This window comes from Streptomyces sp. a15 (assembly GCF_059026085.1).
The window spans coordinates 1-54,979 of the sequence record NZ_JBWLKM010000020.1 but is presented as its reverse complement, the minus strand read 5'-3'; the positions used below and the strand labels follow the sequence as shown (position 1 = coordinate 54,979).

Here is a 54,979-nt window from a genome sequence, read left to right as displayed (position 1 = left end):
GCGCGGAGGTCGGTTCGTCGAGGACGAGGACCCTCGGGTGCGGGGTGAGGACCGAGCCGATCGCGACGCGCTGCTGCTGCCCGCCGGAGAGCGTGGTGATGGGCCGGTCGCGCAGATCGGCCAGACCCAGCAGGTCCAGGGTCTCCTCGACGCGGCGGCGCATCACGTCCGGGGCGAGGCCCAACGACTCCATGCCATAGGCGAGTTCGTCCTCCACGGTGTCCGTCACGAAGTGCGAGAGCGGGTCCTGGCCGACTGTCCCCACCACGTCGGCGAGTTCCCGCGGCTTGTGCGTACGGGTGTCCCGGCCGGCCACCGTGACCCGGCCGTGCAAGGTCCCGCCGGTGAAGTGCGGGACGAGACCGCTCACCGCGCCGAGCACGGTGGACTTGCCGACGCCCGAGGGGCCGACGAGAAGCACGAGTTCGCCTTCCGGCACCTCGAAGTCCACGCCCTGGACGGTGGGTTCGGCGGCACCGTCGTACGTCACGGAGACGTTCTCGAAGCGGATCACGACGGTTCCTTGGGATCGGGAGCGGGGTCGGGGTCGGGGTCGGGGTTGGGGTCGGGGGCGGCGAAGGCCGGGAGCAGGCCGAGGAGTACGGCCGCCGCGGGCCACAGGGGGAGGGGCGGGGCGACGAGGGGGACCACGCCCGGGTTCAGGGCCTCGGGGTCGTGGGCCGAGGCGAGGACGAGCAGCACGGCCACCGCCACGCCGGAGCCGGTGACCAGCCAGGCGCGCACGTCCCAGCGGTCCGGGCGGTACCGGGTGCGCAGCGAACGTCGGCCGCCCAGGCGGAGGCCCGCGAGAGCGGCGGCCAGTCCGGCGAGGAGCAGGGGGAGGCCGTACGTGCCGCCCTCGGCCGTCAGCAGTCCGTACGTTCCCGCGCAGACGCCGAGCAGCCCGCCGAGCGTGAGGGCGGTCGTCGTACGGCGGACCGGGGCGGGGACGTCGGCGGTACGGCCGTAGCCGCGGGCGTCCATCGCTGCGGCGAGGGCGACGGAGCGTTCCAGGGCGCCTTCGAGCACCGGGAGCGCGACCTGGAGGAGGCCGCGGATGCCCTTGTCGGGGCGGCCGCGCAGCCTGCGGGCGGCGCGCAGGCGCTGGACGTCGAGGATCAGGTTCGGGGCGAAGGTGAGGGCCACGACCACCGCCACGCCCATCTCGTACAGGGCGCCCGGGAGGGACTTGAGGAGACGGGCCGGGTTCGCGAGGGCGTTCGCGGCGCCCACGCAGATGAGGAGGGTGGCCAGGCGCAGGCCGTCGTACAGGGCGAAGAGGAGGCCTTCGGCGGTGACTCTGCCGCCGAGGCGGATGCCCTGGGCCCAGTCGGGGAGGGGGACTTCGGGGAGGGTGACGATCACGTGGGTGCCGGGGACGGGGGAGCCGAGTGCCACCGCGAAGGCGAGGCGGATGAGGAGTACGGCCAGGGCCAGTTTGACGAAGGCGGTGTAGGAGCGGGCGGTGGGGGTGTGGGGGCGGCGGGTGGCCACGACGTAGGCGGAGGTGGCGATGAGGAGGGCGAGGAGGAGGGGGTTGGTGGTGCGGGTGGCGGCGGTGCCGAGGGCGAGGGACCAGAGCCACCAGGCGCCGGGGTGCAAGGGTGCGCGGGGCTGCCGCCGGGGGGTAGGTGCGCTCACCGGCGCCGGCCGGGTGCCGCTCTCCTTGGGTCGGGAGCCGCCCCAGCGGCACGACTGCCCGCAGCTACGTGGACTAGTCACGCTTGCGGCGCCTTGCCTGCCATACCGCGGCCGCGCCCAGTGCTGCCACGACCGCGGTGCCCGCGAGCAGGCCGAGTGACGGGCCGTGGTCCTCGGTGTTCTTCTTCGGCGCAGCCGTCGGTTGCTTACCCCCCACCTGCTCCCCGCACCCCGCCTCCGGATATCCCGCGATCGCGCACAGCAGGGCGTTGGTGTTGTAGCGGAGCGGTTTGGCGACGGCGGCCAGGGCCTCGGCGGTCGTGGCGTCGGGGGCGGTCGGCACGCAGGCCGTGCGGGCCGGGGGCGGGGTTTCGCCGGACGGGGCGTCGGTCGTCGTACCGAAGTCGATGACCAGGGCGATCCGCTTCTTGCCGTCCTGCGCGGGCGTGTTCGCGCAGATCGTCGCGAAGTCGGCCGTGCCGCGTGGCTTCGTCGCGTCGCCGGAGTCCTCGCTGACCGCGAAGCGGAAGCCCTGGACGTCGCCGTCGGAGGGGCGAGCGGTCGAGGGGCCCTGGGTGGCGTACGTCCACTGGTTGCCGTCGCGCTCCCAGAAGGACCAGTAGCGGTAGCCGGCGGCCTGCGCCTGGCCCGCGTTCCCGGAGAACAGGACCGCGGCGAGGAGTAGGAGGGTCGCGGCACGGCGGCGGGAGGTCACGGCTGCCGCCTCTTGTTGCGGCTGCTCAGCAGGAAGCCGATGCCCGCCCCGGCGGCGAGGCCGGCGCCGACCATCCACCACACGTCGCCGCTGCCCGAATCATCCGTTTCGTCGGTCGTTTCGTCGGCCTTCTTGCCCTTGGCCGTCGCTGTCTGCGGAGCCGGCCCCGTCGCGTTGAGCTGCTTGACCAGGTCCGTGCCGCTGAAGTCACGCGGGTCCGTGCCCGTGGCGTGGGCGGCGAAGATCAGCTGCGCGTAGGCGGCCGGGCCGCTCTGCGCCGCCCAGGCGGAGGAGTTCTGTTCGAGCCATTCCAGCGGCTTCTTCGCCTGCGCGGCCTGGCCCTGCGAGGCGAGGGCGACGACGGCGTCGGCCGTGTTGCCGTGGTCCGGCTGGTCGGTGGAGCCGGGGAGGGCCGAGGTGAGGTGGCCGTCCTTGGCGAGGGCCTTGGTGAGGTAGGCGGCACCGTTGGCGGCGGCCCGCTGCGGGGACGGCGAGCCGGAGTCGGAGCAGGCGGCGGCATCCGCCTGCTCGGCGGGCTCGACGACCAGGCCCTTCCCCAGCGCGCCGACGACCCCCGCCGCGGTGGCGTCGGCGTTGGCCGCCAGCTTGCCCTTCTTGTCGGGCTGGAAGGCGAAGGCGCCTGCGTCGGCAGCGGCTGCGGCGCCCTCGCCCTCGCACGGCAGGGCGAGCTTCACCAGGGCGTCGTACGGCCCCTGGCCCCCCTTGCGTACGTCCGCCGGCTTCTCCCCCACGGCCGTCAGCGCGCCGACGACCACGGACGTCGAGTTGGTGTCGCTGGCGCCGCCGGGGGCGTACCCCCAGCCGCCGTCCTTGTTCTGCACGGACTTCAGCCAGGCGACCGCCTTTTCGGTGGCGGCGTCGTGGCCGCCGAGCGCGGCGAGGGCCTGGACGGCGGCGGCGGTGTTGTTGGTGTCGACCATGAGCTTGGCGTCACAGGCCGTGGCGGGGTCCGCGCGGTAGGGCGCGAAGGCACCGCTCGCGCACTTCTGTCCGGTCAGCCAGTCCACGGACGTCGCGGCCGGCTTCACCCCCACTGTGTGCTGGGCGAGCAGGGCGAGGGACTGACGCCAGACACCGTCGTACGTCGGGTCCGTGCTGCCGTACAGCGCGGCGGGGAACGCCCGCGAGGCGGAGGGGGACGGGTCGGCGGCGACGGCGGGCGCGGCGGCCCCGATCACGGCGGTGGCGGCGGCCAGGACCGCGGCGCTGCGGCGGACGTTCATGATCGGCGGGTGCCTCTCCCTGAAGGGAGCCGGGCAGCACGGGACACCCCGGCGGCTCGGCTCCGTATACCTCGACGGTGCCGCACACCGGCCGGTTGCCGGTGCGCGTGAGCCGGTCACGATCCGTGCGGGGCAGTCCGGCTCGCCGCCCTGGACGGACGGCACACGGTTGCGGGTCAGCGCCGGATTTGCACCGGCTTCCCCCCGTACGGGTGTGATGACGACGCGGCCACTCTACCGGCCCGTGCAAGGCCACCCTGCTGGGGCGGGGACGGCGCCCAGACGGAGGTGTCAGTTGACGTCCCGTCAGTTGCCATGCTGCCGAACCACGTTGCGTCACGGGTGTGTGATGGATGCGTGACATTGGCCACGAAGGTCTTCAGGCACCCCTCTGGCTGACATAAATTAGCTGTAGCCGACATGCAATATCTCGGGGGGACCCAGTGTTCAGCAAGCAAGTCCGGAGCGCTCTGCGACGGTTCCCGGACTCGCGCGCATCGCGACTCCGCGACGCCCACCTGCGAGCACACAGCCGCCGGCTCATGTGCCGGCTCGATCCGCCCCTGCCCCTGAGCGTCACCACGCTGTGCGAGCGGCTCGGCGAGTTACGCGGCACACCGATCCGGCTGCTGGAGTGGGACCTGCCGGTCGACGGGCCGTTCGGCATGCTGATCTCCCGCCCGCACGAGGACGCGATCGTCTATCAGGCCAACACCACCAAGGCCCACCAGGCGCACATCATCCTGCACGAGGTCGGACACATCGTCGCCAACGACCTTGCCGACGAGCGGCCGGCCGAGACGAAGCTGCGCACCTGCTACACCGACCGGGAGGAGCGGGACGCCGAGGTCATCGCCTCGACGATCATGCACCGGGCGATCTCCCTGCGGCGCCGGGCGCAACGTCACGGACTCGACGAGCCCTGGCGGCCCTCCGTCTACAACAGCCTCGTTCTCGCCGACGGGCTGACGTGAGCGCGTTCAGCTGGATCGCTGTCGTCACACTCCTGGCCGGCACCGTCTGGACGCTGCCCGCACTGGTCCGCCGGCGCTTCCGTGACCCGATGCGCCTGCACCTGTGCCTGTCGCTGTTCCTCATGGGGCTGGGCAACGTGGTGAGCCATCCGCCGGTCGGCCGCCTCATCGACGGGCACACCTTCGTCGGGCTCTCCAAGGCCGGCTACAACGCGATGATCCTGATCGGGCTCTGCCTCATGGTCGGCTTCCTGCGCGAACGCCCCCTCGACCGCCGGTCCGCCCTGTGGTCCTGGGACGTGACCGTCTGCCTGGCCTGCCTGGCGGGGATGCTCACCATGAGCGTGCTCCTGCCGTCCCACCTGCGCGACCACGGCCTGACGTCGGCCTACCTCGTCGACTGGCGGGTGCGCGCCTTCTACGACTTCGGCAACTTCTACCTGCTCTTCGGCTACACCGCGTGCGCGGTCCTCGCCTGGCGCCACGCGCGCGAGGGCCACGCGCTGCGCCGGGTCTCCCTGACGGCCATCTGCGTCGGCCTGATCGGACTGGCCCTCAGCTGTGCCTTCCGCTTCCTGTGGGTCAACATCCCCGCGCTGCGCGCTCCCGGTCAACCGATCACGTACGCCGACGACTTCGCCTTCGGCATCGCCGACACCATCGTGGTGTGCGTCGGGCTGAGCCTGCCGTTCTTCGTCGGCCTCGTGCAGATCGCGCGGGAGCGGCTCGACCACCGGGCGCAGTTCCGCGGGCTGGAGGAACTGTGGAACCGGCTGGTGGCCTTCTACCCCGAGCTGGTCCTCGACCACCACCACTACGCAGGCCGCCGGCGCCTGCCCATGGCGCACTACGCCTCGGCCGTCTACCGCCGCTATGTCGAGTGCCGGGACGGCCTGACGCGGCTCGGGCCCTACATCGAGCTCGCCTCGCGTGAGATGCCGGACGGCGCCCCGGCGGGCGAGCCCGGTGCGGACGCCCGGCGCATCGACCGCGCGCTGCGTCTGCTCGGCGACTCGCGCCTCGACAGCGCCGTACCGAAGGCGACCTCGCCCTTCCTGCCCGGCGGCCAGGGCTCCTGCGACCACTACGAGAGCGACCTCGTCGCCCTCATCCGGGTGTCCCACGAACTACGAGCGTTGCGCACCGGCTCTGACGAACACACCCGGGTCGGGGCGAGGAGATCCTTCGTGGACGGAACCTGAAGCTTCACAGGGGAAGAGGAACAGCCTTCAGAGGGCCGGCGAAGCAGCCTTCAGGGGACCAGCACGAATTTGCCGCGGAAGCCCCCGGCCTCCATGCGCCGGTGTGCCTCGTGCGCCTGAGCGAAGGGCAGGACGGTCGTGCGCTGCCGAAGACCGGCGCCCCGGGCGGCGTGGTCGGCCACGTCCGCCAGGTCGTCACGGTTCAGCTCCACGCCGACCAGTGTGAACTCCACGTCCGGGCGCCGGGCCGGGTCCGGCGCGCTGAACGGGGTGATGGTGACGAACGCGCCGCCGGGGCACACCGCCTCGATCAGGTCGGGGGCACCGCCGGCGTCGATGACGACGTCGTACGCCTTCGACTCGGCCCGGGAGGGATCGGTCAGCACCGCACCCTCGCCCGGGTGGCCGGCGCGGTGCTCCTGCCACACCTCGCCGTCCTCGGGCCGCACCAGAATGTCGGTGTGGGTGGCCGGCTCGCCGAGCAGCCGCGCCGCCAGGTGCCCGCCGACGCCGCCCTGGGCACCGACCAGCAGCACGCGCCGTCCGGCGCGCTCCGGCGTCCGGCGCAGTGTCTGGACGGCGGTCACCCCCGCCAGCGGCAGGGCCGCCGCGTCCGTCAGGCTCAGCGCCGCGGGCACCGGCGCGACGTACCGCGGGTCGAAGCGCACGTACTCCGCCATGCTGCCCACGCCCGTCCCCAGCTGGGCGGTCATCGCCATCACCCGGTCGCCGGCGGCGAAGCCGGAGCCGGCCGGCGCGTGGACGACCGTGCCCGCCAGGTCCCAGCCGAGCACCGCCGGGAGGGGGGTCGGGATCTGGCCCGACCTGGTCGCCAGGTCGACCGGGTTGACGGCGGTCGCGGCCGTCTCGATGACCAGTGCGTCCGAGTCCGGCTCGGGCAGGTCGAGGAGGCCGAGGACCTCCGGTCCTCCGGTCCGGGTGATCCCAACGGCCTTCATGCATCGCCTTTCTGAGGGGGAGTCTGTTGATGCGGAGCGTCCAGCGCGTCCATGATCGATAGCAGCTGCTCGCGCATCTCGGGGGTGAGCCGGCCGGCCCGCATCGCGATCGAACGCACCTGCCGGTCGGCGAGCGTCGAGGTCCAGGCCTCGTCCTCGCCCGCGGGCCGCTCGGGGGTCTCCTCGTTGATGAGCGCGCCCACCGAGACCGGCAGCGTCATCGGCCGGGACTGGAAGTACTTCACGATCGCCGCCAGCACGCTGAGCGTCGGGTTGGTCTGCGAGCCGTTGCGCAGGGCGGCCAGGTAGCTCCGGGAGATCGTCACGTCGTGCGCCGGGTCGTCCGAGATCGCCTGGGCGACCTCGGCCGTCGAGGGTTCGCGACGGCGGCCCACGGCGTCCGTGGTGGCGGCATCAGCGAACCAGGCGTTCAGGCGTTCCGCCAGCGTTGACATGTTTCCGACTCCCTAGGCTTCGGCGACTCGGGTTCCGGTGACTGATCTCGGCGTCGGTGACGCGTCAAGTGAGCACGTTCGCCTGTCAGGCCATCAAAGTGCTTGAAGCGTAACACCAATGACATCGCCATGGACAGGACTGCTACTATATTGGCATCAGCGACTTCATTAGTGACGCTTGTCTTGTTGAGAAGCGTTTCCAGACTGGAGGAGATATGCGCAGCGGTACTTCTTTCGCTCAAGGCCTTCGCCAGACTGTCGACAGCGGACCGGCGTGGACGGTCGAGGCCGTTCGCCAGGTGCGCTACCACGTCGTCAGCTCCGACCACCTGTTCGCGCTCGACAACACGACCCTGCTCGACGCCTGAATGAACGCCGCCGCGGTGAACAGGGCAGGGGCCCTGCCCCGGCCGGCGAGGCGGCCGCCGACGGCGTTGCCGGCGATGCTCGCGAGGCCGTAGAGGACCAGTAGGACGGGGACTGCTTTCTCGGAGTAGCCGGCGGCGACGGCGCTGGGCTCCGAAATACGTGATGATCGCGAACATCGCCGACGAGAACAGCGCTGTGGCGCCGACGGTGAGCGCGACGTTGACGTTCAGGAGCGCGGAGAGCTCCTGGCGGGCGTCGGGTTCGGGTGTGCCGATGTCCAGGTGGGCCGTCGCGCGGTGGGCGCCCCAGGTCGCGAGGGCGGCCAGGACCGCGATCACGGCGAACGGGGTGCGCCAGCCGCCGAGTTGGGCCAGCGCGGCGCCGGCCGGGATGCCCGGCACCGTGGCGAGGTTGACCCCGAACTGGATGGTGGTCACGGCCTTGCTGGAGCGCTCGACGGGAAGTAGCCGCTGCGTCACCACGATCGCGGTCGCCAGGAAGGCACCGTGGACGGCCGCGGTGATGACCCGGCCCACGAGGACCAGGGGGAAGCCGGACGCGGTAGCGATGACGACGTTGCCCAGGACGAACGCCGCCAGCAGGTAGATGCACAGGCGGACCTTGGAGACCCCGGCCGTGAGCACGGTGACGCCGGGCCCGGCGACGGCGACGGTCGCCGCGTACACCGTGACCAGCAGGCCCGCCGTCGTCACGTCGACGTCGAGCGCCGACGACAACTGCGACAACATGCCGCCCGGCAGCAGCTCGGAGGTGCCGAAACAGCAGATCGCGGCGATGAGCGGAATGGTTCTGCGGGTCACAAGTGAGTCCTCCCAGGAGTCATGAGGAGACTATAGAAATCTAAGTGCCAATATACAAGACATACGACGCTGCAACAGTTGAGGGGTCTCGTCAGGTGACCCTGTGCAGGGGGACGCGAGGTAGGTTCGCCGGATGCAGACGGGGAGACTGCTCGGCGCCGGCCGAGCCAACGACGTGTACGAGATCGACCAAGCGTGGGTGGTGCGCTGCAACCGGGAGGGGCGCGGGGACGCGACGGCCGAGGGCGCGGTGATGGAGTTCGTGCGCGGCCATGGCTATCCGGTGCCGCGGGTCCGCCCGGCCGACTCCTCGCGCACCGAGCTGGTGATGGAGCGGCTCTACGGCCCGACGATGCTGGAGGCGTTCGGCGCGGGGCAGGTCGACTCGAGCGAGGCGGGGGCCGTACTCGCCCGTCTCCTACGGCAGTTGCACACCGTTCCCGCCCGGCATGCGCCCGCCGCCCGCATCCTCCACCTCGACCTCCACCCGGACAACGTCATCCTGACCGCAGACGGCCCCCGGGTCATCGACTGGACCGACGCGGAGGAGGGCGACCCGGGCCTGGACTGGGGCATCTCCGCGATGATTCTCGCCCAGGTCGCCGTATCCGACGAGCCGGTCGCCGCCCCCGCCCGCGCGATGCTGACCGCCCTGCTCGCCGACCCGTCCCACCTCACCGAGGCCGGCCTGGCGGAGGCCCGGCGACGACGCGCGGTCAACCCGACGATGAGCCGAGGGGAGGTCGAACTCCTCGGCGAGGCAGAGGACTTGATCCGCTCGGTCGTGTCCTAGGGGGTGTTTCGAAAGTCCCGCACAGCACCCGCGGCGCCCGGCACGCCGAGGGCACGCACCGAACACCGCGGGCACCGCACTGGACTTTCGAAACACCCCCTAGTGCCCCGGCAGGCGGCTTGCGTCCAGCACGTCGTTCTCGGCCGGAGGCCGCACGTCCAAGGGTTCGCCGAAGGCGCTGAACGAGGTGCTGGTGTGATAGTCGGCACCCTTGTAGACGACCGAGAGAAGGTACGGCCTGCCCTCGGTGGCGACGTGGAACGTGTAGGTGCTTCCCTTGTGCGCCTTGTCGGTCACCACCAATTCAATCGCCGGCCTGCCGTCGACCTCGGTCGGTGCGCCCTTCGTCGCCTTGCCGAAGGAGGAGAACTCCTGGGTGCAGTTGGAGAGTCCGGCTTCCTCCGTTTCCAACGCTGTCTTGCCGGCCGGGGTCTTGACCCAGCGCTTCTGTTCCCCCGAGCCGGCCACGTCCTTGCCCGCCAACTCCAGGTAAGCGCGGTTCGGTCGGACGTAGTCCGCGTCGCCGATCCGGATCTGTTCGAGGCGGGCACCGTTGGTCCAGGTCCGACTCAACCTGCACGCGGCCTTGAGGTCGGTCGTCAGGCGGCTGGTGAAGCCTTCGCCGGTGGCCACGGTGGTCGTCTTGGCGTCCACGGTCACCGACTTGAGCGCCTTCATCGTGTCGTTCGCGTCGTCCAGCAGCTGCTCGGCGGACGGCTCCTCCGTCGAGGAACTTTCCGAGCAGCCGGCCACGGCGCCCCCGGTCACCGCGCAGGCCAGCGCAGCCGTCACCACGGTGAACGTTCTTCTCACAAGTCCCCCCATTTCACGGACGGCTCAGATTATCGAACTCATGCGCGGGGTGGGGCCGCCGAAGGGGAGATGGAGGACGCGGGTTGAGAGCAGCCACGTGCCGTCGGGGCGGCGGTGCAAGGAGTCCTCGTAGTGGCCGACCTGGACCGGCGGGCCGGACGGGACGGGATCCGTGCCGCCGTCGTGGCCGTCGATGCGGTACGTCGTGAAGTACGAGGTCGCCGTCGCCGTGTCCGGGGAGGTCACGGTCACCAGGATGTTGGACATCAGGCGGCGGGACAGGCGGTCGGCGGGCCGGGAGCCGAAGTACTGGCGCAGTGCCTCCCGGCCGTTGATCAGGCGGCCGCCGGCCGGCCACTCCCAGCTGCCGTCCTCGGTGAACAGCTCGGCGACGGAGCCGGGTTCGCCGAGGTCGAGCCGGTGGACGAAGCCGATGATCAGGTGCTCGCAGGCGCGTTCGGCGAGGAGGCGGTCGATGGGGACCAAGGCGTCCAAGGGGTCCATGGGGCCGTTGGTATCAGTGATAAGGCATGCACGCGACCGTTTTACACGGCCAGGTACGTCACCGGCTCGCTCCCCGCCACCGCCTCCGCCCGCCCCAGCTTCACCAGTCGCCGCAGATGGGCCTCCGCCTCCGAGACGGCGACGTTCCGCGAGCCGTACGGGATCTGGGCCCAGGGGCGGTTCCACTCCATGCGTTCGGCGAGCTGCCAGGGCGTGAGGGGTTCGGTAAGGAGGGTGAGCAGGCCGGTGAGGCGGTCCTCGTGGTGGGTGAGCAACTCCCGTACGCGGCTGGCCGCGTCGGTGAAGGCGTGCTGGTGGGCGGGGAGCACCTCGGCGGGGGCGAGGCGGCCGACGCGTTCCAGGGAGTCGAGGTAGTCGCCGAGGGGGTCGGTGACGGTGGCGTCGTCCGGGTCCTCGTACAGGCCGATGTGCGGGGTGATCTCGGGGAGCAGGTGGTCGCCGGAGAACAGGCGGCCGTGGCCCGGGAGACGGCCGGGGTGCGCCTCCTCCAGGTGCAGGCAGACGTGGCCGGGAGTGTGGCCGGGCGTCCAGATCGCGCGCAGGCGGCGGCCGGGGAGGGGGAGGAGTTCGCCGGGGACGATCTCGCGGTCGGGCAGGGCGGGGGCCAGGCCGGGGACGGAGCGGGGGCGGGCGGCGCGCATCGGTGCCAGGTGGTCCTCGGGGGCGCCGGCGGCCTCGAGTTTGGCGCTCATGTAGGTGAGCCAGCGTGCGGGGCGCGTCGAGCGGGCCCGCCGTACGATTGCGCCGTCCGCCTCGTGCATCGCGATCCAGGCGCCGGACGCCTCCCGCACCCGGCCCGACAGGCCGTGGTGGTCGGGATGGTGATGGGTGATCACGACCCCGTGGATCTCCTCCGGCGAGGTGCCGCACACTGTCAGGCCCTCGGCGAGGGCGTCCCAGGAGGCCGGGTCGTCCCAGCCGGTGTCGATCAGCACCGGTCCGCGGTCGGTGTCGACGACGTACACGAGGGTGTGGCCGAGGGGGTTGTCCGGGATGGGGACCTGGAGGGAGCGAACGCCGCCGCCGTGGCCGTACACCTGCGTCATGGGCTCCCCAATCGCCGTGTCCGGCCACTATAACTAGAACGCGTTTCGATGGGAGCCCGGGTCGACCTTCTCGGCGTGATGGTTGGCGTCCCGCCCGTGGACTCCTCCAGGCGGACCTGGTATCAGTGGCCGTATCTGATGAACCGTCAGAGACGGAGTCGCTCCGGGGAGGCAGTCGCCATGACCGAGCTCGTGGAACACGGACAGCTGTTCATCGGCGGGGAGTTGACCGACCCCCTGGGCAAGGACGTCATCGAGGTGATCTCGCCGCACACCGAGCAGGTCATCGGGCGCGTGCCGCACGCCTCGACGGGGGACGTGGACCGGGCGGTCGCCGCGGCGCGGAAGGCGTTCGACGAGGGGCCCTGGCCGCGGACGACCCTCGACGAGCGGATCGAGGTGGTCGGGCGGATCAAGGACGCGATCGCCGTACGGCACGAGGAGATCGCCCGCGTGATCTCGTCCGAGAACGGGTCGCCGTACTCCTGGAGCGTCCTCGCGCAGGCGCTCGGCGCGATGATGGTGTGGGACGCGGCGATCACGGTCGCGCGGAACTTCACCTGCGAGGAGACGCGCGACGGAGTACTGGGCCGGATCCTCGTGCGGCGCGAGCCGGTCGGGGTCGTGGCGGCCGTGGTCCCCTGGAACGTCCCGCAGTTCGTCGCCGCGGCCAAGCTCGCGCCCGCGCTGCTCACCGGCTGCACGGTGGTGCTGAAGCCGTCGCCGGAGTCGCCGCTGGACGCGTACATCCTCGCCGACATCGCGCGCGAGGCCGGGCTGCCGGAGGGCGTCCTGTCGATCCTGCCGGCGGACCGCGAGGTCAGTGAGTACCTGGTCGGGCACCCGGGCGTGGACAAGGTCTCCTTCACCGGCTCGGTGGCGGCCGGCAAGCGCGTGATGGAGGTCGCCGCGCGCAACCTGACCCGCGTGACGCTGGAGCTGGGCGGCAAGTCGGCGGCGGTGGTGCTGCCGGACGCGGACGTGGAGACGGCGGTCGCCGGGATCGTCCCGGCGGCCTGGATGAACAACGGGCAGGCGTGCGTGGCCCAGACCCGCATCCTGCTGCCGCGTGCGCGCTACGACGAGTTCGCCGAGGCCTTCGCGGCGGCGGCCGGCGCGCTGGTGGTCGGCGACCCGCTGGACCCGGCGACCCAGGTGGGCCCGCTGGTGGCGAAGCGGCAGCAGCAGCGCAACCTCGACTACATCCGCATCGGCCAGGAGGAGGGCGCGAAGATCCTCACCGGCGGCGGGCGTCCGCCGGGCCTGGACCGCGGCTGGTACGTCGAGCCGACCCTCTTCGGCGACGTCGACAACTCCATGCGCATCGCCCGCGAGGAGATCTTCGGCCCGGTCATCTGCCTGCTCCCGTACGGCGACGAGTCCGAGGCCGTGAAGATCGCGAACGACTCCGACTACGGGCTCAGCGGCAGCGTGTGGACGGCCGACGTCGGGCACGGCATCGAGATCGCCCGTCAGGTCCGTACCGGCACGTACTCGGTGAACACCTTCAGCCTCGACATGCTCGGCCCCTTCGGCGGCTACAAGGACTCCGGCCTGGGGCGGGAGTTCGGGCCGGAGGGCTACGGCGAGTACCTCGAGCACAAGATGATCCACCTGCCGGCGGGCTGGGAGGGCTGAGCGACCATGGGCGACCGCTGGCAGATCGAGGTCGACCGCTCCCTGTGCATCGGCTCCGCCCAGTGCGTCCACCACGCCCCGGACGGCTTCCGCCTCGACACGGGCCGCCAGTCCCACCCCGTCGACCCCGAGACCGACGCCAACGAGAAGGTCCTCGCGGCGGCGGAGGGCTGCCCGGTCGAGGCGATCATGATCACGCTGCTGGGGAGCGGGGAGCCGGTGTTTCCTCCGGAGGAGTAGCGGTTCCGTCGGAGGAGTAGCGGTTCCGTGCGACACTCCGCCTCGCGTTCGGGACGTGACGAGGTGGGAGAGCGATGGGTGGGGTGGGGGCGGCCGTGGCCGCGTGTGTGGCGGCGGTGGTGCTGACGGCGTGCGGCGGCGGGGGAAGCGGTGACGCGGCCGAGGAGCCCGAGGGGAGCGGCTGATCGGCCGTGGCGGCGGACGGGGTCACGGTGACCCCGTCCGCGGTGCGGAGGGATATCCGGGCGGCGGCCGCCGCCGGGGACTTCGGGCGGCCGCGGTTCGTCGACAACGAGGCTGTCCGACGCATGGGCGCATGGGCGCCTGCTCGGTGTTCGGCCAGGTGCGGACCACCGCCAAGCCGGACCTGAAGGCCGTCACCGAGGTCGTCGCCGCGCTGAGGGCTCGCGGGTGGCGGGAGCTGACGCGGACCGCGGATCCCGTGGGCGACGCCTGGGTCCTGGCCGCTCAGCCTGCCGCCGGGCCGGCGGAGAACGCCGAGGCGTTCAGCGGTCTGTTCCCGTCTCCTTGAGAGATCCGCCCAAAAAATCATGATTCAGGGGGTTCTGTCCCGGAATAAAAGTTCTATCCTAGGAAGTGGCCTACGGGACGAGTGAGGGAGTTCGACCGGAGTAGCCGACTGTGGCGAGACGCTTCGGCATCCGCCAGTGGCCGACGTCGACGGTCGGGCTGAGAGGCCGGAAGGCAGTAGTCGGGCCGGATGGCGACCCCCAGCACCTGATCCGGGTAATACCGGCGAAGGGAACCCGTCTCGTAGGTTCTTCGCGCGCCTAGGCCCGGCTGTCGTTCGCCGGGTCCGTCAGGTCGATCAGCCGGCACACCGTCTCGATGTCGATCTTCACCTGGGCGATCGAGGCCCGGCCCGACAGCCAGGTGATCAGCGCCGAGTGCCAGGTGTGCTCGATGACCCGGACCGCGGACAGCTGCTCCGGCGTCGGATTCTCCAGCCCCATCGCGTCCAGGACGATCACCGTGGTCTGGCGGGACACCTGGTCGACCTCGGGGGACACGCTGCGGTCCGCGAACGTGAGCGCGCGGACCATCGCGTCCGCCAGATGCGGCTCCCGCTGCAGCGCGCGGAAGGCCCGCATCAGCGTCTGAGCCACCCGCTCCGCCGCCGTCTCGCCGGTCGGCGGCTTCTTGCGCAGCGTGCCGTGCATGTGTTCCAGCTGATCCTGCATCGTGGCGACCAGCAGATGGATCTTGGACGGGAAGTAGCGGTACAGCGTGCCGAGCGCCACCTGCGAGGACTCCGCGACCTCCCGCATCTGCACCGCGTCGAAACCGCCCCGGCTGGCCAGTTGGGCGCTCGCGTGCAGGATGCGCCGACGCCGCGCCTCCTGCCGCTCGGTGAGCGGCGGCGAGTCGGACCGCGGGGTACTGGCATCCACCTTGGCCACCTTGTCCACCTTGGCTTCCGCAGGCATGGGTCCCGTTCCGTGACAGTCGGTGAGGGCAAGTGATCACACAGCATGACAGGGGCGCCGGTCGTGGCGTGAATCACCTGATCCACTGCTCACCGTGCTCCTACCTGCCGGTAGATTCAGAGCCGACTTAACGATCAAGTCTGAAACTTGTTCTAGATTAGCGTCCCGGCGTAATCTCGCGGGACAGTGCAGGCAGAAGGGGGCCCAGAGTGACCGCTGAGGCCAGTCAGGCGGGGCCCTTGGAGGGACCGGCCACCGACGGCGAGCGACCGCTCCGCATCGCACTCCTCACATACAAAGGGAACCCGTTCTGCGGGGGACAGGGCGTCTACGTACGACACCTCTCGCGCGAGCTGGCCCGCCTCGGCCACACCGTCGAGGTCATCGGTTCCCAGCCCTATCCCGTCCTCGACGAGGGTTACGACGAGCGCCTGAGCCTCACCGAACTGCCCAGCCTGGACCTGTACCGTCACCCCGATCCCTTTCGCACCCCGAAGTTCGGCGAGTACCGCGACTGGATCGACGCCCTCGAAGTCGCGACGATGTGGACCGGCGGCTTCCCCGAGCCGCTCACCTTCTCGCTCCGCGCCCGCCGCCATCTGCGCGCCCGGCGCGGCGAGTTCGACGTCGTCCACGACAACCAGACGCTCGGCTACGGCCTGTTGGGCGACATCGGCGCCCCGCTGATCACCACGATCCACCACCCCATCACCGTGGACCGCCGGTTGGAGCTGGACGCGGCACAGGGTGTGCGGCGCAGGTTCTCCGTACGCCGCTGGTACGGCTTCACGCGCATGCAGAAGCGGGTGGCGCGCCGCCTGTCGTCGGTCCTCACCGTCTCCGCCACCTCCCGCCAGGAGATCGTCGACGATCTCGGCGTACGCGACGACCGCATCCACGTCGTCCACATCGGCGCCGACACGGACCTGTTCTCGCCGGATCCCTCGGTGCCCGTCGTGCCGGGCCGGATCGTGACGACGTCCAGCGCCGACGTGCCGCTCAAGGGCCTGGTCTTCCTCGTCGAGGCGCTGGCGAAGATACGCACCGAGCGCCCGGACGCCCACCTCGTCGTCGTCGGCAAGCGGCCCGAGGAGGGGCCCGTCGCCCAGGCCGTCGAGCGGTACGGCCTCCAGGGCGCCGTCGAGTTCGTCAAGGGCATCACGGACGCCGAACTCGTCGACCTGGTGCGCTCGGCGGAGGTCGCGTGCGTGCCGTCGCTGTACGAGGGCTTCTCGCTCCCTGCGGCCGAAGCCATGGCGACGGGCACCCCGCTGCTGGCCACGACCGGCGGCGCGATCCCCGAGGTCGCCGGCCGGGACGGGGAGACCTGCCTCGCCGTACCCCCGGGAGACTCCGAGGCGTTGGCGGCAGGCCTGAGCCGGCTGCTGACCGACCCGGAACTGCGCGCCCGGCTCGGCGCGGCCGGCCGCGAGCGCGTACTGGCCCGCTTCACCTGGGCCCGCGCGGCCGAGGGCACGGTGGCCCGCTACCGGGAGGCCATGGCCGTCCCCGACGCCGGCGAAGCCGCTCCCCGCCCCGCCACCACGCCTCCCGGCCGCTCAGCGGCCCCAGAAGTTGCCGACGATGTATCCGATCGCGAAAGCAGGGCCACGTGCTGACCGTCGACTTCTCCCGGTTCCCGCTCGCCCCGGGCGACCGCGTCCTGGACCTCGGCTGCGGCGCCGGACGGCACGCGTTCGAGTGCTACCGGCGCGGTGCCCGGGTCGTGGCGCTCGACCAGAACGCCGAGGAGATCCGCGAGGTCGCCAAGTGGTTCGCGGCGATGAAGGAGGCCGGGGAGGCACCGGAGGGCGCCACCGCGACGGCGATGGAGGGCGACGCCCTGGCGCTGCCCTTCCCCGACGAGTCCTTCGACGTCGTCATCATCTCCGAGGTGATGGAGCACATCCCGGACGACAAGGGCGTACTCGCCGAGATGGTACGGGTGTTGAGGCCCGGCGGCCGGATCGCGATCACCGTCCCGCGCTACGGGCCCGAGAAGGTCTGCTGGACGCTGTCCGACGCCTACCACGAGGTCGAGGGCGGCCACATCCGCATCTACAAGGCGGAGGAACTCCTCGCCAAGGTCCGCGAGGCCGGCCTCAGGCCGTACGGCACCCACCACGCCCACGCGCTGCACTCGCCGTACTGGTGGCTCAAGTGCGCGTTCGGCGTCGACAACGACAAGGCGCTGCCGGTGCGGGCGTACCACAAGCTGCTGGTCTGGGACATCATGAAGAAGCCACTCGCGACCCGGGTCGCCGAGCAGGCGCTGAACCCGCTGATCGGCAAGAGCTTCGTGGCGTACGCGACGAAGCCGCACCTGCCGGGTCTCGCCGGGACCGAGGTGGCCGCCAAGTGACCACCCCCCGGACAGAACACCTCGTCCTGCCCGGGGTCCTCACCGCAGAGGAGGCCGCCGCGACCGTCGCCGGCATCCTCGCCGTGCAGCGGGAGGACGGGGCGATCCCGTGGTTCCGCGGGCATCACCTGGACCCGTGGGACCACACCGAGGCCGCGATGGCGCTGGACGCGGCGGGCGAGCACGAGGCCGCCGAGCGGGCGTACACATGGCTGGCCAGACACCAGAACGCGGACGGCTCCTGGTACGCGGCGTACGCCGACGGGGCCTTCGACGACGTCAGCGACCCGGGCCGGGAGACGAACTTCGTCGCCTACATAGCCGTCGGCGTCTGGCACCACTACCTCTCCACCGGCGACGACACCTTCCTCGACAGCATGTGGCCGACGGTCTACGCGGCCATCGAGTTCGTCCTCCAACTGCAGCAGCCGGGCGGGCAGATCGGCTGGAAGCGCGAGGACGACGGTACGGACACCGCGGACGCGCTGTTGACCGGCTCCTCCTCGATCCACCACGCGCTGCGCTGCGCGCTAGCGATCGCCGAACAGCGCGAAGAGCCACAGCCGGACTGGGAGTTGGCGGCAGGGGCGCTGCGGCACGCGATCCGCCGCCACCCGGAGCGGTTCCTGGACAAGGACCGCTACTCGATGGACTGGTACTACCCGGTGCTGGGCGGCGCGCTCACCGGCACGGAGGCCAAGTCCCGCCTGGAGGCGGACTGGGAGCGCTTCGTCGTCCCCGGCCTGGGGGTGCGCTGCGTCGTGCCCAACCCGTGGGTCACGGGCGGAGAGTCGGCCGAACTCGCCCTCACGCTCTGGGTGATGGGCGAGTCCGACCGCGCGCTCGAGATCCTCCAGTCGATACAGCACCTACGGGACTCGGAGACCGGCCTGTACTGGACGGGCTACGTCTTCAAGGACAAGGCCGTCTGGCCCCGGGAACTGACCACCTGGACGGCCGGCTCCCTACTCCTCGCGGTCGCCGCCCTCGGCGGCGACGAGGCAACCTGCACGGTCTTCGCCGGCGACCGCCTGCCGAGGGGCCTGGATCCCGACTGCTGCGACTGAGTACGTCCGGGCGCGGACGTACGTACTTCCTTCTCAGTGCCGGTGCACGCGGTTGGCGATGGCGTGGCCGACGAAGAGGTAGACGACGGCTGCGAGGCCGTAGCCTGCGACGACCCTGGCCCACTGTTCGTCGAAGGTGCTGTGCTTTCTGGGGGTGCCCCCCAGACCCCCGGGTCGTGGGACCAGCCGACGAGTCGGTGGGCGATGGCGTGGGGGCGGAGCGCTCGTTGGGGCTGCTGCCCCGGCTGCTCGGTGGGTCGGCCGGGGCGCGGTTGTTCCGCGCGGGCTCAGTGCCGGTGCACGCGGTTGGCGATGGCGTGGCCGACGAAGAGGTAGACGACGGCTGCGAGGCCGTAGCCTGCGACGACCCTGGCCCACTGTTCGTCAAAGGTGAACAGGTCGTGGGACCAGCCGGCGAGCCAGCGGGCGACGTCGTGGATGAACTGCACGAAGTCGTTCGCGCGGTTCGCGTCCAGCAGGTACATCAGGATCCACAGGCCCAGGATGAGGGCCATGATGTCGGCGACGACTGCGATGATCGTGCCGGCCTGATTGGCACCGTTGCGATATCGAGGGGACATGCCCTCCGGGTTGCCGCTCAATCTTCGATGAAACCTCAACATGCGTAGTCGGTCAGGTGTTGAGTTCCGCCAGCACCCGTAGCGTGTGCCGGTCCGGCGCCAGCGCCAGCAGGTCCGTCACCGGGCCCTTGCGCCACAACTCCAGCCGCTCCGCGATGCGTTCGCGCGGTCCGACGAGGGAGATCTCGTCGGCGAACGCGTCCGGCACGGCGAGCACGGCCTCCTCCCGGCGGCCGGCCAGGAACAGTTCCTGGATCCGCCGGGCCTGCTCCTCGTACCCCATGCGCGCCATCAGCTCGGCGTGGAAGTTGCGGGCCGCGTGCCCCATGCCGCCGATGTAGAAGCCGAGCATCGCCTTGACGGGGAGGAGGCCTTGGGCGACGTCGTCGCAGACCTTCACCTGTGCCATCGGCGCGACCATGAACCCGTCCGGCAGCTCGGCCACCGCCTCCCCGTACACCTCGGGCCGGCTCGGCGACCAGTACAGCGGCAGCCACCCGTCGGCGATCCGGACCGTCTGGGCCACGTTCTTCGGCCCCTCGGCGCCCAGCAGCACCGGGAGTCGGGGACGGAGAGGGTGGGTGATGGGCTTGAGCGCCTTGCCGAGACCGGTGCCGTCGGCGCCCCGGTAGGGGTGCGAGTGGAAGCGGCCGTCCAACTCGACCGGCGCCTCCCGCCTGAGGACCTGCCGTACGACGTCGACGTACTCGCGGGTCGCGGTCAGCGGCGACTTGGGGAACGGGCGGCCGTACCAGCCCTCGACCACCTGCGGACCGGACAGCCCGAGCCCGAGCAGCACGCGGCCGCCGGACAGATGGTCCAGGGTGAGGGCGTGCATGGCGGTCGTGGTCGGGGAGCGGGCCGCCATCTGGGCCACCGCCGTGCCGAGCCTGATACGGGAGGTCTGCGCGGCGATCCAGGTGAGCGGGGTGAACACGTCCGAGCCCCACGACTCGGCGGTCCACACGGAGTCGTAGCCGAGCCGCTCGGCCTCCTGCGCCAGCGGAACATGATCCGGGTCGGGGCCGCGGCCCCAGTATCCGAGGGCGAGACCGAGCCGCATACCTGCCTCCTGACGGAGTGTCAGTCAAGTCGGACGAGGGGGTGGTGACGAGGGGGTGGCGACTGTACGACAACGGCCCCCCACCCGGAAGGGCGAGGGGCCGTACGTCGAAGACCGGGGATCAGCCGCGCTGGATCCCCGACGTGTCCTGCAGCACGCCACGACGGCCGTCCTGCGTCTGCGCGACCAGCGCACCGCCGCGCTGCTCGACCGCCAGGTACCAGGTACCGGGGGCGAGTTCGGCGATCGGGGCCTGCGAACCGTCCTCCGCGAACAGCGGACGCGGCACCGGCACGGCGAACCAGAACGGCGAGAACTCCGGGGCCGGCGGCTGAGCCTGCGCCTGCTGCGGCTGGGGCTGCGCCTGCTGGGGCTGGGGCTGGGGCTGCGCGCCGAAGGGCTGACCGGGCTGCGGCTGACCGCCGTAGGGCGGCTGCGGCTGCTGGGCGCCGGGGTAGCCGTAACCACCGGGCGGCTGGGCGCCGTACGGCTGGGGGGCGGGCGGCTTGGGGGCGGGGACGAGTCCCGCCTGCAGGGCCGGGACCAGCGGGGTGGCGACGGCGGCCGCGGCCAGGAGCAGGGTCGCGACGAGCGCGAGGATCAGGCCGATGCCGGCGTCGATTCCGTCGCCGGCGCCCTCCATGTTGTCCAGGGCGCTGGTCGGGTCGAAGATGTTCCCGAGTGCGCTCCATGCGGCGAAGACCGTGAACGCCACGCCGAACTGGCCGAGGTCGAGCCCGGCCACCTTCGGCACCTGCGGAAGGCCACGGGAGACGACAATGAGCGCGGCACCGATGACGCCCGCGAGCACCACGCCCATCAGGACCGGTGCGCTTCCCCAGGCGTTGGGGAAGTCGTAGCTGTCCGGGGCACCGTCGGCCGAGTAGATGTCGAGGAACGACGCGATGAACAGCAACACCGCTGCTCCGATCACCACGCCGTCGCCTCGAGTGAGGGAGCGGATATTCACTTCAGGTCCTTCGTAGGTCGTCTCGTCGTCGGTAGAGGCGTCGCCAGTCACCATGTCGCCGTCAGGCCCCGGTGTGAAGCGCGGGGGTGGCCCCTCATCGTAAGGACGACACTATCGTCCGCCGGAACAGGGTGTCCGCCCGGATCAGCGCGCTGATCACTACCCGCGCAGAAAGCTCACGATTCCCTCGGAGATCCCTTGCGCCGCCTTCTGCCGCCAGGCACCACTGGTCAGCAGCGCCTCGTCCTTGCTATCGCGCATGTTGCCGCACTCGATGAACACCTTGGGAACCGTTGACAGATTGAGACCGCCCAGGTCCGTGCGGGTGTCCAGTCCGGTGCCGTCTCCGATGTAGTTGGAGGGCGCGCTGCCCGTGACGCGTACGAAGTTGCCCGCGATGCGCTCACCGAGGCGGCGGGAGGGAGCGACGATCGGGCGGGTGTCGGCGGCGCCCGCGTGCACGCTGCCCGGCAGGATGACGTGGAAGCCGCGATTGCCGGCCGCCGAACCGTCCGCGTGGACCGAGACGACGGCGTCCGCGTGCGCCGCGTTGCCGATCCGGGCGCGCTCGTCCACGCACGGGCCGTAGGGCCGGTCGCCGTCCTGGGTCAGTTTCACCGTGGCGCCCTGCGCTTGGAGCAGCGTGCGCATCCGGTGGGCGACGTCGAGAGTGAACTCGGCTTCCGTGTAACCGGCGTTGGTGGAAGTCCCCGTTGTGTCGCACTCCTTCCAGTTCGTGCCGATGTTCACCTTTCGGTTGATCTCGGCCGTGTGCTGGAAGTTGCCCGGGTTGTGACCCGGGTCGATGACGATCACCTTGCCCTTGAGAGGGCCGGAGGCGGCGGGCACGGACGTGCCGGGCGCGGAGGTGGCGGGGGTGGGGCTCGGCTGCTTGGCGTCGTCGTTGCCGGAGTCCGTCGGTTCGGATGCCGTCGGGGAGGCGGGCGCGCGCGACGACACGGGCGTCCCGACCGCCCCCGCCGACCCTCCGTCGGATCCGCCGACCGCCTCATACACCACCCATCCGAGCAACGCGCCGGGCACGAGCGCGGCGAGCGCGACGGTGAGGGGGCGGCGCCTGGGGCGGCGCGGCGGGGAGGGTTCGAAGTCCGGGCCTACGTACGACACGACAGCCACCTTACGGTCCCGCCATATGCTCCGCGGGGAGCCCCCGCGCGACCCTGCGGCGTGCCGCGGTCGAGCGATCAGATCCCGGGATGAGGTGTCCCGTGATGAGGTGTCCCGGGATCTGATCCCCGGGATCTGATCCCCGTGATCGGGTCCCCGGGATCAGATCCCCGCGCCGGTCCGCCGCAGCACCCGCAGCGAGTCCGTCGCCGAGACCTCCGTGAAGGCGCCGGAGGCGAGGGCCCGCAGATACACGCGGTACGGGGCCTGGCCGGTGAACTCGTCCGCCGGGTCGGGGAAGACGTCGTGGATGGCGAGCAGGCCGCCCTCGGCGAGATGGGGCGCCCAGCCCTCGTAGTCGGCGTTCGCGTGCTCGTCGGTGTGGCCGCCGTCGACGAAGACCAGGCCGAGCGGGGACCCCCAGACCTTCGCGACCTGCGGCGAGCGGCCGACCAGCGCCACGATGTGCTCCTCCAGGTCCGCCTTGCGGAGGGTGCGGCGGAAGGTCGGCAGGGTGTCCATCAGGCCGATCTCCGGGTCGACCGTCTCCGGGTCGTGGAACTCCCAGCCCGGCTGCTGCTCCTCGCTGCCACGGTGGTGGTCGACGGTCAGCGCGACGACCCCCGCCTCACGGGCCGCGTCGGCGAGCAGGATCGCGGACCGCCCGCAGTAGGTGCCGACCTCCAGAAGCGGCAGCCCGAGCCGCCCGGCCTCGACGGCCGCCGCGTAGAGGGCGAGGCCCTCACCGGCGGGCATGAACCCCTTCGCGGCCTCGAAGGCGGCCAGGATCTCGGGCTTGGGGGCCGCGGGCATGGGGGGCCTTCCGGTCGTACGAGTGTCTGGGCGCCCATGATGCACCGCGGCCCCCGGCATGGGGGTGATGGGGGAGTGACGGGGAGGGCGGGCTCGGGCGGGGGCGGTGGGACAGGCGGGCGTCGGGCGGGGCTCAGGGGAGACCGTCTTTCCTGGCAGCGCCGGGTCCGGTGGTGCATCGCGTCCCGGCCGTGTGGGTGAGGGGGGTGAGCTTGGGCGGGGTGGGCCGGGTTGAGGTGGGCGTCGGGCTGAGGCCGTCTTTCCCGGCAGGGCCAGGTCCGGTGGTGCACCGCGCCCCCCGGCCATGCGTGGCGACGGGGGGGGTGAGCTTGGGCGGGGTGGGCCGGGTTGAGGTGGGCATCAGGCTGAGACCGTCTTCCCCGGCAGCGCCAGGTATCCGGTGGTGCACCGTGCCCCCGGCCATGCGTGGCGACGGGGGGGTGAGCTTGGGCGGGGTGGGCCGGGTTGAGGTGGGCATCAGGCTGAGACCGTCTTCCCCGGCAGCGCCAGGTATCCGGTGGTGCACCGTGCCCCCGGCCATGCGTGGCGACGGGGGCACGGTCGGGCGGGTTCAGGCGGGCGCGGGCGTCAGGCTGAGACCGTCTCTCCCGGCAGCGACAGGTCCAGGTCGACCGCGTTGTCGTCGCCCGCGTGGGTCGCCGCGGAGGCGAGCGGGCCGTGGCCGGTGGCGCGGGCGGCCAGGACGTAGGCGCCCTGGGTGGGGACGGCGAGGGTGTAGGTGCCGTCCTCGGAGGAGAGGGTCGCGCCCGCCTGGCGGCCGCGGCGGTCGATCAGGGTGACCTTGGCGCGGGCGACGGGAGTGCCCGTGGCATCCAGGACCCGGCCCCGGAAGCCGTGCAGCACCTCCTCGGCGTGCTCGAGCACCGCGTCCTCCTCGCTGCTCGCGCGCAGCTGCGGCTTGGTCGCCGGGCGGTTGCGGGGCAGCAGGAGGGCCATCAGGAGGCCGACCGCCACCGCGCCCGTCGCGATCAGGAAGGAGACGCGGAAGCCGTGCATGGTCGGGATCGCGACGCCGTTGACGTTGTTCGCGGTGTTGGCGAGGACCATGCCGATCACGGCGCTGGAGACCGACGTACCGATGGAGCGCATCAGGGTGTTGAGACCGTTCGCCGCGCCCGTCTCCGAGGCCGGGACCGCGCCGACGATCAGCGCGGGCAGGGAGGAGTAGGCGAGGCCGATGCCCGCGCCCAGGACGACCGCGATGACGAGGCTCTGCCACGCGGCGCTCATCAGGCCGAGGCCGGCGCCGTAGCCGATCGCGATGATCAGCATGCCGAGGATCAGGGTGACCTTGGGGCCGTACTTGGCGGACAGTCGGGCGTAGATCGGGGCCGTGACCATCATGGTCAGGCCGAGCGGTGCCACCAGCAGGCCGGCGACGACCATGGACTGGCCGAGGCCGTAGCCGGTGGACTTGGGCAGCTGGAGGAGCTGGGGCAGGACCAGCGAGACGACGTAGAACGAGACGCCGACCATGATCGAGGCGAGGTTGGTGAAGAGCACCGCCGGGCGGGCCGTGGTGCGCAGGTCCACCAGCGGGGCCTTCACCCGCAGCTCCATCACGCCCCACAGGACGAGGACGACCGCCGACGCGCCGAACAGGCCGAGCGTGGTCCCCGACGTCCAGCCCCAGTCGCTGCCCTTGGTGATCGGCAGGAGGAAGAGGACGAGGCCCGCGGAGAGACCGATCGCGCCCAGGACGTCGAAGGTGCCCTTGGCGCGCAGCGGGGACTCGGGTACGACGAGGAGGGTGAGGGCGATGGCCAGGACCCCGATGCCGGCGGCGCCGTAGAAGAGGGCGTGCCAGTCGGTGTGCTGCGCGACCAGCGCCGCGGCGGGCAGCGCGAGACCGCCGCCGACGCCGATCGAGGAGCTCATCAGGGCCATCGCCGAGCCGAGCTTCTCGCGGGGCAGCATGTCGCGCATCAGGCCGATGCCGAGCGGTATCGCGCCCATCGCGAAGCCCTGCAGCGTACGGCCCGCGATCATCGTGAGCAGGTCGCTGGTGAGCGCGCTGACCAGCGCGCCGACGACCATCACCGAGAGGCTGAAGATCAGCATGCGCCGCTTCCCGTAGAGGTCGCCGAGGCGGCCCGTGATCGGCGTGGCGACGGCGCCGGAGAGCAGGGTCGAGGTCAGCACCCAGGTGGCGTTGCTCGGCTCGGTGTCCAGTAGCTGCGGCAGGTCCTTGATGACCGGGACGAGCAGGGTCTGCATCACCGCGACCACGATGCCCGCGAAGGCGAGCACCGGGACGACGGCCCCGCTCGCTCTGCGTACGGGCTGGTCGGCGGTCGACGTGTGCGTCATGGAGTGGGGCCTCCAGGCCGGGGGAACGAGGGGTTCGAGCGGGATACGTGCACGGTGAACCCCGTGCGCCCGGGCAACTATTCCGATGCTTCGGATCACTAACGAATTCTTTGTCTTCTCTTGGGGAAGCCGCTTCGGCCGGCGGCCTAGGACGAAATCCCGATGCAAGGACCGTCGGCCGGTTGAGAGCATGACAGGCATGCTCGGAGCCGCTGACGTCACCCGCCTGTCCCGCCGCCGTACCGCGCCGCCCACCTGGCTGGTCGTGGCGCTCGCGTGTGCCGGACAGTTCCTGGTCGTGCTGGACGTGTCCGTCGTGAACGTGGCGCTGCCGTCCATGCGGACCGACCTCGGGCTGAGCGAGCAGGGGCTCCAGTGGGTCGTCAACGCTTACGCCATCGCGTTCGCCGGCTTCATGCTGCTGGGCGGACGGGCCGGTGACCTCTACGGCCGCAAGCGGATGTTCCTGGTCGGTCTCGGCCTGTTCACGGTGGCCTCGCTGGCCGGCGGACTCGCCCAGGAGGGCTGGCAGCTGCTGGTGGCGCGGGCCGCGCAGGGGCTCGGCGCGGCGGTGCTCGCGCCCTCGACGCTGACCATCCTCACCTCCGCCGTCCCCGAGGGCGCCGCACGCGCGCGTGCCATCGCGACCTGGACGGCGGTCGGCGCAGGCGGCGGCGCGGCCGGCGGGCTCGTCGGCGGGGCGCTGGTGGAGGTGCTGTCGTGGCGGTGGGTGCTGCTGATCAACGTGCCGATCGGCGCGGTCGTGCTCCTCGGCTCCGTGGTGTGGCTCGCCGAGGGCCGGGCGGGGGACGGACGACGGCTCGACCTGCCGGGCGCGGTGCTGGTGACCGCGGGGCTCGCCACCTTGGCCTACGGCATCTCGCAGACCGAGGCCGAGGGGTGGACGGCCGCGGCCACCCTGGTGCCGCTGCTCGCCGGGCTCGCGCTGATCGGCTGCTTCCTCGCCGTCGAGGCCCGTACGGCGGCCCCCCTCATGCCGCTCGGACTACTCAGGGTGCGGGCGGTGGCGTCGGCGAACGTGGCGATGTTCCTGTGCGGCTCGGCGATGTTCTGCATGTGGTTCTTCATGACGCTGTACGCGCAGAACGTGCTCGGCTACTCGCCGCTGGACGCCGGGCTCGCGCTGGTGCCGACCTCCCTGGCCATCGTCCTCGGCTCGAAGCTCGCACCCCGGTTCATGCGGAGGTTCGGGGCGCGGGCCGTGGCGGTGCTCGGGACCCTGGTGGCGGTCGCCGGGTTCGGCTGGCAGTCGACGATGACCGCGGACGGGGCGTATCTCACCACGATCATGATCCCGGGGATCCTGATGATGCTGGGCGCGGGCCTGGCCGCGACGCCGCTCGCCGCGCTGGCCACGGCGGGGGCGGCGCCCGGGGAGGCCGGGCTGGTGTCGGGACTGGTCAACACCTCGCGCACGATGGGCGGTTCACTGGGCCTCGCGGTCATGTCGACGATCGCGGCGGCCCGTACGGCGGGGCGCGGCTCTCCCGAGGCGCTGACGGAGGGCTACGCGCTGGTGTTCCGGGTGGGCGCCGGGGTGCTGGCCGGTGGGGTGGTGCTGATGCTGCTGTGGCTGCCGCGAAACAAGTCCGCGGAGTGAGGCAACGACCGGGGCGGTCCACGGACTCAACCCCGATCACACCGGTGTGGGGTGCAAGCCCGACCCGCGCCTGACCGGGGCCCGGTCCTACAGCCTCCCTACAGCCCCCTACAGCCACCCCTGCTGCCGGGCCTCCCGCATCGCCTCCATGCGGTTGCGGGTGCCTGTCTTGCCGATGGCGGACGAGAGGTAGTTGCGGACCGTGGATTCCGAGAGGCGGAGCTCGGTGGCGATGTCGGCGACGGTCGCGCCGTCCGTCGAGGCGTTGAGGACCTCGCACTCGCGGGGCGTGAGCGGGTTGGGGCCGGCGCTGAGCGCGGCCGCGGCGAGCGCGGGGTCGATGACGGTCTCGCCGGTCAGTACGCGGCGGATCGCGGCGGCCAGTTCCTCCACGGGGCCGTCCTTGACGAGGAAGCCCGCGGCTCCGGCCTCCATGGCCCGGCGCAGATAGCCGGGCCGGCCGAAGGTGGTGAGGATCAGCACGCGGCAGTCGGGCGCCTCGTCGCGGAGTCGGGCGGCGGCGTCCAGGCCGCTCATCCCGGGCAGTTCGATGTCGAGGAGGGCCACGTCGGGGCGGTGGGTCAGGGCCGCGTCCACGATGGCGTCACCGGCCGACACCTGGGCCACGACCTGGATGTCCGCCTCCATCCCGAGCAGCAGGGCGAGTGCCCCGCGCAGCATCCCCTGGTCCTCGGCGAGCAGGACTCGGATGGACCTGGCGGGCCGGTGGTCGCGCGGCATCTCGTTCACGGCCCAAGGGTAGGGCGCGGGGTGGGGCCGTGGTCCGTCCCGTGGTCTGTGCCGACGTCTGTGCCGACGTCTGTGCCGACGTCGGTACGGCGGTAGCGGAACGCCTTGCCGCATATGTGTCGGATCGTTGAAAAAGCCGGACGGATTGCCCAGTATCGCCACTATCACCGCGGTTCCCGCGTTCAGGACGCTCAGAAGGGCGAGCCCATGACCACCTCAGGTGACCGGCAGGGCAATGGCCAAGTGCCCGGGAGCGCCGAGGAGTTGGCCGAGGAGATCTTCCGCGGTCTGCTGTCCACGATGGAGATCTTCAACATCTACGTCGGGGTGCGCGGAGGTCTCTACGAAGCGCTGGCGGCCCACGACACGCTGACACCGGACGAGCTGGCCGAGGCCGCCTCGATCCACCCGAGGTACGCCCGCGAGTGGCTGGAGCAGCAGGCCGTCGCCGGGGTGCTGGAAGCGCCGGACCAGGCCCAGGAGACCGAGGACGCCGACCCGTACCGCCGGCGTTTCCGGCTGCCGGCCGAGCACCGCCGGGTGCTGACCTCGCCGGACGATCCCCTCTACCTCGCGGCGGGGCCGCTGTTCATGCTCGGGATCGCGGAGGCGGTCCCGCATGTGCTGGCCGCGTTCCGGACCGGCGAGGGCGTGCCGTATGCGCGCTACGGCCGCGACAGCCGGGAGGGCATCGCCGGTCTGAACCGGCCGATGTTCCGCAACGACCTCGTCCGGTCCTGGCTCGGGGCGATGCCGGACGTGCTGGAGCGGCTCGCCGTGCCCGGGGCCCGGATCGTCGACCTGGGCTGCGGGGTCGGCTGGTCGACCCTCGCCATGGCGGAGGCATTCCCCGCGGCCCAGGTCACCGGGGTCGATCTGGACCCGGCCTCGATCGAGCAGGCTCTGGCCAACGCCGCCGAGTCGGGGCTCGCCAAGCAGGTGGAGTTCTCCTGCGGCGACGCGGCCCTCCTGAGCTCGGCCGGCGGGGCGGAGCTGGTGACGGTGTTCGAGGCGCTGCACGACATGTCCGATCCGGTAGCGGCCCTCAGGACGGCCCGCGGGCTGCTGGGCCCGACCGGTGTCGTGCTGATCGGCGACGAGAAGGTGGAGGACCGCTTCACCGCACCAGGGCCGACGCTGGAGCGGTTCAACTACGCCTTCAGCGTGCTGCACTGCCTGCCCGCGACCCGCGCCGAGAACGCGCAGGTGGAGGCGGGGACGGTACTGCGGGCCGACACGGTGGCGGCGTACGCCCGCGAGGCCGGTTTCGCGGGCTGCGAGGTGCTGGACATCGACCACGACATGTGGCGGTTCTACCGGCTCGGAGGGTGAGACACCGCAGACACCGGAGACACCGCCGGACGGTCAAGGCCCGGCGTACGCGCCCTGACGACTGCCTCCGTCATCCGCGTCCATTGACGCATCGACCCGCTCGACAACTCCGCCGACCCCCACCGGCAGTTCCGCCTCCACCACGAACCCGCCCCGCGCCCCCGGACCCGGCCCCGCCTCCAAGGACCCTCCCGCCGCCGCGAGCCGCTCCTTCAGCCCTTTCAGCCCGGTGCCGCCGATCCGCGGGGCGCCGGGAAGCGGCTCCGTGGCGGCGGGCGACCCGCGGCCGTCGTCCGTGACGCGCAGGCGGGCCCGTTCCGGCGTGCTCTCCACGGTGATCTCGCACCGCGTCGCCCCGCTGTGCCGTACGGCGTTGGTGACCGCCTCGCGCACGACCCAGCCCAGCAGCACCTCCGTCCGGGCGGCGAGGGGCGGGCCGGACCGGTGGACGACGGGTTCGATGCCCGCGGCCGGCAACACGGAGCGGGCCCGGTCGAGTTCGGTGCCGAGGCTGCCCTCGCGGTAGCCGGTCACCGCCTCGCGGATCTCGGTCAGCGCCTGCCGGCCGACGGACTCGATGTCGGTGATCTGGCCCAGCGCCGACGTCAGGTCGCGGTCGGCCAGCCTGCGGGCCGCCTCCGCCTTCACCACGATCACCGACATGGTGTGCCCGAGCAGGTCGTGCAGATCGCGGGAGAAGCGCAGCCGCTCCTCCTCGACGGCCCGCCGGGCCAGCTGCTCGCGGGCCGCCGTCAGCTCCCGTACCGCTTCGGACAGGGAGAGGATCGCCGCCGTCACCATCGTCGAGATCCAGGTCGCGTACGCGGTGTCGAGGCCGCCCCAGCCCTCGTGGGCGACGGAGGCCGCCCCGGCGAGCAGCGCGACGGCCGCGCCGACCCAGCGCAACTGCGGCATCCGCACGACCGCGCCCGTCGCGAGGCCGAACAGGGGGAAGAACAGCAGCCAGTTGCCGCCGTACCCGATGGCCAGAGCGCAGGTCACCAGGCCCATCAGCGCCAGCGCCACCCGCGTCGAGGCGGCCTCGCGCGTCTCCTTCACGAAAGCGCGGAACGCCACGTAGATGTAGAGGGAGTTGAAGGCGAGCAGGCCGAGGCCGCCGATCAGGGGGTTGGGAGTGTCCCCCTGGAAGAGGTTGGAGAGGGAACCCATCCCCATCAGCAGCCACGGCAGGAGACTGAAGCCGTTGGGAGCGATGCTCCGCGCGGCCTTGCACTCCAACTTGCGTCGGACCTTGCGTCGGACCTTGTTGTCGGGCATGACCACGACGCTACGCACTCGCCCGCCGGCCCGGCAGATGCGCTTGTACGGACTTCGGCAGGACAAATGTCACCGGGCGCCGCTCCGGTGGCTACCGAACTGACACTCCGTCAGGAGCCTTCACAACTGCGGAGCGCTGGGCTATACAGGGGTCGCCGGACTGGAACGCGTTCTAGGTCGGCCCGTGTCGACCTCGGTGCGGCCGACGGTGCGGACGGCCGTACCGAGGTTTCTGAGCCCTCAGGAGCAGGGAGCCCCATGCCCATCGACGCAGCCAAGGCCCTGGCCGCCGAGCCCCGTTCCGGCGAGATCGCCTGGAGCGTGAAGGACGTCCAGCTCTACCACCTCGGCATCGGCGCCGCCGCGAATCCTGACAAGCACAGCCCCGCCACGGACCCCGACGAGCTGCGCTACACCCTGGAGTCCCGGCTGCACGTCCTGCCGAGCTTCGCGACCGTCGCGGGCGCCGGCTCGCCCGGGGTGATCAGCGGTCTGTCCATGCCCGGCGTCGAGGTCGACCTGGCCCGTGTCCTGCACGGCGGCCAGAGTCTGGAGATCCACCGCCCGCTCCCCGCCGAGGGCACGGCCACCGCGACCTCCCGCATCGCCGCCGTGTACGACAAGGGCAAGGCGGCGGTCCTCGTGATGCGCACCGAGGTCGCCGACGCCGAGGGCCCGCTGTGGACCAACGACGCCCAGATCTTCGTACGCGGAGAAGGCGGCTGGGGCGGCGACCGCGGCCCCTCCGCCCGCCTCGAACCGACCACCGGCGAGCCGGACCGGGTCGTCGAGCGGCCGGTCCGCGAGGACCAGGCCCTCCTCTACCGCCTCTCCGGCGACCGGAACCCGCTGCACGCCGACCCTGAGTTCGCCAAGGTCGCCGGGTTCGAGCGGCCCATCCTGCACGGACTGTGCACCTACGGCATCACGCTCAAGGCGGTCGTCGACACGCTCCTCGCCGGGGACGTGACCCGGGTGCGCGGGTACGCCACCCGGTTCGCCGGGGTCGTGTACCCGGGGGAGACCCTGCGGATCCGCATGTGGCGAGGAGACGGCGGGATCCGGGTGGCCGTGAGCGCCGTCGAGCGGGACGACGCGCCCGTTCTCGCCGACACCATCGTCCAACACTCCTGAGTCAGCCCGCTGTTGAGGGGAGCCGCACCATGCGCGCAGCCGTACTGCACGAGATCGGCCAGGACAAGCTGGAGGTCCTCGACGACGTCGAGGCGGTGGGGTTCGGCCCCGGCAGGGCGAGGATCAGGGTGCGGGCCACCGGGCTGTGCCACTCGGACCTGTCCGCGATGGGCGGCGTACTGCCGCAGCCCGCGCCGTTCGTGCCCGGTCACGAGGGGGCGGGGGAGATCCTCGAAGTGGGCGAGGGCGTCAGCCACGTGAAGCCCGGCGACCGGGTCGTCGTCTGCTGGCTGCCCGCCTGCGGGGTCTGTCCCGCCTGCAAGCGCGGCCAGACCGAACTGTGCCTGGCCGGGTTCATGAACGCGGGCACCCCCAACTTCAAGCGCCCGGGCGGTGACCTCTTCGGTTTCGCCGGCACCGGCACCTTCGCCGAGGAGGTCGTGGTCGACGCGGGCTGCGCGGTGCCGATACCCGACGACGTGCCCTTCGACATCGCCGCGCTCATCGGCTGCGGGGTGACCACGGGCCTCGGTGCCGCCCTCAACACCGCGGACGTGGAGGCCGGTTCCTCGGTCGCCGTCATCGGCTGCGGCGGCGTCGGCATCTCCGCGATCCAGGGCGCACGCCTCAAGGGCGCCGCCGAGATCGTCGCGGTCGACCCGGTCGCCTCGCGCCGCGAGTCCGCGCTCAAGTTCGGTGCGACCAAGGCCGTTTCGCCCGAGGAACTGGCCGACGCCAAGCAGCAGGTCACCGGCGGCGAGGGCTTCGACTACGTCTTCGAGGTCGTCGGCCGCTCCGCCACCGCCCGCACGGCGTACGACACCACGCGGCGCGGCGGCACCCTGGTCGTCGTCGGCGCGGGCGCCATGGACGACTTCCTCCAGCTCAACATGTTCGAGCTGTTCTTCGACGAGAAGCGGATCCTGCCGTCCATGTACGGCGGCGGAGACGTCCTGCGCTCCTACGAACGGACCATCGCCCTGTGGCGGGCCGGCCGCGTCGACCTGGACGGCCTGATCACCCACCGGGTGCCGCTGAGCGAGATCAACGAGGCACTCGACCAGATGCGGACGGGGACCGCCCTCCGTACCTGCATCGAGATCTGAGGACCCCGGATGTCACTGCCACTGGAGGGACTCTCCGCGATCGTCACCGGCGCGGGCCGCGGCCTCGGCCGGGCCGAGGCGCTGGAACTGGCCCGGCTCGGCGCGGCCGTCGTCGTCAACGACTACGGGCAGCCCGGCCGCGACGGCTCGGGCGAGGCCTCGGCCGGACCCGCCGAGCAGGTCGCCGCCGAGATACGCGCGGCGGGCGGCAAGGCGCTCGCCCACACCGGGGACGTCTCCGACTTCCGACAGGCGGGCGAACTCGTCGAGTTGGCGACCGGCGAGTTCGGCCGCCTGGACATCCTCGTCAACAACGCCGGCATCCTGCGCGACCGCATGGTCTTCTCCATGACCGAGGACGAGTGGGACGCCGTGATCCGCGTCCACCTCAAGGGCCACTTCAACACCACCCACTTCGCGGCCGCGCACTGGCGCGAGCGGTCCAAGGCGGCCGGTGGGCCGGTGTACGGGCGGATCGTGAACACCTCGTCGGAGGCGTTCCTCGCGGGGTCGGCCGGGCAGCCCAACTACGCGGCGGCGAAAGGGGGAATCGTCGGGCTCACCACGTCGACGGCCCTCGCGCTCGCCAAGTACGGCGTGACCGCCAACGCCATCTGCCCGCGCGCCCGCACCCGGATGACCGAGGACGTCTTCGCCGGATTCGAGCGCCCCGCCGACGCCCTGGACCCGCTCGCCCCCGAACATGTCGCCCCGCTCGTCGGCTACCTGGCCTCGCCGGCCGCCGCCCGGGTCAACGGCCAGCTGATCGTCGTACACGGCGGCATGGTGGCGATCGTCGAACGGCCGCGCGTACAGGCCAGGTTCGACAGCAAGCAGGACACGTTCACGTACGACGAACTGGACACGCTGCTCACCGCGCACTATGCCGAGCGGCCGGAGGGGGAGACCTTCGCGGCGGCGGAGGTGCTGGCCCTCAAACGGGAGTAGACGCTGGCCTTCAAACGAGAGTAAACGCAGAACGGCCCCGCCCTCTCGTGCGAGGGCGGGGCCGTACGTCTTTCAGGCCGCGTGCTCGGTCTGCTTCTGCTCGACCGGCTTGCGGTGACGGCCGCGGGGGGCCGCCTGGGCCGCCTCGCCGTCGTGCTGCACCGAAACCGGACCCCGGTGCCGGCCGTGGCCGGTGGACTCCTGGACGTCGGCAGTGTGCTGGTTCGTGCTGGCGTCACTCATCGGAAAAACTCACCCCGTCAACATGATCTTTTGCTCACAGCCGGGCGAGTTTAACCGGCGGTTCGGGCCCCGAATCCAGGCAGGCACGCCAACCGCCACTACTTCGTTACAAGACGCCCCAACGGCGCTTCCTGAAGCGGCACAGGACGGAGCGCGACCGGGTTCGGAGGGTCCGGTTCCGACGGCTCGTCCGACGCCGTGTCCGACGCCGTGTCCGACGCCGTGTCCGACGCCGTGTCCGACGTCGACCCAGCAGCCGTACCGTCCCGGACCGGACCCTCCGCCCCCGCGTCCCCCGCGTCCCCCGCCCTCCCCGTGTCCCCCGCGTTCCCCACCGTCCCCGTGTCCCCCGTGTCCCCAGCTTCCTCCGAGGGCGCCGGCACCCGCGCCAACCCGCACGGCGCCTCGGCCGTCGCGTACGGCAGGTGCAGCACCCCGTCCCCGGTCCACAGCCCGGCGCCCGCCAACCACCCCTCGGGCGCCGGGAGATGATGCATCCGGCGCCGGGCGGGCCGCCACACGCCGACCCAGCTGCCGAGGGAGCCGTCGACCCGCAGCGCCACCGCGCAGCTCTCCGGCGTCAGTACCTGCCCGGGCTGGATGGCGAACGGCGTCACCCTGCAGTCGGGCACCCTCAGGCACTCCGGGAAGCGCACCGGAAGCGTGCTGCCCAGCACCCCCCAGCCCAGCCGGTCGTGCCCCGGCGAGGGTGCGTCCGACCGGATCAGCAGCAGCCCGCTGTCCGGGTCGGCGAGCAGCAGCCGGTCGTCGCTGTCCGCCGCGATCTGCAGGAGCGGCGAGACCTCGCCGCCGCGCTCCAGGTCGACGACGACGGTCTTCGTGCGGCCGCCGACCTCCCGGTCGAGGGCCAGCATCCGCCCGGCGTGGTCCAGCCACACCCCGCCCGAACAGCGCCCCGGGATCTCCGCGAGGTGCTCCGGACCGAAGGCGCCGCCCGCCACCAGCCACACCGCGCTGGAGCGCCGGCCCACGGCGAGGCCGTACGCCCGCTCGCCGCCCGGCGCGGGCGGCAGCAGCCGCAGCCGGCTGCCCTCGTCCGGGCACTCGACCGCGCCCAGCGGCAGCTCGCCGGTGCCGGGGCCGGTCGGGTACAGGAGCGAGAAGGTGTGCCGTCCGTCGGCCAGTCGCCGGATGAGGACCCGTCCGTCGCCCATCGGCTGGACCTCGGTGCCGGGCTCCTCCGGCTGGTTGCCGGGCAGCGGCACCGCGTACGGCTCGGGGCCGTCCAGCGTCCAGCGCTCCGGGAACCAGGAGTCGCCGGCCAGCGCGAGGCGGGCCGCGTAGGCGCCGTCCGCGGTGATGGTGCACTGCGGCCGCGCGGCACCATCCGCGTCGTCCGCCGCAGGCTCGATCGCACAGGCCGTCATCGTCTGGTCACCTCCGGCGACGAAGCTAGTTTTCTACGCACGGACGTGGGACGGGCGGGCAGTCACTTCACACAAAGGGGTGGCCCAGGAACGATTCGCCTGAGGAACCCGGGGCGACTGTGCTGGGCGGGACCACCGACGGCGGCACCGGTTCTGCGGGGGAGTACAGACAGGTAGCCTTTTGCTCGTGCCCCGTCTGTCTGAAGTCATCACCGCGCTGGAGAACCTGTGGCCCGCCGCGCGGGCCGAGTCCTGGGACGCGGTCGGCACCGTCGTGGGCGACCCCGACCAGGAGGTCACGCGCGTCCTCTTCGCCGTCGACCCGGTCCAGGAGATCGTCGACGAGGCGTTGAAGCTGGGCGCCGACCTGCTGGTCACCCACCACCCCCTCTATCTGCGCGGTACGACGACGGTCGCGGCCTCCACCTTCAAGGGCCGCGTGGTGCACACGCTGATCAAGAACGACATCGCGCTGCACGTCGCCCACACCAACGCGGACAAGGCGGACCCGGGCGTCTCCGACGCCCTCGCCGGCGCGCTCGACCTTCGCGTCGTACGCCCCCTGGTGCCGGACCCCACCGATCCGTCCGGCCGCCGGGGCCTCGGCCGCATCTGCGAGCTGGACCACCCGCTGTCCCTGAGGGACTTCGCCGCCCGCGCCGCCGAGCGGCTGCCCGCGACCGCGCAGGGCATCCGAGTGGCCGGCGACCCCGAGGCCGTCGTCCGCACGGTCGCCGTGAGCGGCGGCTCCGGCGACAGCCTGTTCGAAGACGTCCGCGCGGCCGGCGTCGACGCCTTCCTCACCGCGGACCTGCGCCACCACCCGGCCTCGGAGTTCGTGGCGGATCGCGCCCACAGTCCCCTCGCGCTGCTCGACGCCGCGCACTGGGCCACCGAATGGCCCTGGTGCGAGCTGGCCGCCGCCCAGCTCGACGAGATTTCCGACCGCAACGGATGGGACCTTCGCGTCCACGTCTCCAAGACGGTCACCGACCCTTGGACCGCCCACGCGGCGTCCACCACCGCCACCTCTGATGCACTGGGAGCCCCCAACTGAACGCCGCGCCCGCCGACCAGATCCGCCTTCTCGACCTCCAGGACCTCGACGTCCGTCTCCAGCAGATCGCCCACAAGCGGAGGTCGCTGCCCGAGCACGCCGAGATCGAGGCGCTGACCAAGGACCTGACCCAGCTGCGCGACCTCCTCGTGGCCGCGCAGACCGAGGAGAGCGACACCGCCCGCGAGCAGATCAAGGCCGAGCAGGACGTGGACCAGGTGCGCCAGCGCGCCTCCCGCGACCAGCAGCGCCTGGACTCCGGCGCGGTCACCTCGCCGAAGGACCTGGAGAACCTCCAGCGCGAGATCACCTCCCTCGCCAAGCGCCAGGGCGACCTGGAGGACGTCGTCCTCGAGATCATGGAGCGCCGCGAGTCCGCGCAGGAGCGGGCCGCCGAGCTGACCGAGCGGGTCGCCTCCGTCGAGTCGAAGATCGACGACGCGACGGCCCGCCGGGACGCGGCCTTCGAGTCCCTCGACAGCGAGGCGGCGACCGCGACGAAGGAGCGCGAGGTCCTCGCCGCCGCGATCCCCGCCGACCTGATCAAGCTCTACGACAAGCTGCGTGCGCAGCAGGGCGGCGTCGGCGCGGCCAAGCTGTACCAGCGCACCTGCCAGGGCTGCCGCCAGGAGCTCGCGATCACCGACATCAACGAGATCCGCGCGGCGGCGCCCGACACGGTCGTCCGCTGCGAGAACTGCCGTCGCATCCTGGTGCGTACGTCCGAGTCTGGTCTCTAGGGCCTCGGTCCTCAGTAAGGGGCTTTTGAGCGTGCGGGAGTTCATCGTCGAGGCCGACGGCGGGTCACGGGGCAACCCGGGGCCCGCGGGCTACGGATCCGTCGTGATCGACGCGGCGACGGGGGAGACCCTCGTCGAGGCGGCCGCGTACATCGGCGTCGCCACGAACAACGTCGCCGAGTACCGGGGGCTGGTGGCCGGCCTGCGCGCGGCACATGAGCTCGACCCCACGGCCGAGGTCCACGTCCGCATGGACTCCAAGCTCGTCGTCGAGCAGATGTCGGGCCGGTGGAAGATCAAACACCCCGACATGAAGCCGCTCGCGGCGGAGGCGGCACGGATCTTCCCGGCTTCCCAGCTGACCTACGAGTGGATCCCCAGGGAGCAGAACAAGCACGCCGACCGGCTGGCCAACGAGGCGATGGACGCGGGGAAGCGGGGGGAGCAGTGGTCGGCGGCGGCATCGACGGCCGAGTTGGACGCGCGGGCGGCGAGGGCGGCGGCGAGGACGGTGGCTGCTCCTGAGTCGTTGAGTCCGTCGAGTCCGTTGGGTCCGTTGGGTCCGTCGGGTCCGCCGGGGGACGCGGTTGCTGGGGCGGCGCGGGCGCGTGCCGCGATGGCCGCTCCCGCTTCTTCCCGCCGCGCAGCGGCGGAGTCTCTCGGCGGCGGAGCGACGAAGGCCGGTGCCGGTGTGGGCGCTACGAAGGCCGGTGCCGGTGTGGGCGCCGCGAAGGCCGACGCCGATGTGCGGGCCGCGCAGGTCGTCGCCTCGCCCGGGTGGGCAGCCGCCGACATGGGCGCGCCGGCCACCTTCGTGCTGCTCCGGCACGGGGAGACGCCGCTGACGCCCCAGAAGCGGTTCTCCGGGAGCGGCGGCAGCGATCCCTCCCTCTCCGACATCGGGCTGGAGCAGGCCGAGAGGGTTGCCGCGGCACTCGCCCGGCGCGGCACCGTTCAGGACATCGTCGCCTCGCCCCTCGCCCGTACCCGGGAGACAGCCGCGGCCGTCGCCGCCCTCCTCGGGCTCGAGGTGACCGTCGAGGACGGGCTTCGCGAGACGGACTTCGGTGCCTGGGAGGGGCTCACCTTCGGCGAGGTGCGCGAACGCTACCCGGACGACCTGACCAAGTGGCTGGCCGACCCGGAGGCCGAACCCACCGGCGGCGGCGAGAGCTTCGCGGCGACCGCCATCCGGATCGCCGCCACCCGGGACAAGCTGCTCGCGGCGTACGCGGGCCGCACGGTCCTGCTCGTCACCCACGTCACGCCGATCAAGACGTTCGTACGGCTCGCCCTCGGCGCCCCGCCCGAGTCCCTGTTCCGTATGGAACTGTCGGCGGCCTCGTTGTCGGCGGTGGCGTACTACGCGGACGGCAACGCCAGCGTCCGGCTCCTCAACGACACGTCCCACCTGCGCTGAACCAGAGGGTGCGGCTGACCAGAGGGTGGGGCTGACTAGAGGGTGCGCAGGCCCGCCGCCGCGCGGGCCAGCTCCTCGATCCGCCCCCAGTCCCGCGCCGCCACCGCGTCGTCCGGGAGCATCCAAGTCCCGCCCACACAGCCGACGTTGGGGAGCGACAGGTACTCGGGCGCGTTGGCCGGACCGATCCCGCCGGTCGGGCAGAAGCGGGCCTTGGGCAGCGGTCCGGACAGCGACTTCAGATACGCCGTCCCGCCCGCCGCCTGCGCCGGGAAGAACTTCATCTCCCGCACCCCGCGCTCCAGCAACGCCACGACCTCGGACGTGGTCGACACCCCCGGCAGGAACGGCACCCCGGACGCCCGCATCGCCTCCAGCAGTACGTCCGTCCAGCCCGGGCTGACCAGAAAACGCGCCCCCGCCGCCACCGACTCCGTCACCTGCTCCGGCGTCAGCACAGTCCCCGCACCCACCACCGCCTCCGGCACCTCCCCGGCGATCGCCCGGATCGCGTCCAGCGCGACCGGCGTCCGCAGCGTCACCTCGATCGCGGGCAGCCCTCCGGCGACGAGCGCCCGGGCGAGCGGCACGGCATCGGAGGCGTCCTCGATGACGACGACGGGCACGACGGGGGCGAGGTCCAGGAGGGAGGGGGCCATGGCGTCATCCTGCACGCGGCATGCAGCATGCGCAAAGCCCGTTGCGCATGTTGCAACACCTGTCGTGGGGCGCTGGTGCTCAGTGAACCTCGTCCACGAGCACATCCAGCGCCCAGGCGGCCCCGGCCCTCCCGGGCGCCGCCGCCTCCACCTCGTACCCGAGATCCCGCAGCGCCGTCACCAGCTCCGTCGGCCCCTTGGGCGAGATCCCGGCCGACAACAGACTCCGTACGATCCGCCCCTTCGTCGCCTTGTTGAAGTGGCTGACGACCTTCCGGGTCGGCGCGTGCAGCACCCGTACCGTCGCCGTCCGCCCGGCGACCTCGCCCTTCGGCTTCCACGCGGCCGCGTACGCCGAGGACCGCAGATCCAGCACCAGCCCGGCCCCGGCCGCCTCGGGAAGCGCCGCCGCGATCGCCGTACGCCAGTGCCCGCCCAGCGCCCCGAGTCCGGGCAGCTTCACGCCCATGGAGCAGCGGTATGAGGGGATGCGGTCGGTCACGCGGACGGCCCCCCACAGTCCCGAGAAGACGAGCAGCGAGCGGGCGGCGCGCTTCTTCGCGGCGGCGTCCAGGGTCGCCAGGCCGAGGGCGTCGTACAGCACACCCGTGTAGATCTCCCCGGCGGGCCGCGCCCCCGCCGTCCGCAGCTCCACGTTCTTCGCGACCTCGCCCCGCAGCCCCTCGCTCAGCCCGAGCACCTCGCGCGCCTTGTCCTCGTCACCCACGCACAGCTCGACCAGCTCGTCGAGTACGGCCTCACGGGCGGCGGTGAGCCCCGGCAACGACAGCGACTCCAACTTCAGCGGGGCGCCGCGGCCGGAGGAGGCCTTGCCTTCGGAGGGCGGCAGCAGGACAAGCACGGGATCGATCTCCTTCGGTTGAACTCCGGAACAGCGTACGGCGTGCCCCTGAGCCGCCCCCGCCCTACGCTCGACACATGCCCCGCCGCCACATCCGCGTGTCCGGCGCCCCCGAAGCCCCCCTCCGGGCCGCCCTCACCGCACTGCGCACCGAACTCGGCGTGCCCGAGAGCTTCCCGCCCGAGGTGCTCGCCGAGGCCGAGCGGTCGACGAAGGCGCCCACCCTCCCTTCGTACGACGCCACCGACCTCCCCCTGTTCACCATCGACCCGCCCGCCTCCATCGACCTGGACCAGGCGATGCACCTGTCCCGGCAGGGCACCGGCTACCGCGTCCGGTACGCCATCGCCGACGTCGCCGCCTTCGTCGTACCCGGCAGGGCCGTGGACACGGAGGCCCACCGGCGGGTGACCACCCTCTACTTCCCCGACGAGAAGGTCCCCCTGCACCCGCCCGTGCTCAGCGAGGGCGCCGCCAGTCTCCTCCCCGGCCAGATCCGCCCGGCCGCGCTGTGGACGATCGACCTCGACGCGGACGGCCGTACGCTCGCCGTCGACGTCCGCCGGGCCCTCGTCCGCAGCCGCGCCAAGCTCGACTACGCGGGCGTACAGAAGCAGATCGACTCCCGCACCGCCGAGGAACCGCTCGCGCTCCTCAAGGAGATCGGCGAGCTGCGGGAGGCGCTGGAGGCCGACCGCGGCGGGATCTCGCTCAACGTGCCCGAGCAGGAGATCGTCGACCAGGACCACACCTACGAGCTGACCTTCCGCGCCCCGCTCCCCGCCGACGGCTGGAACGCCCAGATCTCCCTGCTCACCGGAATGGCCGCGGCGGACCTGATGATCGCGAACGGCACCGGAGTCCTCCGCACCCTCCCCGCCGCCCCCGACGGCGCGGTCGGCCGCCTCCGCCGTACCGCCCACGCCCTGCGCATCGACTGGCCGCACCACGTCTCGTACGCCCAGCTCGTCCGCTCCCTCGACCCGCACCGCCCGCACCACGCGGCCTTCCTCCAGGAGTGCACGACCCTCCTGCGCGGCGCCGGCTACACACCCTTCCGGGACGGCGAACTCCCGGACATCACCACACACGCCGCCGTCGCCGCCCCCTACGCCCACTGCACGGCCCCCCTGCGCCGCCTCGTCGACCGCTACACGTCGGAGCTCTGCCTCGCGGCCGCCGCCGGCCAGGAACCGCCCGAGTGGGTCCTCGCCTCACTCGACGTCCTGCGCAAGGAGATGGCTGACGGGGGCCGACGGGCGGGGGCCGTCGAGCGCGGGTGCGTCGACATCGTCGAGGCCGCGCTGCTCAAGGGCCGGGTGGGGGAGGTGTTCGACGGCTGCGTGGTGGACGTGGAGGAGCGTCAACCCAGCGTCGGTACCGTGCAGTTGGAGTCCCCGGCGATCATCGGCCGGATCGAGGGCGGTGGAGCCGCGCTGCCGCTCGGGGAGCGGTTGCGGGTGCGGCTCATGCGGGCAGATCCGGCACTGGACGTTCCGGCGAAAGTGCTGTTCGCGCCTGCTTGATCGCGCGTACGAGACTGTCGGCGTCCTCGGCGTGGAAGCGAACGAGATGGACGCGCCGCTGGCGGCCGAGGAACGTCAAGTGGGGTACAGGCTCGGCGAGTTCGAGCGTGACGGAGGTCTGGGCGCCCACGGCGAGATCGAGTTCACCCTCGGCACGCTCATGGCTGGCCCGCAGCTCACGACGCACGTCCGCGATCTTCTCCAGCGGTACGCGCAGATCCACGTGCACGGCCCGGCGGATCCGCAGCGAGCCGGCGTCCAGCACATGCGGCCGGACCACGTTGGCCGCGTGCAGCCCGACGACGAAGAGGATGGTGTAGAGGTCCAGGGCGAGCCACACCCGGTGCACGGCCGGGTAGTCGCGCAGCAGCACGGACATCGTCAGCGTCTCGACCACGCACACGAACCCGAACCCGAACATCACCGCGCCCTGCCCACGGGCGTACCCGAAGGCCCGCCCGCCGCCGCCGGTGCCATGGGTCCTCCGGCCCGCCCACAGCGCAAGACTCACAAGCATCCTCAGCTCGTGCCGAACGAGCACACCCACGGTCCTCATCGGTCCCTGCCCTCGGTCAGCATCCGCAACGTCCGGCGGATCGCCTCGGCCTGCGCCGGCGCGAAGTCCGCGTAGAAGGCACGGAGGAAACTGTCGTCGTGATCGATGTCGGCGGCCTCCGGCAGCAGCTCGGCGGGCAGGCAGTCGACGAGGGCGCGGGCGGCCTCGTCCACGCGGGGGTCGGACGGGTCGGCGTCGGCGAGCGCGTCGAGCAGCGCGTAGGCGGCACGGGCCCGCTCCACGCCCCCAGGGGTGGTGAAGGTGCTGCCCAACAGTCCGATCAGCTGCTCCCGGGCCTCCGGTGTCGCCGAGGTGTCGATGAGAGCGAGGATCTCGCGGTCCTTGGCCGCCATCGGCGAGTCGGAGACGTGCCCCACCTCACTGAACAGCGCCGCGAGCTCCGGCGAGACCGGCCCCTCGGCAGGCAGCGAGCCCTGCTGAATGAGCCCGCGCAGCCGGGCACGCTGCTCCCGGATCGCCACCTCCTGCCGGGCGAGATCCTCGTCGAGCTCGGTGAGCACCTCGACGAGATCCTTCCCGGCGTCCTCGGCGAGCACGTCCCGCACCTCCGCGAGCCCCAGCCCCAGCTCGGTCAGCCGCCGGATCCGGGCGAGCACGACGGCATGCCGCAGCGTGTAGTCCCGGTAGCCATTGCCGAGCCGCTCGGGCTCCGGCAGCAGGCCCAGGTGGTGGTAGTGCCGGACGGTCCGTGTGGTGACACCCACGGCCGCGGCGAGTTCTCCGATCCGCATGGGACCAGTACAAACGCTGACGTCGCGGCAGGGTCAAGCACGCGGACCGGCGCTTTCTCGTACAGGTGATCTTCCGGAGTTCCGTTCCGGGGAGCGACTGAACCGGCATTGCATGGATGCCATGTCACTGGATCCGATCACACGGAAGCTCCTGCTGGACTGGTTCGTCGACCTGGACACCCCCGAGGGCCTTCGAGCGGAACTCATCGAGGGAGAGTTCGTCATGACCCTGGTGCCGGACGGGCACCACGAGCACTGCATCAGCCGGACCGCGCGCCAGGTGTATCGGCGATCCCCAGCCGACATGGAGTTCTCGGCAAACAAGGGCCTGCTGTTGCAGAGTGCGGACGGCTGCCCGCCGGATCACGTGATCCCGGACGGCACGTTCGCCTCGAAGGAGCTGCAGCTGTACCGAGGAGTCGATCCCTGGATGCCTTGTGAAGGAGTCGCCCTGGTGCTGGAGGTGACGTCTGAGGTGACGTCCTTCAAACCGCAGACCGACCGCGAGACCAAACGACGCTGCTACGCCCGCGGGGGCGTCCCCCTCTACTTGCTGGTCGACCGCGAGGCCTCGTGGACCACACTGTTCAGTGACCCGGCGTCGGGCGACTACCGGGAGGTCCGCGCCGCCGCCTTCGGCAAGCCGCTCACCCTCCCGGAACCCTTCGCCTTCGAGCTGGACACGTCGGACTTTCTCTGAGCTCTCCGGCGTTCCACCCACAAGGGCAACGACCAGGGGGGCGGCGCATGGAGCAGGCACGGTGGACCAGGGCACGCCTAGGCCGCTGCGGCCCCCCGCTCGACCTGCTCACCGCCCGCTTCGACCGCCACGTCTACGCCTCCCACACACACGAACAGTTCAGCATCGGCATCTGCGTCGACGGCTCCGAGGTCATCGACTACCGCGGCGACCACCTCCGCCCCGGCCCGGGCTCCATCGTCGTACTGGCCCCCGGCGAAATGCACACAGGCCGCCCCGCCGCCTCCGACGGCTACGCCTACCGCGCCCTGTACCCCGACCCCTCCCTCCTCACCGAAGGCACCCTCGGCAGCGGCCTCCCGTACTTCCGCGAGCCTCTCCTCGACGACCTCGAACTGGCCACCGCCCTCAGCCGCGCCCACACCGAACTCAGTGCCTGCCCCGACCCGTTGGAGACCGAGTCCCGCCTCCCCTGGCTGCTCACGGCACTGGCCCGCCGCCACTCCACGGCCCGCGCTTCTGACGACGCCCTCCCAGGCGCCGCGCACATCGCCCACGCCGTACGGGACCGCCTCGCCGACGAGCTCCTCGAACCCCCCTCCCTCGCTCTGCTCGCCGCCGAGCAGGGCTTGTCCCGCTACCAACTCCTCCGAGCCTTCCGTACGGCGATGGGGATGCCGCCGTACGCCTGGCTGGCGCAGCACCGGGTACACCGAGCCCGCGGACTACTGGAATCCGGACTGAAGCCGGCCGAGGTCGCGAGCCTGGTGGGCTTCGCCGACCAGGCCCACCTCACCCGCTGGTTCCGGCGTGTACTGGGCGTGACCCCGGCGGCGTACCGCAACAGCGTTCAAGACGGCCGCCGCTGACCTGGCGAACATGGCCGCATGACTGCACGCGGCTGGTTTCTGTTCTCCCTGATGGGAGTGGTCTGGGGCATCCCCTACCTGATGATCAAGGTGGCGGTCGACGCCCCGCTGTCCCCGTCGATGGTGGTGTTCACGCGCTGCGCGCTGGGCGCGGCCCTGCTCCTGCCCTTCGCGATACGCCAGGGCGGCCTGCCCACCACCGTTCGGACCCACTGGCGCCCGATGCTGGCCTTCGCGTGCATCGAGATCATCGGCCCGTGGTGGACCCTGACCGACGCCGAACGCCACCTGTCCAGCTCCACGGCAGGCCTCCTGATCGCCGGCGTCCCGATCGTAGGAGTGGCCCTGGCCCGCTTCTTCGGCGACACGGAGAGGCTGGGGGCAAGGCGGGCAATCGGTCTCGGCCTGGGCCTGACCGGCGTCGGAGTCCTCACGGTCCCGCACCTGACCGGCGGCGACGCCCGCTCCCTGGCGGAGGTCCTGGTGACGGTGATCGGCTACGCGACGGCCCCCCTGATCGCCGCGCGCTACCTGAAGGACGTCCCGACCCTCCAGCTCATCGCCCCCTGCCTGGCCCTCGCGGCCCTGGTCTACGCCCCAGCGGCGGCGGTGACCTGGCCGTCGACGATGCCCACCCCCTCGGTCCTGGCCGCGCTGGCCACCCTGGGCGTGGTCTGCACAGCGGTCGCCTTCGTGGCCTTCCTGGAGCTGATCAAGGAGGTCGGCCCGACCCGCGCGACGGTCTTCACGTACGTCAATCCGGCGGTGGCGGTGGCAGCGGGCGCGATCTTCCTGGACGAACGGCTGACGGCGGGCATCGTGGCGGCGTTCACGCTGATCTTGGCGGGGTCGGTGCTGGCGACTTCCTCCGGTCCGGGGTCGTCCACCGGCCCGATGCTCCGTCCCCCAGGGGGCCGCGGCCTCGCACAGCGACTCCGCCGCGGGCCGGACCCCCGCCCGGACCGAGGCGAGGCCCGCGCCCGGTAACATGGTCGACACGGCAGACGAGCCGGGCGGACGGCCGCGTGAAGTCCCTCAGGGGGCTTCCCGAGGAACGTCCGGGCTCCACAGGGCAGGGTGATGGCTAACGGCCACCCGGGGTGACCCGCGGGAAAGTGCCACAGAAAACAAACCGCCCAGCGCTCCGGCGCTGGGTAAGGGTGAAACGGTGGTGTAAGAGACCACCAGTGCCCAGGGTGACCTGGGCAGCTAGGTAAACCCCACCCGGAGCAAGGTCAAAAGGAGCGCCGTAAAACGCGCTCTGCGCGGACGTTCGAGGGCTGCCCGCCCAAGTCCGCGGGTAGACCGCACGAGGCCGGCGGCAACGCCGACCCTAGATGGATGGCCGTCTCCCCGGCCGCCGCGAGGCGGTCGGGTGACAGAACCCGGCGTACAGCCCGACTCGTCTGCCGCTGGGCTCTGGCCTTGGCTTATGGCCCGGGTGGAACCCTAGCTGTGTCTGGGCGCTTCCTTTCTCTGTCTATAAGCTCCTAGAAGTTCCTGCCTGCGACTTGACCCCGCCCATATGGCTCTGTAGGGGTGCTTGACTCCACGCAACTGGTGTCTCGATCTCTTCTGCTGCTTTTGTGCACGTGCCGCTACTGTGCGTCCCCATGGGGAAAGCTGTGCGTCTGTACTGGGGATACATCGCGGTTGCAGCTCTCATCGTCGCGTGGAGCCAACAGTGGTCGTTACCAATCATTGTTGCTCTGTCGGTCGCAGTCTCGGCTTACGCTTCCTTCCAGGTGCCGGTCTGGTGCGGAGCGGTCAACCGAGACGGGCGCACGTACTGCCGTAACAACGCCTACGGCATTCTGATGGGGTGTCGGAACCGCCAGCATCGTTGGCAAAAGCTGAAGATGATCGTTCTGCGCAGCAAGGTCGGAGACGTGGGCCGTGCGGTCTTCCCGACGCCGAAGGAAAAGTTCAATGCCCTCCTGGCTGTGGGAGGTGTTCTTTCGGCTGTTGCAGCGGTGATCGTTCCCGCTGTGACGGGCGGGTGAAAGTCAGTCCTACATCCACCACGCACCCCACTCCCAGCTCCCATCCCATCTGGATGGGACTGAGGGGCCCATCCGTGCTCGGGTCGTTCGGGGGCGTCGTCCGGAAGTGCACCGTCTCTTATGAGGCGGCATCGACACCGGAGAGCTTCACGGGCAGCCGGCGATCACGCAATCCCGGCGATGCACCGCCCTGCGTCAGCGGCTGACCACCTCTCGCCCACGCCGAACTACACCAGTTCCGGCACCTCAGCCCGAGATGCCGGATGAATAAGCGACCGCAGCTTCTCGCGCGTCTCCGCGTCCGTCGAGTGCAGAATCGTCCCGACCATCCCCCGCGTCAGCAGCACCTTGTACGTGTTGCGGATGAGGCGGTCGACGTCGTCGTCCGGCGTGGCCTTCGTGAAAGACGGGTCCTTCGAAGCCGAGCGGTCCACGACCCAGCGGTCCGTTCGCCAGACCAGGTCGGGGCCGATGATCACGCCCGACCAGTCGTACTCGAAGCCCTGCGCCGTGTAGACGCAGCCGACCTGGCCGAAGCCGGCCGGGTCGGTGGCCCAGAGGGGGGCGGGTGGGGCGCCGAGGGCGGAGCGGTCGCCGTAGAGGTTCCAGGGGCGGGACCATTGGCCGATCACGACGTCTTCGGGGAGTGTCGTCATGTCGGGGGTGATCTTCGTGGTCCATTTCCAGCAGTAGCCGGCCGACATGCGGGCGCCGTAGCCCTCCTCCCGGCGTGCGACGAGGAAGTCCTCCAGCTCCTGCGGGGTCTCGGCGGTCAATAGTTGCAGCTTGCCGTCGGGCTCCCACTGGCTGGGCGTGCCGCCGTCCAGGCCGAGCAGGTCGATGACCCACTTCTCGTACGCGTCGCTGCCGCCGCACCGGAACTGGCCGTCCAGTTCCACCACCGTGCAGTCGAGACCCTGCTCGGCGGCGGCCCGTTCGATCTCCTGTCGGGTCCCCATCTCGCCGGGGCGCACCACCTGGTGCTGGTCGAGCAGGAACACGGGGACCCGGGCCGCGTCGATCAGTTCCGCCACCTGGGGGCGTCCGGTACGCAGCGCCGCCTTGGTGTAGCGGTTGGCGGAGGTCTTCCGCAGGCGGTGGGCCTCGTCGCAGATCAGCACGTCGAGGTCGTTGGGCTCGGCGTCCATGAAGCTGTTGAAGTACATGAACAGCTGCTGCACTTCACGTTTTTTGTGTCCCGCGACCCTGCGCATCGTCTTGGTGAACGACGCGGACCCGGTCGCGTGCAGCGTGGGTACTCCGCGGCGGTACAACTCTCCCAGGACCGACAGAGCGATCACGCTCTTGCCGGATCCGGGACCGCCGGTCACCACGATCACCTGCTTGTGGTTGCCACGCTTGGCCTTGCGGACGGCGGACATCACCTTCTCGTACGCGACCCGCTGCTCGGCGATGAGTACGAACTGCTCGCGGTCGCGGATCTCGGCTGCCGCGACGGACATCAGCTGCTTCGACGGCCGTGCCTTGGCGTCGAGCAGTACGTCGGCCACGTGTGCGCCGGGCTTCGCGGCGAGCCGCGAGCGCAGGAAGTCCAGGAAGGCGCCGCGCTGTTCCCCGGTGTACATCCGACCGTGCTGGTTCTCCTCGACGCTCCTCAGCCCCGCGATCTGGAACTCGGTCGCGTTGTGCAGGAATGCCACGCCGGCCAGCGAGTTGGGCATCCGCTCCAACGCCCCGTTGAACGACAGCAGATACTCACAGTAGCCCCGTACTTGCTCGATCGGGTTGAGCACGGGCTGCGCGTACGCGTCGATCCGGCACAGCAGCGGCTCGTCCTCCTCCGGGTAGGCCGCGCTCCACTGCTTGAGTTCCACGACGACGTACGACGGCTCGCCTGTGGTGGGGTGCACGCCGGCGAGTACGGCGTCCGCGCGCTTGCTGGTGAGGGGCAGGCTGTACTCGACGAGGACCTCCACGTCGTCGAGCCCGGCCTCGATCAGCGCGTTGACGAGCGCGGGGAGGCTGCGTTCCCATGACCTTATCTCCGTCTGTGCGGGGCTCCGGCCGTGCTGGTGACGGAAGTTCTCGGTCAGATGCAGCGCGAGCGACCCTTCGAGGAGGCGGGCGGCCACGGACGCCGCGGACTCACGGAACAGCAAGAAAATGCCCCCATGCAGCACGAAGAAGACTCGTGCGGGTGGGGGCATGTCCTTCGAGGTCCGCCGCGCAGGCGGATCAGGAAGCCCGTCGGGCCGCTGAGATGGTGCTCGCCATCCTAGGCGAGCGTCTCGATCACGTGGAGGGGACGCGGGAGGGTTCGGTCAGGTGGAGTGCGGAGGTTGGCGTGGTCTGCGGGGCCACTACTACGGCCAATGCCTTGCGTCCGTACTCCTTGCAACGGCGCGGGGGCAGGGCAGATGCGTACTCACACCCCCCTACAAGTGAGGGCCTGTCAGTGTGAGCTGATAAACGTATTAACTGATCGCCACTCAGCGCCGTTGGTGGTGCCCGGACCGTGAGGGGAACACTTCGTGACCGTCTTTGCTCAACCAGCGAGTCTGAAGCGGCCAGCCGTTCGTGAACACTACGAAGAAACCATCCTGCAACCTGTTGACCTGACGAGCCATGTGGACCTCATAGACACCCAGGTCATGCAGACGCTGAGTGGGCTCTTCCCGTCCGGTCAAGCGCAAATATGGGGCGTCACACCAGGCATCAACGGCGCTAATCTGCCGCAGATTCGCAAGATGCAGCCCGGAGACGTCGTCTTCTTCTCCGGCAGTAAACGTCTCTACCTCGTCGGAACCGTGGCTTTGACCTGGCACAACCCGGCTCTTGCGCACCGTCTTTGGGGAGTTGACGACAGGACGGAGCAGACGTGGGAGTACATGTACGCTTTGACCGGAGTGCGAGGCATTGACTTCCCGATGGAGGAGATTCGCTCTCTGCTGAGTTGGAACCCCAACCGCCACATTCAAGGGTTCATTGCTCTACGAGAAACGGACGGCGCGATCCTCAAAGACCTGGTGGGGTTCGAGGACAGCATCCATGGAAGCCTGCTCCCGGACTCCGAGGAGCCTACGACGCCTCCCTACGGCCCCTCGGATGCAGCCGCAGACGCTCAACGACGTGCGGAGCAGGGGCGGCTGAAGAAGGCACTGTTGCCTGGCGCAGAAGGAGAGTGCGCGCTCTGCGGGCGTACTCTGCCGCGAGCCTTTCTCGTTGCTGCGCACATAAAGAAGCGCGCGGCGTGCAGCGAGGAAGAGCGCTGGGACCTCAACAACGTTGCCATGCTTGCGTGCCTTCTCGGCTGCGACAGCCTCTTTGAGTACGGCTTCGTCGCTGTCGAGGAAGGAGGGCAGCTCAGGATCAGCCCCGTCGCAGCGAGCGCGCCGCCCGTGGCCAAGTACATAGAGGAGCACCTGGCTGACCGCTCCATTGCGTGGTGGACAACGGAGCGGGAGCAGTACTACGCGTGGCATCGTTCACACACTTTCCAGCTGGGAGCTTTGACGCCGGATCAGGTCAACAACTGACTGCGTTCGCTCTGTGTCGGCAGCACACGCGTCCTTCGAGGCCAACCGGTCCACGACCCAGCGGTCCGTACTCCACAGCTCTGCCGCAGCCAGTTGGCTTCAGCTCTGCTTCTCGCCGAGCGCTGTGCGGAGCCAGTCCAGTGAGCCGGTCTCCAGCACTGCGTCCGCCAGCGCGTTGGCGGTCTTGGTCGTCAGACGGCCACGGCTGTTGTCAATCCAGCGCTGCGCGTGCTGGTAGCCCTGTGACCTGTACTCGATGCCCTGGATCATGCACTCCAACTTGTCCGCGTCCCGCGCGCAGATCGCTTCCGGGGACTCCTTGGCCGCGTACTCGGCGACCAGGTCCCGCACAGCTTCGGCCAGGAGCTCGGGCATGCCGGCGACTTGGTCGGCGGTGATGTCGCGAGGGTCGGCCTCTCCGCCGGTGTACTTCTTGCCGAGGTGGTTGACGTCTCCTGTGCGGGTCTCCTGGGAGTCGTGCCAGACGGCGAGGAACGCGGCCCGGGCCGGGTCGGCGCCCTCCAGTTTCGCGATGATCGTGGCGATGAGGGCGGTGCGCCAGGAGTGTTCGGCGACCGACTCGGGGTGCTTTACGCCGGCCATCCACCATCCGGTGCGAGCGGTGTTCTTCAGGGTCCCCGCCTCGTACAGGAAACGGGCAACGGCGGTCAGGTCCTCGGACACCGTGGGGCTCCTCTCACGCCTCGGCGAGGCGGATCGCGTACCGGATGCTTTCCAACTCCCGTCGACCGCGTGGCGAGAGCCCACGACTATCCAACATCACCGAGGCGGTCGCGTAGGGCCCGAGCCACCGTGCCGGATCAGCATTTGGGGCGGATCTGCAGCAGTGACCACAGGGAGTGGATGTTGAGGTCGACGTAGCCGTGGTGCGGCACCAAGCCCTGGATGAGGTGCGGCAGGAGTTTGTGGCCGGTCCACGGTCCGGGTGTGCGGTCGGCGATGAATTCGTCCGACAGCCCCAGGCGCTGCGCTCCGCCAACCCAGTACGCCAGTAGTTCAGGTTGGCGGCCTCGACTCCGCGAGAAGTCGACGGCTGGACCCGGCACCCCGCCTGCACGAGAGCCCTGCCGTCCGACAGGCACCGGCAGGGCCTCGCGGCCGTACGAGCGTCAGACGTCCCGCCTCGACGAGGCCAGCCCGACGAACCCCGCCCACGCTTCACGCGACACCGTGACGACGGGACCGGCGTCGCCCTTGGAGTCCCGGACGTGCACAACTGCCGTTCCGGCCGCGACCTCTACACACTGGCCGCCCTCGGTTCCGCTGTAGCTGCTCTTGAACCAGGCGAAGCCGGATGCGGCGGCTGAGGACTCAGCGTTGTTCATAGTGATCCCAGCAACCCTTCGATGAACTCCAGTGACTCTCGCGGACTGAGAGCCTGTGAGCGGATAATCCCATAGCGGGCCGCGGCGAGAACCGTCTGTTCCGGGTCGGTCTCAAGAGTGCTGGTTGCGTGAGTTTCGGCGTACACGAACTTCTTGCCGTCCTTCCGCGTGACGACCGTGAACGGACCGTTCACGCCCGCGTTGTCCTCGCAGTCGAGGGGCATGACCTGGATCTCGACGTTCCGCTTCCGGCCGATGAGGAGGAGCTGCTCCAGCTGTCCTCGTAGGACGTCCTCTCCACCGTATCGATGCCGCAAAACCGCCTCGTCCATCACGAACCCCAGTAGCGGTGCAGGTCGCCGGTCGAAGATGTCCTGCCGAGCCAACCGCGCGGCTACGCGTTGCTCGATCGTTTCCTGGTTCAGGGGCGGACGCCGCATAGCGAGCAGGGCCCTCATGTACTCCTCGGTCTGGAGGAGCCCGTTGACGACATGCGTGTCGTACATGAGCAGCTCAAGGCACTCCTTCTCCAGCGCCGCCATCCCCTGAAAGAACACCGGGTACTGGGCCCGCTCCACCTCCTCCTTCCATAGGCAAAGCAACCCGCTCGCCCTCAGCACCTCATCCGCCCGCTCGATCGTCCGAGGCGACGGAATCCTCCGCCCCTGCTCGAACGACGCGATCGTGGACGCCGAATAGCCGAGCTGCCTTCCGAACTCCTCCCGCTCCATGCCCTCCCGCACCCGCAGCGTCTTCATGGTCTGCCCGAACGCCGTGACGACGCCCCGCCCGGCATCACCTTCCGGCCGTTGCCCGCCCCCGTCGTCGTTCTTCCAACCGTCCCCGAGACTTACGACCGCCTCGCCGTCACCGACTGGCGTCACCTCGGCCCCCGCCGCCGTACTCGCCGTAACATCCGTCATCGACCACCGCCTCCCCGGCCCAACGCCCCTGCAGGGAACGCCGTAACGCCGCGCGCCTCGTACTCGTACCGACACCGCGCGTACAGCCGGTCCGCGTCGGTGCGTCACCACTGGTCACGCTACGCCACCAAGGGCACCGTTATCGGCATGACGACCAAGCCCGACAGCCCCACTGCCCCCACTCAACTCACCGCTCTCATGCCACACTTGATCTCGGCGCCCGAACCGCTCGGTGACCGCACCTTCGAGATGCGCTTCACCTCCACACCCCGCGGCGCTCGACTCGCCCGCCGCCTGACGGCCGTACGCCTGGACGCATGGGGCATCCCGTACGACGTCACACCCCACGACGAGATCGTGCTGATCGTGGCCGAGCTGACTGCCAACGCCGTCCGGCACGGCCACGTCCCCGGTCGGGACTTCCGCCTCCGCATCCACGCGACCGCCGACGGCCGCACCGTACGCGTCGAGGTCACCGACACCCGCGCCGAATGCCTCCCTCGCCGCCCCTCCGCCCAGGACACCCCGGACGCCGGGGAAACCGGCCGCGGGCTGCTCCTCGTATCGCGCCTGGCCGCGCGCTGGGACTGGCACCCGCGCACGGACGGTCCGGGCAAGACCGTCTGGGCCGAGTGCGCCATGGAAGCGCCTTGATGTATTCCCGGCTGAGTCGGGAGGAATTCGGAGAGCATTCCTGGGCTGAATGACTTACCTGGAGTCGAAAGGTAAAGGGGACCGTAGCATGTCAGGAAAGCGGTGGCCGGGTCCAGGTATCAGGGACGGTGCACCGCGAAGCCCGCGCGATATGGCGAAAGCTGGATTGCCTGAACCCTAATCTCCAGTTGGTTAAAAGACGGACCCGTCGGCACGATACCTGACGCCGACGCTGCTTCCTGCATCGGCCATCTCTGCCAGCCGAAGCATCTCCGGGAGGCAGAGCGATTCCCAGCGAGGGAATTCAAGGAGATGAGTGGGGCGCCTAAGTCGCGCTAGATACGTACATCAAGACGAACCATGGGATCACCTAAAGGGCGCGAGCCCCACGGTGACGGAGTGCCCGTAGTAGTCGCAGGAGTAACGACCTGTCAGGGAGAGCGGGAAAGCCGCTCACAGGGCCAAGGGGCACAGGTGATATGGATCAACAAGTCCGGGAGGTATGCGTAATGCAGAGCGCCGAAGCGGTACTTGACATCCTTCGTGAACGAGGTAGGCGTAACCTGCCGTGCAATGAGCTATATCGACAGATGTTCAACCCACAGCTGTATCTTATGGCCCACGGGCGTATCTACTCCAACAAGGGGGCGATGACGCCGGGGGCCTCAGGAGAAACCGCAGACGGCATGTCACTGGAAAAGATCGGACGCATCATCGATGCGTTACGCCACGAACGATTCCGATTCCAGCCGGTCAAGCGTGTCTTCATCCCGAAAAAGAACGGGAAACGGAGACCACTGGGCCTGCCGCCATGGACGGACAAGCTGGTGGGCGAGGTGATGCGCCTCCTCCTGGAGGCATACTTCGAACCCCGCTTCTCCGACCATTCACACGGTTTCCGTCCCCGACGGGGCTGCCACACCGCACTGGGCGAGGTGGCGCGAACCTGGACCGGGACGACATGGTTCATCGAGGGCGACATCGCCAAGTGCTTCGAGTCACTCGACCATCAAGTGATGCTCGAAATCCTGGGCGAGAAAATCCACGACAGCCGGTTCCTGCGGCTCGTGCACAACATGCTCCGAGCCGGATACCTGGAAGACTGGACCTGGAACGCGACGCTCAGCGGCGCGCCGCAAGGCGGGGTCCTCTCCCCGGTCCTGTCCAACATCTACCTGCACAAGCTGGACGACTTCGTCGAACAAGTTCTCATCCCGGAATACACCCGTGGAAAACTCAGGGCGAGAAACCCTGAATACCGCCGGGTGGAAGCGGCTGTCAAACGAGCGCGAGGGCGCGGCGACCGCGCCGAATTACGTGCTCTACGCAAGCGGCAGCACAGTCTCCCGAGCCAGGACATGTCCGACCCGGGATACCGCCGCCTACGTTATGTGAGATACGCCGACGACACCCTTATCGGGTTCGCCGGACCCAAAGCCGAAGCCGAGGAAATCAAACAGCAACTGGCCCGGTTCCTGCGTGAAGAACTCAAGCTGGAACTGTCCCGTGAGAAGACGCTGATCACCCACGCCAGAACCGGCGCGGCACGATTCCTTGGCTATGAGATCACCGTCCAGAGGGACGACCGCAGAGCGGAACGGAAACGAGGCAGCCGACGCAAGCGCCGGTCGACCAACGGAACCGTTGCGCTGCACGTTCCCCAAGACGTGATCAAGGCGAAATGCGCACCATACCTGACACGCGGGAAACCCGCGCGACAGCCCTCGATGTACCACTTCGACGACTACACGCTCGTCAACATCTACGGCGCCAGGTACCGCGGAATCGTCAACTACTACCTGCTGGCCGGCGACGTCTTTCGACTGAACCGGTTGCATTGGGTCATGCAGTCCTCGCTGCTGTGCTCCCTGGCGGACAAGCACCGCTCGACCATGTCGAAGATGGCCCGTAAGTACAAGGCCACCATCGACTCCCCGGCCGGGCCGCGCAAGTGCCTCCAGGTCAGCATCTCCCGGCCTCCGAGCAGGAAACCGCTGGTCGCGCAGTTCGGTGGAATTCCACTCAAACGGCACAAGGCCGCAGTCCTGACCGACCGCGACCCTGCCCAACGCCGCCCACCCCGACGCGAGTTGACCAGGCGGCTGCTGGCCGGATCCTGTGAACTCTGCGGACAGTCCGCAAAGACTCAGGTCCACCAGATCCGCAGACTCGCCGACCTCGACCGGCACGGGCAGCCGCAGCCCGACTGGGCCGTCCTCATGGCAAGGAAACGGCGCAAGACCCTCATGGTCTGCCCACCCTGCCACGAGGACATCCACGACGGCCACGAAACCGCAGTTCACGGAAATCACTGGAGAGCCCGTTGCGGTTAACGCCGCACGACGGGTTCGGGAGGAGGCCGCTGGGAACAGGACCAGCCCCACAGGCTGGCACCTCGCCCGGCGGCCCACCTCACG

Annotated in this window: 55 protein-coding genes and 1 other RNA gene (1 of these 56 cut by a window edge); 26 read left to right on the top strand and 30 right to left on the bottom strand. The window is 70.7% G+C overall.

Annotated features, from left to right (window positions below):
- The 4 genes from AC5P09_RS21750 to AC5P09_RS21735 form a co-directional block, all read right to left on the bottom strand.
- Positions 1–514: the beginning of an ABC transporter ATP-binding protein gene (locus AC5P09_RS21750; RefSeq protein ID WP_493875501.1), read on the bottom strand. The gene continues 1,175 nt to the left of window position 1, outside the view; only the first 514 of its 1,689 coding nucleotides appear in the window; the start codon lies at positions 512–514; its stop codon lies off the left edge, out of view.
- Entirely contained in the window at positions 511–1,641 is a 1,131-nt protein-coding gene (locus tag AC5P09_RS21745; RefSeq protein WP_493875500.1) for an energy-coupling factor transporter transmembrane component T, read from the bottom strand. The genes AC5P09_RS21750 and AC5P09_RS21745 overlap by 4 nt, the downstream gene beginning before the upstream one ends.
- Positions 1,642–1,714: 73 nt before the next feature.
- On the bottom strand, positions 1,715–2,356 hold the full coding sequence (locus tag AC5P09_RS21740; RefSeq protein WP_493875499.1) for an SCO2322 family protein: 642 nt from the start codon (positions 2,354–2,356) through the stop codon (positions 1,715–1,717).
- Positions 2,353–3,600, bottom strand: a complete 1,248-nt coding sequence (locus AC5P09_RS21735; protein ID WP_493875498.1) for an SCO2321 family membrane protein — start codon at positions 3,598–3,600, stop codon at positions 2,353–2,355. Before AC5P09_RS21735 ends, AC5P09_RS21740 begins: the two co-directional genes overlap by 4 nt.
- Positions 3,601–4,142: 542 nt before the next feature.
- Here AC5P09_RS21735 and AC5P09_RS21730 point away from each other — a divergent pair.
- Together AC5P09_RS21730 and AC5P09_RS21725 are read left to right on the top strand one after the other, a co-directional pair.
- On the top strand, positions 4,143–4,574 hold the full coding sequence (locus AC5P09_RS21730; RefSeq protein WP_493875497.1) for a hypothetical protein: 432 nt from the start codon (positions 4,143–4,145) through the stop codon (positions 4,572–4,574).
- Positions 4,571–5,776 (top strand): MAB_1171c family putative transporter, encoded by a 1,206-nt coding sequence (locus tag AC5P09_RS21725; RefSeq protein ID WP_493875496.1) that lies wholly within the window; start codon positions 4,571–4,573, stop codon positions 5,774–5,776. The genes AC5P09_RS21730 and AC5P09_RS21725 overlap by 4 nt, the downstream gene beginning before the upstream one ends.
- A 50-nt stretch (positions 5,777–5,826) precedes the next feature.
- Here the strand turns inward: AC5P09_RS21725 and AC5P09_RS21720 are convergent, their stop codons facing one another.
- The 3 genes from AC5P09_RS21720 to AC5P09_RS21710 are packed head-to-tail and all read right to left on the bottom strand — an operon-like array spanning position 5,827 to position 8,380.
- On the bottom strand, positions 5,827–6,735 hold the full coding sequence (locus AC5P09_RS21720; RefSeq protein ID WP_493875495.1) for an NADP-dependent oxidoreductase: 909 nt from the start codon (positions 6,733–6,735) through the stop codon (positions 5,827–5,829).
- A complete protein-coding gene (locus AC5P09_RS21715; RefSeq protein WP_493875494.1) occupies positions 6,732–7,190 on the bottom strand; it encodes a hypothetical protein in 459 nt (152 codons plus the stop codon). The genes AC5P09_RS21720 and AC5P09_RS21715 overlap by 4 nt, the downstream gene beginning before the upstream one ends.
- On the bottom strand, positions 7,166–8,380 hold the full coding sequence (locus AC5P09_RS21710) for an MFS transporter (protein WP_493875493.1): 1,215 nt from the start codon (positions 8,378–8,380) through the stop codon (positions 7,166–7,168). The genes AC5P09_RS21715 and AC5P09_RS21710 overlap by 25 nt, the downstream gene beginning before the upstream one ends.
- Positions 8,381–8,513: 133 nt before the next feature.
- Here AC5P09_RS21710 and AC5P09_RS21705 point away from each other — a divergent pair, with 133 nt between their 5' ends.
- Positions 8,514–9,173, top strand: a complete 660-nt coding sequence (locus AC5P09_RS21705) for a phosphotransferase (protein ID WP_493875492.1) — start codon at positions 8,514–8,516, stop codon at positions 9,171–9,173.
- A 99-nt stretch (positions 9,174–9,272) separates the two neighbouring features.
- Here AC5P09_RS21705 and AC5P09_RS21700 read toward each other — a convergent pair whose 3' ends face one another.
- From AC5P09_RS21700 to AC5P09_RS21690, 3 genes are read right to left on the bottom strand one after another with little or no spacing between them, the layout of a single operon-like run.
- Entirely contained in the window at positions 9,273–9,986 is a 714-nt protein-coding gene (locus AC5P09_RS21700; protein ID WP_493875491.1) for a hypothetical protein, read from the bottom strand.
- Positions 9,987–10,010: 24 nt separating this feature from the next.
- Complete coding sequence (locus AC5P09_RS21695) at positions 10,011–10,490, bottom strand: nuclear transport factor 2 family protein (RefSeq protein ID WP_493875490.1); 480 nt, start codon at positions 10,488–10,490, stop codon at positions 10,011–10,013.
- A 41-nt stretch (positions 10,491–10,531) separates the two neighbouring features.
- Positions 10,532–11,557: a Strvi_7410 family MBL fold metallo-hydrolase gene (locus AC5P09_RS21690; protein ID WP_493875489.1), complete on the bottom strand. Its 1,026-nt coding sequence runs from the start codon at positions 11,555–11,557 to the stop codon at positions 10,532–10,534.
- 180 nt (positions 11,558–11,737) lie between these two features.
- Here AC5P09_RS21690 and AC5P09_RS21685 point away from each other — a divergent pair, with 180 nt between their 5' ends.
- The 3 genes from AC5P09_RS21685 to AC5P09_RS21675 all read left to right on the top strand — a co-directional run bounded on the left by AC5P09_RS21685 (position 11,738) and on the right by AC5P09_RS21675 (position 13,967).
- Positions 11,738–13,195 carry an aldehyde dehydrogenase gene (locus tag AC5P09_RS21685; protein WP_493875488.1) on the top strand — a complete coding sequence of 486 codons (1,458 nt, stop codon included), beginning with the start codon at positions 11,738–11,740 and terminating at the stop codon, positions 13,193–13,195.
- Between the two features lie 6 nt (positions 13,196–13,201).
- Positions 13,202–13,435, top strand: a complete 234-nt coding sequence (locus AC5P09_RS21680) for a ferredoxin (RefSeq protein WP_493875487.1) — start codon at positions 13,202–13,204, stop codon at positions 13,433–13,435.
- Between the two features lie 316 nt (positions 13,436–13,751).
- Complete coding sequence (locus AC5P09_RS21675) at positions 13,752–13,967, top strand: hypothetical protein (protein WP_493875486.1); 216 nt, start codon at positions 13,752–13,754, stop codon at positions 13,965–13,967.
- Positions 13,968–14,226: 259 nt separating this feature from the next.
- On the opposite strand, the gene AC5P09_RS21670 is transcribed toward AC5P09_RS21675, so the two are convergent.
- Entirely contained in the window at positions 14,227–14,883 is a 657-nt protein-coding gene (locus AC5P09_RS21670) for a TetR family transcriptional regulator (protein ID WP_493875485.1), read from the bottom strand.
- Between the two features lie 209 nt (positions 14,884–15,092).
- Here AC5P09_RS21670 and AC5P09_RS21665 point away from each other — a divergent pair, with 209 nt between their 5' ends.
- Genes AC5P09_RS21665 through AC5P09_RS21655 form a run of 3 tightly spaced genes read left to right on the top strand, consistent with a single transcriptional unit; the run spans position 15,093 to position 18,312 of the window.
- Positions 15,093–16,502 (top strand): glycosyltransferase family 4 protein, encoded by a 1,410-nt coding sequence (locus AC5P09_RS21665; protein WP_493875484.1) that lies wholly within the window; start codon positions 15,093–15,095, stop codon positions 16,500–16,502.
- A complete protein-coding gene (locus AC5P09_RS21660) occupies positions 16,496–17,245 on the top strand; it encodes a class I SAM-dependent methyltransferase (RefSeq protein WP_493875483.1) in 750 nt (249 codons plus the stop codon). The genes AC5P09_RS21665 and AC5P09_RS21660 overlap by 7 nt, the downstream gene beginning before the upstream one ends.
- The gene (locus AC5P09_RS21655; protein ID WP_493875482.1) at positions 17,242–18,312 is read left to right on the top strand and encodes a prenyltransferase/squalene oxidase repeat-containing protein; all 1,071 of its coding nucleotides are present in this window, start codon (positions 17,242–17,244) and stop codon (positions 18,310–18,312) included. The genes AC5P09_RS21660 and AC5P09_RS21655 overlap by 4 nt, the downstream gene beginning before the upstream one ends.
- A 287-nt stretch (positions 18,313–18,599) precedes the next feature.
- Here AC5P09_RS21655 and AC5P09_RS21650 read toward each other — a convergent pair whose 3' ends face one another.
- From AC5P09_RS21650 to AC5P09_RS21625, 6 genes are all read right to left on the bottom strand, one after another.
- Positions 18,600–18,893 carry a hypothetical protein gene (locus tag AC5P09_RS21650; protein WP_266440185.1) on the bottom strand — a complete coding sequence of 98 codons (294 nt, stop codon included), beginning with the start codon at positions 18,891–18,893 and terminating at the stop codon, positions 18,600–18,602.
- A gap of 52 nt (positions 18,894–18,945) precedes the next feature.
- On the bottom strand, positions 18,946–19,956 hold the full coding sequence (locus AC5P09_RS21645) for an LLM class F420-dependent oxidoreductase (protein ID WP_493875481.1): 1,011 nt from the start codon (positions 19,954–19,956) through the stop codon (positions 18,946–18,948).
- Positions 19,957–20,077: 121 nt separating this feature from the next.
- The gene (locus AC5P09_RS21640) at positions 20,078–20,926 is read right to left on the bottom strand and encodes a DUF5336 domain-containing protein (protein ID WP_493875480.1); all 849 of its coding nucleotides are present in this window, start codon (positions 20,924–20,926) and stop codon (positions 20,078–20,080) included.
- 159 nt (positions 20,927–21,085) lie between these two features.
- The gene (locus AC5P09_RS21635; RefSeq protein WP_493875479.1) at positions 21,086–22,054 is read right to left on the bottom strand and encodes an N-acetylmuramoyl-L-alanine amidase; all 969 of its coding nucleotides are present in this window, start codon (positions 22,052–22,054) and stop codon (positions 21,086–21,088) included.
- Between the two features lie 162 nt (positions 22,055–22,216).
- A complete protein-coding gene (locus tag AC5P09_RS21630; RefSeq protein WP_493875478.1) occupies positions 22,217–22,867 on the bottom strand; it encodes a class I SAM-dependent methyltransferase in 651 nt (216 codons plus the stop codon).
- Between the two features lie 588 nt (positions 22,868–23,455).
- Positions 23,456–25,198: an MFS transporter gene (locus AC5P09_RS21625; protein WP_493875477.1), complete on the bottom strand. Its 1,743-nt coding sequence runs from the start codon at positions 25,196–25,198 to the stop codon at positions 23,456–23,458.
- Between the two features lie 190 nt (positions 25,199–25,388).
- Between AC5P09_RS21625 and AC5P09_RS21620 the strand changes: the two genes are divergently transcribed.
- The gene (locus AC5P09_RS21620) at positions 25,389–26,819 is read left to right on the top strand and encodes an MFS transporter (protein ID WP_493875476.1); all 1,431 of its coding nucleotides are present in this window, start codon (positions 25,389–25,391) and stop codon (positions 26,817–26,819) included.
- A gap of 108 nt (positions 26,820–26,927) precedes the next feature.
- On the opposite strand, the gene AC5P09_RS21615 is transcribed toward AC5P09_RS21620, so the two are convergent.
- Complete coding sequence (locus tag AC5P09_RS21615) at positions 26,928–27,560, bottom strand: response regulator (RefSeq protein WP_493875580.1); 633 nt, start codon at positions 27,558–27,560, stop codon at positions 26,928–26,930.
- 216 nt (positions 27,561–27,776) lie between these two features.
- Between AC5P09_RS21615 and AC5P09_RS21610 the strand changes: the two genes are divergently transcribed.
- Positions 27,777–28,901, top strand: a complete 1,125-nt coding sequence (locus AC5P09_RS21610; protein WP_493875475.1) for a class I SAM-dependent methyltransferase — start codon at positions 27,777–27,779, stop codon at positions 28,899–28,901.
- Positions 28,902–28,934: 33 nt separating this feature from the next.
- On the opposite strand, the gene AC5P09_RS21605 is transcribed toward AC5P09_RS21610, so the two are convergent.
- Positions 28,935–30,179 carry a sensor histidine kinase gene (locus tag AC5P09_RS21605; protein WP_493875474.1) on the bottom strand — a complete coding sequence of 415 codons (1,245 nt, stop codon included), beginning with the start codon at positions 30,177–30,179 and terminating at the stop codon, positions 28,935–28,937.
- A gap of 258 nt (positions 30,180–30,437) precedes the next feature.
- On the opposite strand from AC5P09_RS21605, the gene AC5P09_RS21600 reads away from it, so the two are divergent.
- From AC5P09_RS21600 to AC5P09_RS21590, 3 genes are read left to right on the top strand one after another with little or no spacing between them, the layout of a single operon-like run.
- Positions 30,438–31,313: a MaoC/PaaZ C-terminal domain-containing protein gene (locus AC5P09_RS21600; protein ID WP_493875473.1), complete on the top strand. Its 876-nt coding sequence runs from the start codon at positions 30,438–30,440 to the stop codon at positions 31,311–31,313.
- Positions 31,314–31,342: 29 nt separating this feature from the next.
- Entirely contained in the window at positions 31,343–32,419 is a 1,077-nt protein-coding gene (locus AC5P09_RS21595; protein WP_493875472.1) for a Zn-dependent alcohol dehydrogenase, read from the top strand.
- Between the two features lie 9 nt (positions 32,420–32,428).
- Positions 32,429–33,367, top strand: a complete 939-nt coding sequence (locus AC5P09_RS21590; protein WP_493875471.1) for a 3-oxoacyl-ACP reductase — start codon at positions 32,429–32,431, stop codon at positions 33,365–33,367.
- 72 nt (positions 33,368–33,439) lie between these two features.
- Here the strand turns inward: AC5P09_RS21590 and AC5P09_RS21585 are convergent, their stop codons facing one another.
- Positions 33,440–33,610: a hypothetical protein gene (locus tag AC5P09_RS21585; protein ID WP_307674442.1), complete on the bottom strand. Its 171-nt coding sequence runs from the start codon at positions 33,608–33,610 to the stop codon at positions 33,440–33,442.
- 98 nt (positions 33,611–33,708) lie between these two features.
- Positions 33,709–34,998: a hypothetical protein gene (locus AC5P09_RS21580; protein ID WP_493875470.1), complete on the bottom strand. Its 1,290-nt coding sequence runs from the start codon at positions 34,996–34,998 to the stop codon at positions 33,709–33,711.
- Positions 34,999–35,185: 187 nt separating this feature from the next.
- Between AC5P09_RS21580 and AC5P09_RS21575 the strand changes: the two genes are divergently transcribed.
- The 3 genes from AC5P09_RS21575 to AC5P09_RS21565 are packed head-to-tail and all read left to right on the top strand — an operon-like array spanning position 35,186 to position 38,215.
- Entirely contained in the window at positions 35,186–36,055 is an 870-nt protein-coding gene (locus AC5P09_RS21575; protein WP_493875469.1) for a Nif3-like dinuclear metal center hexameric protein, read from the top strand.
- Positions 36,052–36,795 carry a zinc ribbon domain-containing protein gene (locus AC5P09_RS21570; protein WP_493875579.1) on the top strand — a complete coding sequence of 248 codons (744 nt, stop codon included), beginning with the start codon at positions 36,052–36,054 and terminating at the stop codon, positions 36,793–36,795. The genes AC5P09_RS21575 and AC5P09_RS21570 overlap by 4 nt, the downstream gene beginning before the upstream one ends.
- Positions 36,796–36,826: 31 nt before the next feature.
- Positions 36,827–38,215 (top strand): bifunctional RNase H/acid phosphatase, encoded by a 1,389-nt coding sequence (locus AC5P09_RS21565; protein WP_493875468.1) that lies wholly within the window; start codon positions 36,827–36,829, stop codon positions 38,213–38,215.
- A gap of 35 nt (positions 38,216–38,250) precedes the next feature.
- Here the strand turns inward: AC5P09_RS21565 and AC5P09_RS21560 are convergent, their stop codons facing one another.
- Positions 38,251–38,874: a bifunctional 4-hydroxy-2-oxoglutarate aldolase/2-dehydro-3-deoxy-phosphogluconate aldolase gene (locus AC5P09_RS21560; protein WP_493875467.1), complete on the bottom strand. Its 624-nt coding sequence runs from the start codon at positions 38,872–38,874 to the stop codon at positions 38,251–38,253.
- A 79-nt stretch (positions 38,875–38,953) separates the two neighbouring features.
- Positions 38,954–39,736, bottom strand: coding sequence for a peroxide stress protein YaaA (gene yaaA, locus AC5P09_RS21555; protein ID WP_493875466.1), 783 nt, complete (start codon positions 39,734–39,736; stop codon positions 38,954–38,956).
- Between the two features lie 77 nt (positions 39,737–39,813).
- On the opposite strand from yaaA, the gene AC5P09_RS21550 reads away from it, so the two are divergent.
- Entirely contained in the window at positions 39,814–41,262 is a 1,449-nt protein-coding gene (locus tag AC5P09_RS21550) for an RNB domain-containing ribonuclease (RefSeq protein WP_493875465.1), read from the top strand.
- Here AC5P09_RS21550 and AC5P09_RS21545 read toward each other — a convergent pair.
- The gene (locus tag AC5P09_RS21545; protein WP_493875464.1) at positions 41,204–41,818 is read right to left on the bottom strand and encodes a hypothetical protein; all 615 of its coding nucleotides are present in this window, start codon (positions 41,816–41,818) and stop codon (positions 41,204–41,206) included. The two genes, AC5P09_RS21550 and AC5P09_RS21545, sit on opposite strands and share 59 nt — an antisense overlap.
- Complete coding sequence (locus AC5P09_RS21540) at positions 41,815–42,570, bottom strand: MerR family transcriptional regulator (RefSeq protein WP_493875463.1); 756 nt, start codon at positions 42,568–42,570, stop codon at positions 41,815–41,817. Before AC5P09_RS21540 ends, AC5P09_RS21545 begins: the two co-directional genes overlap by 4 nt.
- 121 nt (positions 42,571–42,691) lie before the next feature.
- Here AC5P09_RS21540 and AC5P09_RS21535 point away from each other — a divergent pair, with 121 nt between their 5' ends.
- The 5 genes from AC5P09_RS21535 (at position 42,692) to AC5P09_RS21515 (ending at position 46,142) form a co-directional block, all read left to right on the top strand.
- Complete coding sequence (locus tag AC5P09_RS21535) at positions 42,692–43,270, top strand: Uma2 family endonuclease (protein WP_493875462.1); 579 nt, start codon at positions 42,692–42,694, stop codon at positions 43,268–43,270.
- A gap of 47 nt (positions 43,271–43,317) precedes the next feature.
- Complete coding sequence (locus AC5P09_RS21530; protein WP_493875461.1) at positions 43,318–44,139, top strand: AraC family transcriptional regulator; 822 nt, start codon at positions 43,318–43,320, stop codon at positions 44,137–44,139.
- Between the two features lie 18 nt (positions 44,140–44,157).
- Entirely contained in the window at positions 44,158–45,126 is a 969-nt protein-coding gene (locus AC5P09_RS21525; protein ID WP_493875460.1) for a DMT family transporter, read from the top strand.
- A gap of 18 nt (positions 45,127–45,144) precedes the next feature.
- Positions 45,145–45,548: RNase P RNA component class A (gene rnpB / locus AC5P09_RS21520), an RNA gene on the top strand.
- A 204-nt stretch (positions 45,549–45,752) separates the two neighbouring features.
- Complete coding sequence (locus tag AC5P09_RS21515; protein WP_493875459.1) at positions 45,753–46,142, top strand: hypothetical protein; 390 nt, start codon at positions 45,753–45,755, stop codon at positions 46,140–46,142.
- A 227-nt stretch (positions 46,143–46,369) separates the two neighbouring features.
- Here AC5P09_RS21515 and AC5P09_RS21510 read toward each other — a convergent pair whose 3' ends face one another.
- On the bottom strand, positions 46,370–48,262 hold the full coding sequence (locus AC5P09_RS21510) for a DNA/RNA helicase domain-containing protein (protein WP_493875458.1): 1,893 nt from the start codon (positions 48,260–48,262) through the stop codon (positions 46,370–46,372).
- Positions 48,263–48,634: 372 nt separating this feature from the next.
- Between AC5P09_RS21510 and AC5P09_RS21505 the strand changes: the two genes are divergently transcribed.
- Entirely contained in the window at positions 48,635–49,639 is a 1,005-nt protein-coding gene (locus AC5P09_RS21505) for a hypothetical protein (RefSeq protein ID WP_493875457.1), read from the top strand.
- Positions 49,640–49,738: 99 nt separating this feature from the next.
- Here the strand turns inward: AC5P09_RS21505 and AC5P09_RS21500 are convergent, their stop codons facing one another.
- The 4 genes from AC5P09_RS21500 to AC5P09_RS21485 all read right to left on the bottom strand — a co-directional run bounded on the left by AC5P09_RS21500 (position 49,739) and on the right by AC5P09_RS21485 (position 51,908).
- Positions 49,739–50,323 carry an HD domain-containing protein gene (locus AC5P09_RS21500; RefSeq protein ID WP_493875456.1) on the bottom strand — a complete coding sequence of 195 codons (585 nt, stop codon included), beginning with the start codon at positions 50,321–50,323 and terminating at the stop codon, positions 49,739–49,741.
- A 137-nt stretch (positions 50,324–50,460) separates the two neighbouring features.
- The gene (locus AC5P09_RS21495; RefSeq protein ID WP_493875455.1) at positions 50,461–50,706 is read right to left on the bottom strand and encodes a hypothetical protein; all 246 of its coding nucleotides are present in this window, start codon (positions 50,704–50,706) and stop codon (positions 50,461–50,463) included.
- A 63-nt stretch (positions 50,707–50,769) separates the two neighbouring features.
- Positions 50,770–50,985: a DUF397 domain-containing protein gene (locus AC5P09_RS21490; RefSeq protein WP_493875454.1), complete on the bottom strand. Its 216-nt coding sequence runs from the start codon at positions 50,983–50,985 to the stop codon at positions 50,770–50,772.
- Positions 50,982–51,908, bottom strand: a complete 927-nt coding sequence (locus tag AC5P09_RS21485; RefSeq protein WP_493875453.1) for a helix-turn-helix domain-containing protein — start codon at positions 51,906–51,908, stop codon at positions 50,982–50,984. Before AC5P09_RS21485 ends, AC5P09_RS21490 begins: the two co-directional genes overlap by 4 nt.
- 147 nt (positions 51,909–52,055) lie before the next feature.
- Between AC5P09_RS21485 and AC5P09_RS21480 the strand changes: the two genes are divergently transcribed.
- On the top strand, positions 52,056–52,562 hold the full coding sequence (locus AC5P09_RS21480; RefSeq protein ID WP_493875452.1) for an ATP-binding protein: 507 nt from the start codon (positions 52,056–52,058) through the stop codon (positions 52,560–52,562).
- A 509-nt stretch (positions 52,563–53,071) separates the two neighbouring features.
- Positions 53,072–54,895, top strand: a complete 1,824-nt coding sequence (locus AC5P09_RS21475; protein WP_493875451.1) for a reverse transcriptase/maturase family protein — start codon at positions 53,072–53,074, stop codon at positions 54,893–54,895.
- Positions 54,896–54,979: the final 84 nt, after the last annotated feature.

What these genes read in the sequence shown, in the direction of transcription:
- AC5P09_RS21475 (WP_493875451.1), top strand. Translation starts at nt 53,072, where the DNA reads ATGCAGAGCGCCGAAGCGGTACTTGACATCCTTCGTGAACGAGGTAGG.
- AC5P09_RS21680 (WP_493875487.1), top strand. Translation starts at nt 13,202, where the DNA reads ATGGGCGACCGCTGGCAGATCGAGGTCGACCGCTCCCTGTGCATCGGC.
- AC5P09_RS21585 (WP_307674442.1), bottom strand. Translation starts at nt 33,610, where the DNA reads ATGAGTGACGCCAGCACGAACCAGCACACTGCCGACGTCCAGGAGTCC.
- AC5P09_RS21525 (WP_493875460.1), top strand. Translation starts at nt 44,158, where the DNA reads ATGACTGCACGCGGCTGGTTTCTGTTCTCCCTGATGGGAGTGGTCTGG.
- AC5P09_RS21490 (WP_493875454.1), bottom strand. Translation starts at nt 50,985, where the DNA reads ATGAACAACGCTGAGTCCTCAGCCGCCGCATCCGGCTTCGCCTGGTTC.
- AC5P09_RS21605 (WP_493875474.1), bottom strand. Translation starts at nt 30,179, where the DNA reads ATGCCCGACAACAAGGTCCGACGCAAGGTCCGACGCAAGTTGGAGTGC.
- AC5P09_RS21545 (WP_493875464.1), bottom strand. Translation starts at nt 41,818, where the DNA reads ATGAGGACCGTGGGTGTGCTCGTTCGGCACGAGCTGAGGATGCTTGTG.
- AC5P09_RS21630 (WP_493875478.1), bottom strand. Translation starts at nt 22,867, where the DNA reads ATGCCCGCGGCCCCCAAGCCCGAGATCCTGGCCGCCTTCGAGGCCGCG.
- AC5P09_RS21650 (WP_266440185.1), bottom strand. Translation starts at nt 18,893, where the DNA reads ATGTCCCCTCGATATCGCAACGGTGCCAATCAGGCCGGCACGATCATC.
- AC5P09_RS21735 (WP_493875498.1), bottom strand. Translation starts at nt 3,600, where the DNA reads ATGAACGTCCGCCGCAGCGCCGCGGTCCTGGCCGCCGCCACCGCCGTG.
- AC5P09_RS21705 (WP_493875492.1), top strand. Translation starts at nt 8,514, where the DNA reads ATGCAGACGGGGAGACTGCTCGGCGCCGGCCGAGCCAACGACGTGTAC.
- AC5P09_RS21535 (WP_493875462.1), top strand. Translation starts at nt 42,692, where the DNA reads ATGTCACTGGATCCGATCACACGGAAGCTCCTGCTGGACTGGTTCGTC.
- AC5P09_RS21530 (WP_493875461.1), top strand. Translation starts at nt 43,318, where the DNA reads ATGGAGCAGGCACGGTGGACCAGGGCACGCCTAGGCCGCTGCGGCCCC.
- AC5P09_RS21560 (WP_493875467.1), bottom strand. Translation starts at nt 38,874, where the DNA reads ATGGCCCCCTCCCTCCTGGACCTCGCCCCCGTCGTGCCCGTCGTCGTC.
- AC5P09_RS21595 (WP_493875472.1), top strand. Translation starts at nt 31,343, where the DNA reads ATGCGCGCAGCCGTACTGCACGAGATCGGCCAGGACAAGCTGGAGGTC.
- AC5P09_RS21485 (WP_493875453.1), bottom strand. Translation starts at nt 51,908, where the DNA reads ATGACGGATGTTACGGCGAGTACGGCGGCGGGGGCCGAGGTGACGCCA.
- AC5P09_RS21675 (WP_493875486.1), top strand. Translation starts at nt 13,752, where the DNA reads ATGGGCGCCTGCTCGGTGTTCGGCCAGGTGCGGACCACCGCCAAGCCG.
- AC5P09_RS21670 (WP_493875485.1), bottom strand. Translation starts at nt 14,883, where the DNA reads ATGCCTGCGGAAGCCAAGGTGGACAAGGTGGCCAAGGTGGATGCCAGT.
- AC5P09_RS21480 (WP_493875452.1), top strand. Translation starts at nt 52,056, where the DNA reads ATGACGACCAAGCCCGACAGCCCCACTGCCCCCACTCAACTCACCGCT.
- AC5P09_RS21600 (WP_493875473.1), top strand. Translation starts at nt 30,438, where the DNA reads ATGCCCATCGACGCAGCCAAGGCCCTGGCCGCCGAGCCCCGTTCCGGC.
- AC5P09_RS21695 (WP_493875490.1), bottom strand. Translation starts at nt 10,490, where the DNA reads ATGGACCCCTTGGACGCCTTGGTCCCCATCGACCGCCTCCTCGCCGAA.
- AC5P09_RS21690 (WP_493875489.1), bottom strand. Translation starts at nt 11,557, where the DNA reads ATGACGCAGGTGTACGGCCACGGCGGCGGCGTTCGCTCCCTCCAGGTC.
- AC5P09_RS21580 (WP_493875470.1), bottom strand. Translation starts at nt 34,998, where the DNA reads ATGACGGCCTGTGCGATCGAGCCTGCGGCGGACGACGCGGATGGTGCC.
- AC5P09_RS21730 (WP_493875497.1), top strand. Translation starts at nt 4,143, where the DNA reads ATGTGCCGGCTCGATCCGCCCCTGCCCCTGAGCGTCACCACGCTGTGC.
- AC5P09_RS21620 (WP_493875476.1), top strand. Translation starts at nt 25,389, where the DNA reads ATGACAGGCATGCTCGGAGCCGCTGACGTCACCCGCCTGTCCCGCCGC.
- AC5P09_RS21715 (WP_493875494.1), bottom strand. Translation starts at nt 7,190, where the DNA reads ATGTCAACGCTGGCGGAACGCCTGAACGCCTGGTTCGCTGATGCCGCC.
- AC5P09_RS21610 (WP_493875475.1), top strand. Translation starts at nt 27,777, where the DNA reads ATGACCACCTCAGGTGACCGGCAGGGCAATGGCCAAGTGCCCGGGAGC.
- AC5P09_RS21550 (WP_493875465.1), top strand. Translation starts at nt 39,814, where the DNA reads ATGCCCCGCCGCCACATCCGCGTGTCCGGCGCCCCCGAAGCCCCCCTC.
- AC5P09_RS21720 (WP_493875495.1), bottom strand. Translation starts at nt 6,735, where the DNA reads ATGAAGGCCGTTGGGATCACCCGGACCGGAGGACCGGAGGTCCTCGGC.
- AC5P09_RS21540 (WP_493875463.1), bottom strand. Translation starts at nt 42,570, where the DNA reads ATGCGGATCGGAGAACTCGCCGCGGCCGTGGGTGTCACCACACGGACC.
- AC5P09_RS21625 (WP_493875477.1), bottom strand. Translation starts at nt 25,198, where the DNA reads ATGACGCACACGTCGACCGCCGACCAGCCCGTACGCAGAGCGAGCGGG.
- AC5P09_RS21515 (WP_493875459.1), top strand. Translation starts at nt 45,753, where the DNA reads ATGGGGAAAGCTGTGCGTCTGTACTGGGGATACATCGCGGTTGCAGCT.
- AC5P09_RS21645 (WP_493875481.1), bottom strand. Translation starts at nt 19,956, where the DNA reads ATGCGGCTCGGTCTCGCCCTCGGATACTGGGGCCGCGGCCCCGACCCG.
- AC5P09_RS21615 (WP_493875580.1), bottom strand. Translation starts at nt 27,560, where the DNA reads ATGCCGCGCGACCACCGGCCCGCCAGGTCCATCCGAGTCCTGCTCGCC.
- AC5P09_RS21590 (WP_493875471.1), top strand. Translation starts at nt 32,429, where the DNA reads ATGTCACTGCCACTGGAGGGACTCTCCGCGATCGTCACCGGCGCGGGC.
- AC5P09_RS21685 (WP_493875488.1), top strand. Translation starts at nt 11,738, where the DNA reads ATGACCGAGCTCGTGGAACACGGACAGCTGTTCATCGGCGGGGAGTTG.